Here is a 52908-nt window from a genome sequence, read left to right on the forward strand (position 1 = left end):
GCTCTGTGGGAGCCGATTGTCGAGTTCGCAGGCTCCGGGGGTGATGCGGCTGCCCGTTGCGAAGCGGTGTCCCTGGTGGCTGAGTACCGGATTCAGGACCCCGAGGTCAGGGCGCTGCTGTGCCGACTAGCTGTCGAGGACCCTCATAGCGATGCTCGGGAACGTGCAGTCGCCGGTCTTGGAAGCCTGCTCGACGAGGAGAGCATTCAGACGTTGGTCCGCAGCCGGGCGATCGAGGATCCGGACGACATGGTCCGAAACACGGCCATGCTGCTGATGGTTGAGCAGATGGGTGACTGGGAGCTTGCGCAGAGAGCTGCCGTCGAGGACAAGCACTGGCTTGTTCGAGTGGACGCCTTGTACGGGTTGCGCACCCTCGGCCGCGACGATGCCGACACGTGGGACTTCCTCCGTCGGCGGGCGCTCGGCGACCTGAACCAACGGGTCCGGGGTGCGGCTTGCACCGTGATGTGGCAGACAGCGGGTTCCCACACCGGTACCCGGGAATTCCTTCGAGAGCGTCTCGGTGACGACTCTGGTGGTCAGGTTCGGGAATCGGCGCTCCGTGGTTTGGTGAGGTTGGGGAGAGAGGATGAGGGCACCTGGCAGCTCGTCCGGAAGCATCTGCTCGACGACCCTGACCGTGATGTGCGCGAGTCCTCGGTGACCGACTTATGTGGGTACAGGAGCCACGATGCCGGCACGTGGGATCTGACACTCAACCGGCTTGTGAACGACGTGGACGAGGAGGTCAGGGCGGAGGCGCTGCGTGCGACGAGGTTCAACCCGGAGCCAGGCGACGTTCGGGCTGCGATCCGTGCGTGTGTCGCCGGAGACAGCGCCGCGGCAGTCAGGGAAGTGGCGCTGGCACTGCTGGCCACGAGCATGGGAGACGATGACGCCGCCCGCGCGATCTTCCGGGATCGGGGAGTCCGCGATGCCGATCCCAGGATCCGGGCCGACGCGCTGCGCTGGTGGGCCGTGTGCGAGGAGGGTGAGGAAGGGGCCGCGCTCCTGAGGGAGCGGACCGTTGCCGATACGGACGATTACCCGCGCATCGCCGCCCTGCAATCGCTCGCGTTCGGCTGGCCGGCCCACCCAGCGACGATCCCGTTGCTCCGGGAACGGGCCAAGGTGGACAAGGACCGGTACGTGCGGGCGATGGCCACCCATGCCCTGGCCGCAGCCGAAGCGCTAGCGACTGTCTCCGACCAACTCCCCTGACAAGAAAACCGACCAGGCAGCCGAGGCGAGGGCCACACGAGGGCCGGCGGGGTGCTTCGAGTCGCGGAGGTGGACCGTGGCGGGAGTGAGGGCGACCTCCAGGCACTCGCCGCCCTCGCCGTCGCTGTAGCTGGACTTGAACCAGGTGAGCTGCTCGTTGTTCATAGCTCCTCCAGCTTCTGCTCGATCAGCTTCCGGGTCTCCGAAGGGGAGAGGGTCATCGCTCGCATGATCCCATAGCGGTCCGCGATCCTCCGGACCTCTTCTGGATCGGTGATCAAGCGGGGGTACCCCTGCGATTCTGTATACGCCACCTGCCCATGGCCCTTGGGCACCAACAGGTTGAACCCGCTTCCCGGGTTGGGATGTTCCTCCACCGCCGTCGGCATCACCTGGATCTCGACGTTCTGCAGCTGTCCCACGCTCACCAGGCGTCGAAGCTGGTCCGCATGCACGCGACTTCCGCCGATGGGGCGGTCCAGCACAACCTCTTCGAGGACATAGCTCACGATCGGCGCGGGCCGCCGCTCGAAGACCTGCTGCCGGGAGAGCCGGTCCGCGACCCGCCTCTCGATCGTCACCTCGTCGAGGAACGGCCGCCGTTTCGCGAACACGACGTGCGCGTGATCCTCGGTCTGCAACAACCCCGGGACACCGTTGTTGGCGTAGAAGTGCAGCTCAACCGCCTCCGCCTCCAACCCGGCGTAACTCCGATACCACTCCGGATGTCGAGTCCGGACCTTGGTCATCGCCTCCCTCACTTCGGGAACTGCCTCCTTCAACAGACCCCCGGCGTCCAGGATTTCGTCGGCCTGTTCCAGGATCTCCGGACGGATCACCCGTACGCCGCGTTCCATGGCGGAGATCATGTCGGAGCCGTATCCCAACAGCTTCCCGAACTCCTTCTGGGTCAGCCCCTTCCGTTCCCGCAGCAGTTTGAGCATCTTGCCCAGCGCGGTGAACAACCCGGTCGTCCCGTCGACTTCGGTCGGTGTCTCCGGCCTCCGCTCATCCACGCGATCCGCCCTCCCGCTCGACTGCTCGTACCCTGGACCGACGGCACACGTACAGCTACCCAGAGTCGTCGCGCCGCATCTGGCCAGCGTAAATACAAGTCGCCACTCTCTGTGATGTGAACGCCGAAATCTCCACCCGCCTCAGCGCCACTCCCCGCGGCGCCCGCCTCGCCCGCCGCCTCACCGCGCAGCAACTCGACGCCTGGGGCCACCCCTACGACAGCGACGTGAACGCCACCGCCCAGCAGGTCGTCGCCGAACTCGCCGCCAACGCCGTCACCCACGCCAGACTCCCCGGCCGTGACTTCGAACTCCGCCTCGGGCTCCTCCACTCCGAGTCCGGGCCCACGCTCCGTATCGAAGTCAGCGACCCCCGAGCCGACCGCCCACTCCGCTACGTCACCGATCCGGACGCCGAGGGAGGCCGAGGCCTGCTCCTCGTGACGCTGCTCAGCCGGACCTGGGGCGTCATGGAACGCGTCGTGGGCAAGACGGTCTGGGCGGAACTCCCCCTCAAGGAACCCGAGTCACACAAGGGCACAACCATCAGCGGCCATCGTGAGTCTCCTACCCACTGACTTAGATCACCGCAGGAGACGCATGTTCACGCGTATCAACCTTCGGCCGGCGCTCGCCACGGCCGCCGCCGTGTCCCTGACCGGCGGGCTGCTCACCCTCTCCGTGGGCACCGCCACCGCCGCCACCCCGGCGAAGTACGCCGACGACTTCAACGGGGACGGCTACCGCGACTTCGCCTCGGCGAGCCTCGGTGGCGAGTTCACCGTCACGTACGGGACCGCCACCGGCCCCGGCACCACCAGCAAGACGTTCACGCAGGCCACCGCGGGCGTCCCCGGAACGCCCGGGGACGCCGGCGACTACGCCGACTCCTTCGGCGACGACCTCGCCGCCGCCGACTTCAACCGTGACGGGTACGCCGACCTGGCCGTCGCCGACTCCTCGGAGAAGATCGGTACCAAGACCGGCGCGGGCGCGGTCACCATTCTGTGGGGCGCGAAGACGGGCCTCTCCGGCACCGGCGCCGTCCGCCTCAAGGTCACCGCCCACGCCCACTACGGCTTCGGCGACCAGATCGAGACCGGCGACTTCAACGGCGACGGCAAGGCCGACCTGGCGGTCACCAATGGCGTCGACACCGTCTACATCTACCGTGGCGGGTTCACCAAGTCCGGCAGCACCGGCTCGGTCACCAAGCACGTCGCCGACGATCTCCTCGAACCCACCGGCCTGGTCGCCGGCAAGGTCACCAAGGACAAGGCCACGGACCTCTTCGTCCTCGGCCAGGGTTACCACGACGACAAGATGACCCAGGACGTGTGGTTCCTGCGCGGCGGCTCCACGGTCAAGCCGGGCAAGCAGACGGTCGTCAACAGCTCCAAGCCCGACTACAGCCCCACCGGCGTCGTCGCCGACTTCAACAAGGACGGCTACGGCGACCTCGCGGTCAGCGACACCCGGTACAACAACTACGCCGGTTCGGTGGTCGTCTGGCGCGGCGGCAGCACGGCCCCGACGACGAAGTACCGTATTTCGCAGGCGACTTCGGGTGTGGCGACGGCAGCGACCAAGGGCGACGGCTTCGGCGACAGCATCTCCGCCGGAGACACCGACGGCGACGGCTACCCGGATCTGGCGGTCGGCGTCTGGGAGGAGACCGTCAGCTCCAAGGCGACCGCGGGCGGCGTCCACGTCCTGCGCGGCGGCACGTCCGGTCTCACCGGCAAGAACTCGCAGTGGTTCACCCGGGCCACCGCCGGCGTGCCCGGCACTCCGACCGAGTTCGGTTGCTTCGGCCAGCTCGTCCGCCTGCGCGACATCGACCGCGACGGCGACAAGGACCTGCTGGTGTCCAGCGACTACTACAACGGTGGCGTGCTGCTTCCGGGGACGGCAGCCGGTATCACGGGTACCGGTGCCAAGGACCTGAACGTGGTGGCCGCGTTCCCGCAGGGGTGACCGGTAGCAACGGCTGATCATGGTGCTGCTCTCTCCCGGAGGGCAGCACCACCGCCATCGCGCCCCGCCCGCTTCACGACCCCCCGCTCACCCGTCGCCCCCGCCACTCCACCACCGTGTCCGCGAACGCCCGCGCCGGCGGACTCAGCGCATCCCACCGCCGTACGGCCCACCCCACCGGCAGCGGACGCAGATCCGGCAGCGGGATCAGCCTCAGCTCACCCGAACCGGTCGCCGCCAGCCCCGGCAGGACCGGCACCACCGCCCGCCCCACTCCCAGCTCGGCCAGCAGCAGGGCCGTGTCCCAGTCGGCGACGCTGGTGTCATAGGCGAACCGCACCCCCAACTCCGCGCAGGCCGCGTCCAGATGGGCGGCGGAGGCGGAGTTCGGTGGCAGTCCGATCAGGCGTACGTCCGTGAGATCGGCGGCCGCCTGCAACCGCTCGCGCGCCGCCAGCGGATCGTCGGAACGCACCGCCAGCACCCACGGCAGTTCCGCCACCACGCGCTGCTCAATGCCCCGCACCGGCGGTCCGAGCGTGATCCACGCCAGATCCAAGGTGCCGTCCGCCAGCGCGTCGAAGCTGCCGCGCCCCGAACTCACCGTACGGAACTCCAGGTTCACGCGCGGATACCGGCGGCGGTACTCCACGACCGCGTCCCCCATGAAGTGCCGTACGGTCGTCGCCCCCGTGGCCACCCGCACGAACCCGCTCTCGCCGTCGACCAGATCGCGCAACTGCCGTACGGCGAGGTCCAGTCCGGAGATGCCCTCCGCGGCCGCCGTCTCCAGCAGACGGCCCGCCCGCGTCGGCGAGACGCCCCGCGGCTGCCGCTCCAGCAGCGCGACCCCCGTCTCCCGCTCCAGCCGCTTCACATGCTGGCTCACCGCGGACTGCGTACACCCCAGCTCCCGGGCCACCGCGCTCAGGCTCCCGGCCCGGCACACCGCCACGAACACCCGCAGGTCGTCGAGGGTCATGACATCCAAGCTAGCACTTGGGTCCAGCGATAAATCCCAAGGATTGACTGGCCTCAGCACGTGTACGACGATCAACCCAGGGCCCAACGGGCGGCAACCCGCTCCACCCCGGGACGGAGCGGGTGCCGACCCACCCGGCCGAAGGGACATCCCATGGCGTACGACTCGATGACCCAAGCCGACTCGTTCCTAAGGGAGTTGGGCGCCGAGAAGATGCCCCACCCCGGCGGTACGCTCCTCGCCCACCTCCATCGCGTCCGTACCCGACTCGCCACCTGGAACGCCCGCCCCGCCCTCCGACTCGCGGGCCTGTGCCACGCCTTCTACGGCACCGACGGCTTCGCGCAGGTGCTGCTCCCGCTCGACCGGCGTTCCGATCTCGTGGCGACGATCGGTGAGGAGGCGGAGGCGATCGTGTACTTCTACGCGAGCTGCGACCGCAGGGCCACGTATCCGAGGCTCGCGGATCCCGGCTCACCGTTCCACGACCGTTTCACCGGGCGCGCATACGTCCCCGGCCCCGGCCTCCGCCAGGACTTCGCCGAGCTCACCGCCGCCAACGAAATCGACCTCGCCGCCGAGGACCCGGCCTTCCGGGACCGTCACGGCCCCGACCTGCTCGCCCTCTTCACCCGCTTCCGCATGCTCCTGAGCCGACCCGCGTACGAGGACTGTCGCTCCGTACTCCTCGGCCCAACCCCCGTGCACGGCCCTTGACTTCACATGGTCCCCGCGTCACATTCCCATTTCTGACACACCCTCAGAAAACCCGATATCGGGCGGGAGTGACCATGACGACCACCAGTGCGGACCCCACAGGACCGAGACCCACCCGCAGGCAGCTCCTCGGTACCACCGCGGCCGCCGGACTGGCCGTGGCGACCGGGGTGCAGCAGAGCGCCCGTGCCGCCGACCTGCCCCTGCTCGGGACGTACGACGTCGTCGTCATCGGCTCCGGTGCCGCCGGCATGACCGCCGCCCTCACCGCTGCCAAACGGGGTCTGAGCTGTGTCGTCCTGGAGAAGGCGCCCACCTTCGGCGGGTCCGCGGCCCGTTCCGGTGCCGGGATCTGGATCCCCAACAACTCCGTGATCCTCGCGGCCGGCGTACCGGACACCCCCGCGAAGGCCGCTGCCTATCTCGCCGCGGTCGTCGGGCCCGAGATCCCCGCGGCCCGGCAGCAGGCCTTCCTCGCCAACGGCCCCGCCATGATCTCCTTCGTCATGGCCAACAGCCCGCTGCGGTTCCGCTGGATGGAGGGGTACAGCGACTACTACCCGGAGCTGCCGGGCGGTCTGCCCAACGGGCGTTCCATCGAGCCCGACTACCTCGACGGCAACATCCTGGGCGCCGAACTCGCCCACCTGAACCCGCCGTACATGGCCGTCCCGGACGGCATGGTCGTCTTCAGCGCCGACTACAAGTGGCTCGCCCTCTCCGCCGTGAGCGTCAAGGGTCTCGCCGTCGCCACGGAGTGTCTGGCCCGCGGCACCAAGGCGCTCACCCTCGGGCAGACGCCCCTCACCATGGGGCAGTCGCTCGCCGCCGGACTGCGCAAGGGGCTGCTGGACGCGGGCGTGCCGGTCAGGCTGAACACCCCGCTCACCGACCTCTTCGTCGAGAACGGGACCGTGGCCGGGGCGGTGGTCCCCGGCGGTCTCTACCGCGCGCGCCGAGGCGTCATCGTCGGCTCCGGGGGGTTCGAGCACAACCTCGCCATGCGCACCCAGTACCAGCAGCAGCCCATCGGTATCGACTGGACCGTCGGCGCGAAGGAGAACACCGGGGACGGGATAAGGGCGGGGCAGCGCGTCGGCGCGGGCGTCGCGCTCATGGACGACGCCTGGTGGGGGCCCGCCATTCCGCTCCCGGGCCAGCCGTACTTCTGTCTCGCCGAACGCACCCTCCCGGGCACTCTCCTCGTCAACGCCGCAGGCCGGCGCTTCGTCAACGAGGCCGGTCCCTACAGCGACGTCGTCCACACGATGTACGAGCGCAACCCCACCGACCCCGACATCCCGGCCTGGCTGATCACCGACCAGAACTACCGCAACCGGTACCTCTTCAAGGACGTCGCGCCGACCTTCGTCCTCCCCGACGACTGGTACAGCTCGGGCGCCGCCAAGAAGGCCTGGAGTCTCGACGCCCTCGCCACCGCCATCGGTGTCCCGCCGACGGCGCTGCGCACGAGCGTCGACCGCTTCAACTCCCTCGCCCGGCAGGGCACGGACACCGACTTCCACCGCGGCGACAGCGCCTACGACCACTACTACACGGACCCCTCCGTCCTCCCCAACTCCTGCCTCGCCCCCCTCTGGCTGCCGCCCTACTACGCCTTCCGTATCGTCCCCGGCGACCTCGGCACCAAGGGCGGTCTGCGCACGGACGCCCGGGCGCGGGTGCTGAGGGAGGACGGCTCGGTCATCTCCGGTCTGTACGCCGCAGGGAACGCCAGCGCCGCGGTCATGGGCCGCAGTTACGCCGGCGCCGGCTCGACGATCGGCCCGGCGATGACGTTCGGCTACATCGCGGCCAGGGATCTCTAGACAGGCCTGCGGGCGATCAGGAACGCCTGCTTCGTGGACTCCCACTCGTGGCCGGGTTCGCGCACCGTCCGCGAGACCATCGCGAACCCGGCCGCCTCCAGCAGCTCCACGATCGCCTCCGGCCGCCGCCGCTGGAAGTCGAGGATCACGTCATGGCCGAAGGGCCGGTCGTGGCGCTTCGGTTCGTCGCCGACCTGGAAGGCGACGAGCAGATGGCCGCCCGGGGCCAGGACCCGCCTGAACTCGGCGAAGAGGGAGGGAAGTCTCTCCACAGGGGTGTGGATGGACGAGTACCAGGACACGACCCCCGCGAGCGATCCGTCGGCCACGTCCAGCTCCAGCATCGACCCCTGCTCGAACCGCAGCCCCGGGTTCTCCCGCCGGGCGATCGCCAGCATCGACGCCGACAGGTCGAGCCCGAAGACCGATAGCCCGAGGGAGTCCAGATACGCGGTCACCCGCCCCGGCCCGCACCCGAGGTCGGCCACCGCGGCGCCCTTCCCCACGAGTGCGGCGAAGGCGTCGATCAACCCCCGCTCGATCGGCGTCGCCGTCAACTCGTCACGGAAGCGCTCGGCGTAGTCCTCGGCGATGGTGTCGTAGAACGCCCGGGTACTGGTCAGGAAATCGGAGTCGGCCATGCTCCGGGACCCTAGCCACCACCACTGACAACGGCGTCTCGGCAGAGGCCTGTTGGCCGACAGGCGCCTATTCGCCCTGCCGCCGCGTCATCCCCACGCCGACTCCCGCCCCCACGGCCGTACCCAGCCCGATCCCCAGGGCCAGCCCGAGTCCGAGGTCGTCGAAGACGTCCATCCCCAGCAGCAGGCCGAGAGCCGTGCCGAGCGAGAGCCCGACGGATATACAGAGCGCCCAGCGGCTCTCGGCCGTGGATCCGCTGCCCTCTTCGTGTTCATGCTTCTGCACTGATCGTCCCCCTGAGATCCGCTACGCCATTCCGAACGCCCGCAACACCGCTGCGGTTCCCGCCGCCCCCAGCACCACCACCACGAACGGCGCCTTCTGCCAGGCCAGCACACCCCCGACCAGCACCCCGATCGGCCGCGCCCACCCGGCGAAGCCGCCGCCCTCGGTCAACGCCCCCGTCGCGAGCAGCGCGGTCAGCAGCACGACGGCACCGGCGGAGAGCAGTTCCTGCACACGTGCGGGGAGTTCGACGCGTCCGTGCAGGGCCGGGCCGACCAGCCGGAAGGCGTACGTCCCGACCGCCAGCGCCAGGATCATGGCGACCGTCGCGCTCATGCCGACCGCCTCCGGCCGAAGGCGAGGAGTCCTGCCAGGGCCAGCAGCACGGGGACCCCGGCCGGGGCGACGGGAGCCAGGGCCAGCGCCACGCAGGCGCCGAGCACCGCGGATCGTCGTACGGCCGCGTCCTCCCGCAGCGCGGGCAGCACCAGGGCGACGAGGACGGCGGGGAAGGCCGCGTCCAGGCCGTAGCGGGCCGTGTCGCCGAGGGCGTCACCGGCGAGGGCTCCGGCCAGGACACCGATGTTCCACACGGCGAACAGGCCGAGCCCCGAGACCCAGAACGCCGTGCGACGTCGTACCGGATCGCTCTGGGCGAGAGCGAAGGCGACCGTCTCGTCGGTGACGAGGTGCGCCCCGACGAGCCGTGCCGGACGGCCCTTGCCGAGGGCGTCCGCCACGGCGAGGCTGAAGGCCGCCGTGCGGGTGTTCAGGAGCAGGCCGGTGGCCGCCGCGGCGAGCGGACCGCCGCCGGCGAGCAGCACGCCGACCGCGCTGAACTGGGCGGATCCCGCGTAGACGACGAGGGACATCACCACCGGCACCCACACCGGCAGCCCGCCGGCGACGGCGATCGCGCCGAAGGAGACGCCGACGATGCCGCTGGCGAGCCAGACGAGGGAGGCGTCCCGGATCAGATCCGGGGCGAAGGGAAGGCGCGGTGTTCGCTCTGCCGTACGCATGTTCTCTACAGTGGACAGTAGATGCCGCGTTCGTCAAGGCGAACGTTCGTACCGATGGAGCGAACAGCATGTCCGACAGCCAGCCGCCCGCCCGACTGCCCCTGGAGTGGATCGCCGCCTCGCTGCGGCGGGAGCGCGCCCGCGTCGGGCTCTCGCTGTCCGAGCTCGCCAAGCGGGCCGGGATCGCGAAATCGACGTTGTCGCAGCTGGAGGGGGGCAGCGGGAACCCGAGCGTGGAGACGCTGTGGGCGCTGGCGGTGGCGCTGGGGGTGCCGTTCAGTGCCCTGGTGGAGCCGCCGGCACCGTCGGTGCAGGTCATCCGGGCGGGGCAGGGCCCGTCGGTGGCGTCCGAGCAGGCGAACTACGTCGGCGCGCTGCTGTCCTCCAGTCCGCCCGGGGCGCGGCGGGACATCTACCGGATCACCGCGGAGCCCGGCGCGGCCCGTGACTCGGAGCCGCACATCCCCGGCTCGGTCGAACACCTGATCGTGAGCACCGGGCGGGTCAAGGCGGGGCCGAAGGGCGAGGAGGTCGAGCTGGAGCCCGGGGACTACATGGCCTACCGCGGGGATGTGGCGCACTCCTACGAGGCGCTGCTGCCAGGGACGACGTTCGTGCTGGTCATGCAGCACCTGTAGCGCCGTACGGGCGCCGCACGGGAAAAGGCAGGAGCCCCGCTGCCTTGCGGCACGGGGCTCCTTGGGTACTGCACTCAGGTCCGGATCAGAGACTCAGGAGTCTCAGACGGGGGTGACGTTCTCCGCCTGCGGGCCCTTCGGGCCCTGGGTCACGTCGAAGGAGACCTGCTGGTTCTCCTCCAGCGAACGGAAACCGCTCGCGTTGATGGCGGAGTAGTGGACGAAGACGTCCGGGCCGCCGCCCTCCTGGGCGATAAAGCCAAAGCCCTTTTCGGCGTTGAACCACTTCACGGTTCCGGTAGCCATAAGCCCTCCTTGGGCCCAAAGGGTTGCCCTGCTCCAGAACCTGCAAGTGTGAAACGGTGCCGCACAACTGCATACGTCTGAAAACGACTAGAGCCCGCGGTCACATGCTCCGCAGGCTCTGTACTGCAAGGGAAACCAAACTGCAACTTGCGGCGAGCCTAGCATGCAGGCAGCCGAAAGCAATAGAGGCCAAGATCACGTCACCCGGACGTTTGATCTCGCTCGTGTCGGGTTGACGGTGGGGGTGCCCATCGTACGTCAGTCAACAGGGTCTAGCCTCACGATGTGGACAATTCACGCACCCGGCCGCGCGTCGGCCACATCCAGTTCCTGAACTGCCTGCCCCTGTACTGGGGGCTCGCGAGAACGGGCACACTCCTCGACTTCGAGCTGACGAAGGACACCCCGGAGAAGCTCAGCGAGAAGCTGGTGCGGGGAGATCTCGACATCGGTCCCATCACCCTGGTCGAGTTCCTGCGCAACGCCGACGACCTCGTCGCGTTCCCCGACATCGCCGTCGGCTGCGACGGCCCGGTGATGTCCTGTGTGATCGTCTCGCAGGTCCCGCTGGACGAGCTGGACGGCGCGAGGGTGGCCCTCGGGTCGACCTCCCGCACGTCGGTCCGCCTCGCCCAGCTCCTTCTGGCCGACCGCTACGGCGTACGCCCCGAGTACTACACCTGCCCGCCCGACCTCAGCCTGATGATGCAGGAGGCCGAGGCGGCGGTCCTGATCGGCGACGCGGCACTGCGGGCGAACCTGCTCGACGGGCCGAAGTACGGCCTCGAGGTCCATGACCTCGGCGCGCTCTGGAAGGAGTGGACGGGCCTGCCGTTCGTCTTCGCGGTCTGGGCGGCGCGCAGGGACTACCTGGAACGCGAACCGGTCATCACCCGCAAGGTCCACGAGGCCTTCCTCGCCTCCCGGAACCTGTCGCTGGACGAGGTCGGCAAGGTCGCCGAACAGGCGGCACGCTGGGAGGAGTTCGACGAGCAGGTTCTGGAGCGGTACTTCACCACCCTCGACTTCCGGTTCGGGGGGCCGCAGTTGGAGGCGGTCGCGGAGTTCGCGCGGCGGGTGGGGCCGACGACGGGTTTCCCGGCGGACGTGAAGGTGGAACTGCTCCAGCCCTAACCTGCATCTGAACCTTATGGGGGAGGCAGCATGCAGCCGCTCGCAGTCGACGAGCCGACCAGCGTCGGGCCCTACCGCCTGCTCGGTCGGCTCGGCTCCGGCGGTATGGGCCGGGTCTATCTGGGACGCAGTGCCGGCGGCCGTACGGTCGCCGTCAAGATCGTGCATCCGCACTTCGCCCTTGACGAGGAGTTCCGCGCCCGCTTCCGGCGCGAGATCGAGGCGGCCCGGCGGGTCGGCGGTGCCTGGACGGCACCGGTGCTGGACGCGGACCCGGACGCGTCGGTGCCGTGGGTGGCCACGGCGTACGTGGCGGGACCGTCGCTGTCGGCGGCGATCGCGGACGGGGGTCCGCTGCCCGAGCACTCGGTACGGGTGCTGGGGGCGGGGCTGGCCGAGGCGCTGGCCGCGGTGCACGATCTGGGGCTCGTGCACCGGGATGTGAAGCCGTCGAACGTGCTGCTGACCCTGGACGGCCCGCTGCTGATCGACTTCGGGATCGCACGGGCCGTGGACGGCACGGCGTCCCTGACGTCGACGGGTGTCTCCATCGGCTCGCCCGGCTACATGTCGCCCGAGCAGATCCTCGGGAAGAGGATCACGGGGGCGGCGGACGTCTTCTCGCTGGGTGCGGTGCTGGCCTACGCGGCGACGGGCGAACCGCCGTTCCCGGGGGATTCCTCGGCCTCCCTGCTCTACAAGGTCGTACACGAGGAGCCCGAACTCGGCGCGCTGAGCGGAGCGGTGCGGGAACTGGCGGCGGAGTGCCTCGCCAAGTCGCCGGGAACCCGGCCGACCCCGGCTGAGCTGGCCCGACGGCTGGCCCCGGAGGGTGCGGCACGGCTGGTGGCGGGCGGGTGGCTGCCGGGGGCGCTGGTGGAGCAGGTGAGCCGGGGTGCGGTGCGGTTGCTGAACCTGGAGGCGTCCGGGGAGGCCGGTTCGGGGCCGGTGGGATTCAGCAGTGCGTCGGTGGGGGAGGCGGCGGGAGCCGAGGCTTCGACGGCCGGGGCCGCCACCAATGCGCCGACGGTCGGGGAGTTCGGGCCGCCGCCGGTCATGCCGGGGGCCGTGTCAGGGCCCGCCGCCGCGGTCGCGCCGTCCCCGTCCGTGCCGGCGTCACCGGCCTTCGCCCCGGGGGGCCACCCGTCCGGCGCCGTGCCCGAGCCGCGCGGGCCCGAACCTCATGACGCCGTTCCGCCGTCCGACGCCCGCCCGGGCAGGCTCACCGTCTCCGTGGCGGCCACCTCGGCGCCCGGGGTGGAAGGCCGTGGCCGACGGATGAGCTGCACGGTCGCGCTCGCCGTGGCGGGGGCGCTGGCGGCGGTGACGGTGGGGTCGGTGCTGGTGTTCGACCTGATGCCCGGCGGGCGCAACGACGACGCGGGCAGCGCGGGTTCGGACTCCTCCTATGCCACGCCCGGCACCTCGACCTCGGCGCTGCCCTCGGCCGAAGAGTCCAGCCCGGCCGAGCCGCCGGAGCAGGCGGTCCCGGACCGCTACCTCGGCACTTGGGAGGGGCAGGGCAGTGGCTCCGGCATCCCCATGGGCACCTTCCGGCTGACCGTCGAAGAGGCCGCCGTCGGCGAGGAGTTGGGCAAGCTCAAACAGACGGACATCTTCGGCGGCGTCTGCAACGACGTACTCACCCTGAAGAAGGTGACGAAGACCGGGCTCGTGGCGACCTCCGTGGGCGCCAAGAGCAACCACGGCGGCTGCAACCCGGCGCCTCACACGGTGCGGTTGGAACCGGTGGGGGACGATCTGAGATACGTCTCGGAGAGCGCGGCGGAGGGGAATCCCGAGGCGCGGATGTCGAAGGCCGACTGAAGGCGGCTTCGTACGGGTCGGCGACGCCATCCTCCGCTTCGGCTTCGCCGATCGCCCGCTCATGCCCCGTCATCCTGCCGCCCTGGCGCACCGCTCCTCTTCCACGGCGGCAAGGTGTTCCTGGCCGACGGCGACTACGACGGCGTACTCGTCGCCTACGACGTGAAGACCGGCGACGAGGCCTGGCGCAGCCGGCTCGGCAAGAAGATCACCGTCGAGGACACCATCGCCATCGACGACAAGAACGTCTACGTCACGGCGACCGACTACAGCGACTCCCGGAGCGCCACCGAATACCGCACCGCCGTCGCCGCCATCAGCCACACCACCGGTACGAAGGTGTGGCTGCAGAAACGGGACTGGGGCACCAAGGACTACGACGTCCAGGGTTCCGTCCTGGGCAAGTACCTGGCCTACGCCGACTCCAACCACAACCTCACCGTGCGGTCCACCGCCACGGGCGCTCAGCTGTGGACCAAGAAGATCGGCGACGACTGGAGCCGGCGGCCCACCATCGCGAACGGTCTGGTCTTCCTGCCGGGCGCGACGCTGAGGGCCGTCGACGCGGACACCGGTGCTCTACGTCAGCGACTACGACAATGGCGTCTGGGCGGTCGACGTCAGGACGCGCGAGCGGATCTGGCTCTGCGACGAACTGGAGATCTCGGGCCCGGAGATGTTCGTGAAGGCCGGCAACTCCCTGTACGGGGCCGCCGGTTCCCTGGACGGCGGGCTCGTCGCCCTCCAGGCCAGGACCTGCAGGCTCCGCTGGACGTACACCGACAGCGACAACTGGGGCGAGCCGTGGCAGGTCGCCCTAGCCGGAAACCGGCTGCTGGTGTCGAACGGGCCGGAGTTCTACGCGCTGGCGGCTGTCTGAGAAACAGAAAGGGCCGCGGGATGGGGATGCGTCCCGCGGCCCTTTCGCGTTTCCGGTCCGCTACCGCTACATCGGCGTCGTGACGGTCATGTGCTCCCCGGTGCCCAGGTGCAGCATGCCCTTGCCCGGCGTGATCTGGCCGCCGACCATGCTCCGGTTCGTGCGGATGCCGATCAGCTCACCCGCGGAACTGTCCTGCGGGGACAGCAGAATGCCGCGGCGGGCCTTCTTCATGTCGACCTGCCAGCCGGAGAAGCCGTCACAGATCTCCTCCTCGTCACCGGCGATGACGACGGCGAGGCCCTCCTCGACGCCGCGCTCCACGATGCGCTTGAAGATGTCCTCGGCGTCGCAGTCGTCGTGCACCTCCGCGTCGTCGACCAGGGTGACGATCGGCTGCTCGGGACTGGCCGAGCCGATGAGCTCCTCCATCTCGTCCTCGTCGATGTCCCGGCCCGTGAAGACCTTCAGGACACCTTCCTGTCCCTCCAGTTCGCGCAGCGGGGACGGGCGGGGAGCGGCGAGGATCAGCCGTACGCCCTGGGCGAGGTAGGCCCGTGCGATGTTCAGCAGCACCGTGCTGCGGCCGGACTTCGCGGGACCGCCGATCACGAACGCCGGGACACCCTGGGAGAGATCGGGGCCGAAGGCGGTGAGCTCGTCGCCGCCGACACCCACCAGGGACCAGAGAGGCGAGGCGCTGGTCGCCGGGTCGCGCATCGCCCAGGCGTCGGCGAAGGAGATCCGGCTGGGCAGCACGTCCACGCGGAACGGGCGGCGGGAACGCGGCAGTTCGGCATCCCGCGCGGCAGCGGCCTCGCCGATCGCGACGAGCGCCGCGGCCTGCCCCTGACCGGTGGTGTCCTCGGCCAGCAGGGCGAACTGGGTCTCCGTGGCCGTCTCGCTGGCGTATCCGCGGCCGGGCGGGATCTCCTCGGGGATCTTGCGGGCGTTGATGTCCAGCATCGAGAAGTCGCCGCGGTCCGCCAGACGCAGACCGTACTTGTCCTCGGTCAGGGAGGAGATCCGCCCCGTCAGCAGCTGGCGGTCGCCGGTGATCACCAGATGCAGGCCGACGCTCGCACCCTCCCGCATCAGCGCCATCACCTGGTCGGTGAGGTCACCGTGGTTGTACTCGCCGAGGGTGGGCAGCCAGCCCTCCCAGCGGTCGAGCAGCACCACGATGTGCGGCAGCCGCTCGTCCTCGGCGGCGAAGGAACGCTGCTCGCCGATGTCGGCGTAGCCCTTCTCCGCCAACAGCTCCTGGCGTCGGTTGAGTTCGCCGGTCAGCCGGCTGAAGAGCCGGATGACGCGCTCCTGCTGGTTACGGCTGACGACCGCACCACAGTGCGGCAGGCTGGTCAGCGAGTTCAGGGCGCCGTTGCCGCAGTCGATGCCGTACAGGTGGACATCGGCGCTGGACAGCGTACGGGCCAGTGAACCGGCGATCGTGCGCAGCACCTGCGAGCGGCCGCTGCGCGGGGCGCCGGCGACGAGCAGGTGCCCGAAGGTGGAGAAGTCGACGACGACCGGGCGGCGGGCCTGGTCGGACGGCAGGTCCTCGATGCCGTACGGCGCCGCCGGCAGCGTCCCCCGGCCCTGCACCGCGGGAATCTCGTCCAGCAGCAGCATCTCGTCCAGGGCGGGCAGCCACGGGGAGTGCTGGGCCGGGATGCCCAGCGCCTGGTTGGCCTCCCGTACGGCGTCCACCAGCACCTTGAGGTCGGTGATCTCGTCGTCCTCGCGGGCCTCGGACTTGGGCTTGGTGAGCCCGGCCCGGCCCAGGTCCTGCCAGGCGAGCTGACCGGCCCACGGCGCGAGCGCCGTGGGATCGGCGGCACCCGGGCGGCGGCCACCGACGCGGCCGGACTGGAAGGGGACGAGAGAGGCGTGGCCGAGCCGGACGTACGCGCGACCGGGGGTGCTCTTGGCGATGTGACCGGCTTCGGGCGCGTCGATGACGTCGGTCGACTCACCGGCGTCCGTCACGCGCAGCGCGATCCGCAGGTTGGTGTTGGCGCGGATCTCGGGCGACACGACACCGCTGGGCCGCTGGGTGGCGAGCAGGAGGTGGATGCCGAGGGAACGGCCTCGCTGGGCGATGTTGACGAGGCCGGTGACGAAGTCGGGCAGGTCACGGACCATGGACGCGAACTCGTCGATGACGATGAGCAGTCGGGGCACATGCGCGTGGGACGGGTCCCGGCGCACCAGGTCCTGGTAGTCCTCGATGTCCTTGGCGTCGGCGGCGGCGAGGATGTGCTCGCGCCGCTTCAACTCCGCGCCCAGCGACTCCAGGGCGCGCTCGACGAGGTGGGCGTCGAGGTCGGTGACCATGCCCACGGTGTGCGGGAGCTTGACGCAGTCCTTGAAGGCGGATCCGCCCTTGTAGTCGACGAGGACGAACGTCATGTTCTCGGGGGTGTTGGCGACCGCGAGCGCGGCCACGATCGTCTGCAGCAGCTCCGACTTACCCGAACCGGTCGTACCCGCGATGAGTCCGTGCGGGCCGTCGCGCCGGAGGTCGATGCCGAAGGGACCGTCGTAGGACTCGCCGATGACCGCCATGGTGGACTGCCCGCCCATGCGCCAGCGCGCGGCGATGTCGTCGCGCGTCGGCGGTTCCAGCTGGAGCACGTCGAGGAGCCGGCTGGAGGACGGGAGTGCGGAGTCCTCGGTCTCGCCACTGATGTCCCGCAGCGGCGACAGCGACCGGGACAGCCGTGCGCACCAGCCGGCGGAGACGAAGTCGGGCCGGACGTCGGTCCTGCGGCGGGAGCCGGTCTGCTCGACCCGCAGCCGCAGCTCGAGGGCCTGCTCGGTGTCCTGCCGGTCCTGCTGGGCGCCGTTGTGCCAGGCCTGGAAGGAGGGGAAGCTGCCGGCCGAGGACTGCGGCACGCCCATCGGTGACGCGGCGGCGGTCTCCTCGATGCGCCGCGGTTCGGCGACGACGTAGGCCTGGCACTCGCCGGGCAGGAACCGCTCCTCCTCGTCCAGACAGATCGCGTAGATGGCCACGGACGGACCTTCGCGCAGCAGCCGTACGACACCCGGCATCGACCGCAGCCGCCGGGACCCGTCCCATACGACGACGATGTCGGGGTCGGAGAAGGCGGGACCGCCGCCGCTGTTGTTGTTCTCCTTGAGGGCCTTCTGCCGGGCGTCGAGCAGCTGGGTCAGCTCACCGACGCGCGCGCCGACGGTCTCGGCGTCCGTCCCGATCAGGACGTTGACGTCCTGGCCGCCGGACGGGCGGGAGTGCGGCAGCCAGCGCACCCAGTCCCAGCGCGGGTGCGCCTCGTTCTCGGTGAGGACGTAGAACTGGACGTCCATCGGGCTGTGCAGCACGGCGGTCTGAGCGACGACCCACCGCCCGAGCGCCTGGGCGGAGTCACCGGGACCGGCGATACCGACGACACCGAGGTCCCGCAACGGCAGGGCGACGGGCGAGTCCTGGATCTTCCAGGTGACCTGACGCTTGTGCTCGTCCTGCTCCGGGTCGTCGAGAACGACCTCGGAGCGGACGCGGCCGGTGCCGACGCGCAGGAGCAGGTGGTCTGCGTCGGTACGCCGCCGCTCCCACAGCCGGGTACGGGGACCGGTGCCGAAGGCGAGGACGGCGGCCGGGTCGGGGATGGCCCTGCGCCGGTCCAGCCGCTCCAGACGCAGCGCGTCCTCGGCGTCCTTCTCGATCCGCTCCTTGGTCTCCTTGTACTCCTTGACCTGCTTCGCATGGGACTTGCGCCCGTGCTTCTTGTCCATGAAGTAGTTGCCGAAGAGCATCAGGGGGCTCATCAGCGCCATGATCATGTAGTACCAGCGACCGAAGATCATGACCGAGACCACGGCGCCGACCAGCGGGAACAGGGCCATCAGCCAGGGCAGCGGCCGTGCCTCGTAGTCCCTGGGGGGAGAGGGCAGCCGGAACTGTGTCTTGCGCTCCGCCGGGCGCAGTCGCGGAGGCCGGTTGTAGTCGAGGCCGGCGCCGTCCTCCGACCACTTCAGTGCCGCGTTCGGCGGGCTGTACCCGTCGATCTCCAGGAGGGTGTTGCCGAGGGCGAGTTGGGAGCCGAGAGGCCAGGAGCCGCCGTCGAAGTCCTCGCCGTCGAGACGGGGCCGGTCGCCGTCGTCATCGTCCTTCTTCTTGGACGCGTCCTTCTTGTCGACGCCGTGCAGGGTGACAACGCACTTGCCGTCGATGGCGATGGACAAGGTGGCCGCACGCGCGGCGAGTTCGGGATCGTCGATACGGAGGGGCGCGGCCGGACCGCTGCCGATGTCGTACCGTCCCACGCCGAGCCGGTGCACGGCGCCCGCGGCGGGGCCGCCGGCCACCCGGAACTCGACGATCCCGGTCGGCTCACCGAGGAGACAGCCGGCCGGATCGTGCAGGCTGACGACGGCGCCCTCGCGCAGCGCGGAACCGACGATGTTCGCGTCGGGGTCGAGGGGGTAGCCGTCGACGTACGCCTGCGGTGCGCCCCCGGGGTTCGCGTGCCCGCCGATGTGCCCGCCGATGGGGATGATCTGCGCGCCGCCGTCGAGACCGACGTGCCGCGCCAGCTCCCGGGTGATGTCGCCGACCGACGACTCCGGATCGGCGTCGAGCACCACGTCGGCGCTGGCCCCGCCGATCGGGTCGACGACGGTCAGACTCAGGCGCACGTTCGTCCTCCTCGCTGGGCTGAGGCCGCCCCCGCAACGCTGAACACAAGGTGAGTGAACACAGTGGGAGTGACCTTAACCGGCGCACCTTTCCCCTGCGCAACGGGATGCACACGGGCTTCACAGGACTGGGACGCTCCCGGGATGTGCAGTGGTTCACGCTTCCGTTGCCGGACGTCCCTGTCATCCCAACAGCCCCACCCGTAAGATCTTTGCTCATGCGGACGGCCGGTGATGTCCGGCCCGATCGCATCAGTCAAGCCACGGGGATGGCCCTGCGGCGACCGCAACGGGAGGGAGAGCCGTCATGGCCAAGGACACAGACCTTACTTATTCCGAGATGGAGAAGAAGGCCAACGACCTCATCAAGGCGATGGGCGACATGGAAGACATGTTGAAGTCCATCGAAAAGGGTGTCGAGGAGCTCGTCGCCAACGGCTTCACCACCACGAAGGCCTCCGGCGCCTACGACGAGTCCATCAAGGACTTCACCAAGGGCGCGGCGAAGACCGTCAAGGGTCTGGAGGGTCTGTCCAAGTTCCTCACCAACGCGAAGAAGGCGTACGAGGACCTGGACGACCAGCTGGCGAAGAGCGCCAAGGGCTGAGCCTGCCACGGGCGACACACCCCGGTGCGACGGGACATGAATGTCCTGTCGCACCGGGCTGTCTGTCGCCGGGCTTTTTTCAACGGGGTGCCGGCTCGGGCCGGCGGATCGACATGATGGGGGCGCCGTGGCGGGCGAGAGCGATCAGCGGCTCGACCTTGAAGTGATCAAGGAAATGGGCAAAGGGCTCGGCAATATCAAGAAGGCGTTCGACGGCCTGGAGGATCTGGGCGGCAAGTACGAGGACGACTTCGGGAACGGCGATCTCGCCGACAAGTTCGGGGACTTCGCCGACAACTGGAAGCTCAGCCGGAAGAGGCTGACGGAGGAGATCGACGTGCTGGCCCAGATAGCCAAGGCCGCGGGGCAGGCGTACGAGGACATCGACCATCAGTTGGCCCAGGCACTTCGTGATGCCCAGGATCCGAAGAAGGGGAACTGACCGATGGCTGGACGCCCACGCGACTGGCACCCGGTCGCGGACAGTGACCCCATACCCGGAGACGCCGACCGCATGGCCTCCCTGGGCAAGACGCTGCGCAAGACGGCGGACGAGGTCGAACGGCAGATCCGCAATCTGAAGGCCGTCGCCGAGGTCGACGCCTGGGACAGCAAGGCCGGCAAGGAGTTCCGCGAAAAGGCCTCGGGCAACGTCAAGAAGCTCGAGGCGGTTTTCAAGAGGTACGACACCGCCGCCACGGCGATCGGTAGCCGGGTCGACGAAGTGGGCGGTGGATACCAGGACAAGCTGACCGCCAGCGCCAAGAACTACGCCTCCGACCTCAACCGCGCCCAGGAGATCGCCGACGCGGCCCTCAAGGACGCGAAGGACGCCGACGAACGCAAGAGCACGTCGCAGAAGAGCATCGACGGTCTGTCCGGCAAGGACCGCAAGAAAGAGGACGTCGACAAGGACCGCAAGGACCTGGAGGCGAAGCGGGACGCGGCCGGTGACGAGATCGAGGCCGCACGGGAGAAGATCAACGAGGCCAAGAGGATCCGTGACGCCGCCGCCAAGCGCGCACGTGAGTCCCTGGACGCGGTCATCAACCACGACTCCCTGAAGGACGGGTTCTGGGAGACCCTGACCGACAGCATCGCGGAGATCACCTCCTGGGTGGCCACGGTATGTGGAATCCTCTCGCTGATCGTCGGCTGGATTCCGGTGATCGGGCAGGCCCTGGCCGGTGTGCTGGGTGCCATCGCCCTGATCGCGACACTCATCAACTTCATCGCCACACTGGTCCAGGTCGCCCAGGGCAACGCCGACTGGATGGATGTCGGAATGGCGGCCCTCGGATTCCTGATGATGGGTGTCGGAAAGGGCTTCTCCAAGATCGCGGGCAAGTTCGCGAAGAACACCCTGGGGCGGGTCGGAAAGGCCGGAGCGGCGCGGACAGCCAAGCAGGTGAGCCGGGCCAACAAGAATCTGCGGCGGGCCGCCTACAAGGACGTGAAGTTCCAGAAGGGCGACATCCTGAAGTCGCTCAAGGAGCCCTTCACGGAGCCCTTCTCGAAGGCCGCGTGGGCGAAGAACCTGAAGACGCTGAAGCCCGGCGGCGGAAATTGGGCCGCGGCGAAGAACGAATTGGGCCTGCGCGGTGGGGGAAGCGCCCTCAAGGGAATGCCCAAGTCATTCTCCATGGCCGACCCCGGCGTCGCGTCCGACCTGAAGTCGGTCAAAATGGGGACCGCGGCCCTGGGCGGTCAATTCGATGCCAACGCCGTCAACCAGATCTCCAAGTCGGCCAGCCGTCTGTCCATCGTCGGGGCCGGTATTACCCTGGGCGGGCTGAGCCTGGACGGAAACCTCCAGAAGATGGTCGGTCTTGGTGGCTGAGCCTGTGCTCGATGGAGCGTCCGTACCCGCACGAAAGGACCGAGCATGACCGCACCGGACGATCCGGCCCCGCTGGACGAGACTTTCGAGTGCACCTTTGAGTTCCAGCCCGGCTGGATCGATCTGACGCTGCGCGAAGGCACCAAGGCCGAGGCCAAGGCGCTGGCCACGGAGGTCGTGAACCGGCTCAATCCGCTCGGCCTGGAGATCGAGAAGAGCGCTGTCTTCGACGACATGGTCGAGCGGGCCGTCGACCTCAACGATGACGTGCCCACCCTCGCTGCGGCGTACTACTCCGAGGCGGGGGAGGCCCTGGCCAACCTCATGGTCGACTCCTACGGCGACGAGGGCGTGCCGCGTCCCGGCGCGGACGAGGTCATCCCGCTGCTTCTGGAGTGGGGAAACGCACAGGTCACAGGCACCCCCGAGATCACCCACCTGGAACTGGCCGCCGGACCCGCCGTACGCATCCAGGCCATGCTCCAGGCCAAGCGCATGCTCGGCTTCGGCCGGAAGCTGACCGAGTTCATCAAGTACGCCGTCTTCCCGCCCGACATGCAGAGCCTCATCGTCGTCACGGTGACCTGGGAGAAGATCGCCGTCACCGAGCAGATCGCCGAGCTGGCCGACGAGGCGGTCCGGACGATGCGGATCACCCCGCTGCCGACGCGTCCCGCCGAGGGGGGTACGGCATGAGGACGGCCGACCAGTTCTCCTCGGCACCCACGGACTACAACGTCGTCGTCCCGGACGGCTGGTTCCAGCTCTCCCTCGACCCGGAGGAGCGCGACCGGGGCATCATCGCCCTCGCCGAGCTGACCTTCCGCGGCCAGGACAACGCCCCGCTGCTGAAGAAGCAGTTCATGCAGGACCTCCAGCGCAAGGCGAAGGACGCCTACCAGGTCGGCGGCACGGAGCTCTACCTCTCCACGATGGCCGTCGGCCCCGTTCCCCTGGCGTCCTCACTGCTCATCAGCGTTCCTGGTCCCGACGAGTGGCCGGAGACCTCGGACGCCGAGGCACTGGCCGAGCACCTGGCCGACCGGAGCCGCGCCGACAACGGCGAGATCGGCGTGGTGGAACTGGCCGTCGCCGGCAAGGCGGTACGCCAACGCCGCCGCGAAGTAGCCGACCCCGCACGGCAGTTGGGCAACACCCTGCCGACCACCACCCTCACGTACTACGTGCCGATCCCGACCACCACACGCTGGCTGCTGCTGAACTTCTCCACGCCCATCGATCAGCTCGCCGACCAGATGGTGGAGCTGTTCGACACGGTCGCGGGGACGTTGCACTGGAAGTGACCGGAGTTGAGTGAGCCGGAGGCGGAGTTCCGGGTCCGGGACGGGTTCATGTTCGCCGGAGTGGCGCTGGTCCTGATCGCCCTCGGATTCGTGTTCGCCGTGACCATGGGCGCTTGGAAATGGTTCGTACGGACCTCGGCTCCGACGGTGCTCAACTGGCCCGGCGGATCATGGGGGTTCGGCGTGGCTTGCGGCCTGCTCGTGGTCTTCGGCTCACTCGGTGCCTGGCGGTTCTTGGAGCGACCCCGAGGCGAGTCGCTGCCGGCGCGTGCGGGACGCATGGCCGGCCTCACGGTGTGCGTCGGGGCGGCATTCGGCGCGGTGTTGTACATCATCGCTTCCCTGCCCGGCAGGAACTGCCCTTCGTACCGTGACGGTTGCGAGTACATCCCGGGGACGGGCAGCGCGCTCGTCACCTGCCTGGGCACTGCGGCGCTTGTGGGCTACGCGGTGTATCGGGTCGGCAGCATGCGCGCCGAGCGGCGCCAGGCTCGTGAGCGGGAGCGGCTGCGGAAGCTGCGTAAGAAGGGGAAGGGGAAGAGCCGGGTGGCGCGTCGGGGATAGCGGGGCCGCGCAAGGCGACGACGACCTAGGACGTTCGTTGTCGGCGGTTGTACATGACCAGGGCGCAGGCGAGCGCTGCCAGCGCGGCGACAGTGCCGAGCAGACCGACGGACCCGAGTGGGCGAGGCAGGCCGCGAAGCCGTACGCGTCGCCAGGCCAGGACTCGGTCGCCCACTGCCATGTGTCGTCGCCCCAGAGCCGGTCAAGGGCGGCCACCACGACGATCCGGAACTGATCGCCGCACAAGCCGAGGAACAGCAGGCAGCCGAAAGCCCATGCGCCCTTCTTGCCGTTGGAGCCCGATCTGCCGACTTCGTGGGCGGTCAATCGCTACGGCGGTGCTCCCGCCGGAGCGGCGACGCTGAGACCTTAGTGGGCCGTCCCGGCAAGCCGGAGAGTCCGCGCGAAGTCGTCCAGTGCCTCCATGGCGGCGGCGATCAGTTCCGGATCGTCGTGGTGGCCGCGGAGCAGGACGTCGGGGAGGCCGGGCGGGGTGTGCCAGTGGTACGTCACCGAGGTCATCATGATGGTGTTGTCCGCAGGGTAGGAGCGGGTGACCCGGACCCCGTCCGAGCCCAGGTGCGGAGAGGCGAACGGCACGCTGCCGGTTCGCTGCTGCCACTCGGGGATCTCAGGGTGCGGCACCGTGAGCGCGGTGGCTCCCTCGCAGGAGGCCGCGTCATGGGCCTCGCAGTGGAGGCGGGTGGCGTGCATCACCAGCGGCATGTAGGTCAGTGGAACGGGGTGGTAGACGAACGCCTCGTCGGCCTGGAGCTTGTCCCGGAGCGTGGCGATCGTCTGCTCGTAGAAGCTCTTGTGGAAACGCCGCAGTTTGCGGGTGAGTTCGATGTCGTGGACGGCGGCCAGGCCGGTCAGGTGCAGGTCCAGCCATTCCTTGAAGGTCTTCTTGTCGATCTGGAGGTGAAGATAGCCCCAGAGGTCTGGGTTGGCATCCGTGTCGATGGGGAGCGGGGTGCCGAGGTCGGTGCTCCACAGGGTGCCTTCGGACATGGGTGGTCTCTTTCTTCGGGGGCATGGCGGAAGCCTTCAGGCGTAGTTCCAGCGGAAGGTGCCCATCACGGCATCGAACAACTCCGCGGAGGCGAGCGCGGCCAGGACCGCTTCCGGGCCGTTGTCGGGCCTGACGCGGGGGATCTCGATCGGCTCCGAGGCCACGAACGACACGGGCAGCGCGATGCCGTGAAGCCGTTCGGTGGGGAGGTAGAGGGTCATACGGGCGTGCCGAGTGGCGAGGTAGGGCGGGTTGATCGGACAGGCGATGACGATTAGCCATGTGAGCCGCCGGTCTGACCGACCTCTCGCCAGTCGCACCGCCTGCACACGCTGTCCCTAGCCCGTTGCCACAGATACGCCAGCGCCTGCCAGGGCGTCCGCAATGACTCTGGCTTCCGGTGACCGGAACTCGATGGCCTCTCCGGAACGAAGCAGTACGTCGACGGAGGCGGGCACCCATGCCACACCGCTGGAGAAGAAAACAGCGCCCTGCACTTCGGAGACGGGCAGATCGAGGGCGGCCCCGTCCGTTCCACGAAGGCGCAACGTCCCCGTGTCCACGGCCAATGCCCCGGTCCGTGAGGGGCCGTTGTCCCACGCGGAGGCGGTCGACGTGACCACAGCCCGGCCGTCCGACTCGCCGAGCCCGTAACGCACTGGATGCGTCACTGTGCCGCCGGCGAACGCTGAGGCGAGGGAGCTCGCGGCGGAATCGAGCTCGGCTCGCTCGCGATGGCGCATGAGGAGAACCTTGGGTAGACCGAGCACCAGGATCGCGAGGGCCACCAGGCCGACCAGGAGCAGACCGAGGGCGTTCTTCGGGCGTGCCAGGACGAAGACAAGGGAGACGATGCCGGCTGGGCTGAAGAGAGCCGCGTAGAGCAGAGCCGGGTGGATACGAACCCCGGCCACGTACGTCGCCGGCGACCCGGCAGAGGTGGACTGCGCGAGTTGCGTGCGATGCAGTTCCCGCCTGCGGGCTCGTGCCCTGATCACCCGCTCCCTTTCGGACCAGCCGTAGCGCCCCGCGTACTTCCTGACCGGGCCCCAGGCGAACAGCCCTGCGACAACCAGGCACGGCAGCAAGCCGAGGGCAGCATGATCGGATAGGTCGGTGAGGAGGGCCACCCCGAGGATGACAGCGAGTACCAGAACGACAGCCGCGTAGAAGAAGCGGCCATGCGGGTATCCCCGGGTGCCGTAGCGCGTGGGGAACTCGGAGTCGTGGCTGCGGTCGACAGCTGCCCACTGCTGCATCAGGTGGAAACGCTTGGCCGTCCGCTTCCGAAAGGCCCGCAGGACGAGCAACGCCGGCACGGCGACGACGGCGAGCATCACCACACCCAGTACGACCGACACGGCAACGTCGGTGGAGTCGCCCGTCTCGGAGTCGGCGGCGTCGATCACCATGGCGGGGACCAGACCGGCGATGAGTGTCACCAGAGCAGCACACAGGACAAAGACGAGCGCACGGCCTCGCGAGAGATCCTCGCGGATCAGCATGTTGAGTGCGTTCGCCTGGTCCTGTAGCCGCGAGGCACGATCGGGCCAGCTCTCCGGTGCGCTGGGGGGCTCCGGTAGAGGCTCAGCACGGAAGGGGGATGTGCGGGCGGGGGCCGAGGAGTGATCGTTGGTGGTGTTCGTCATGTCCGTTCCTGTGTCGTCCGCTCCGTCACTCGGTGTTCGGGGGGATGAAAACCGAGCGGCTGGCGATGACCGCGACGAGGCCAGCCAGCTCTCGAACCTGATCCGGGTCCAGACAGGTTCCGATGACCAGGAGTCCTTTACCACCCTCGGGCGGGCAGGAAAGCACTCCGGCGAGACCGGTTCGCATGTCCGTGCCAGCATCACCGTCCCAGTCGCGAGGGACCAGAACAGGGGGCTGTGAGATGAAGCCGATACCCAGACCCATGTCTGTGTTGAAGTTCTCGATGTACGCAGCCTTCTCGGCGAACTGCTCGTCGAATACCTGAGTCAGCAGCACCCCAAGGTCCATTTCCTCGGGGCGTTCGGGTACGGCGACGACGCCGCCGTAGACCTGCCAGACAGCCTGTGCCCCAGTACTGGGCAAGGGAGCCGTGATCACTCCGTACATCAGCACGCCGTCGGCGAGGAATCGGTCGTAGCAGTAGAGGAGCCCGTCGGTGAACTCTTCCCTGCGCTCCGGCGGAGTGTCCGGGTAGGTAAGGCGTACGAGGTCGGCGCAGCGTGCCCGGGTGGCCGCCCTGTCCCTTCCGTCGGCCAGAAGGTCGAACCAGTCCGATGGTACGAAGAGCTTGACTTCGCCGGGCTCGATGTCCGAGCTGCTGGTGACGGTACTCAATTGGTGACCTTTGGCTTCTGAGTCAGAGGATCGAAGTCCCAGGAGAAGATCTTGCCGAGAGTCTCTACGGAGTCACCGCCGCCCTCGGCTGTCATGACATTGCCTGTCCATGTACCGAAGTACTGCCCGGTCCGCCAGACGGATTCGCTGTGGCTCATGGAGTACGTGGTAGCCGCCAACTGGAAGTACCCCATGGGAAGTTCCTTTGCAGGGCCGATCAGCTGGGGCACCATGCGAGTGGGGGCTCCAGAAGCCTTGGCTGCGGCGAGAATGCCGTCGCCGAGCATGGCGCCTGCCTTGCCCAGGCCGAATCCAGCAGCGTCCATGATGACGTCTTTGGTCAACAACGCTTTGCCGAAGCTACCAGTCGTACCGACTGCAGACAGATAGTGCGCACCCAGGGCGACCCCGGCGAGAATGAGGGATGCGGCGCCGAGGAACTGCAGACCCGGGACGAGCGCGAGGAGGCCGGTGACTGCGCTGAGCAGCCCGGCGATGTCGCCGATCAGATCCAATAGCGGGGCGAGCTTCCCGAGGAGTTCGATCGCCTGATCATGCAGCCAGGCCGCAGCGTCGGTGATGGAATCGAGAGCGTTGCTGATGGACTCGCCGAGCTTCTCCCAGAAACCGGGCTCGTTCGGGGCGATGTCAATAGCCTTCTGTAACCGCTTGGCGGCGTTCTTGCCCTCCTCCTCGTAATCGGCATGGAGGGTGCGGGCGCGCTTTCGCACATCTTCTACGGCATCTGGTGCATCGCCGCTTCCGCTCGATGGCTTCTTCTTGCTCTCCGACTCGGCCTTCTCGTTGGCCTTGTCCGCCACGCCCTTGGCCTCAGCAGCCTCTTTCTCCAGGCTACGAGCCTTCTTCTGCTTGTCCTCCATGTAGTCGGACCAGCTTTGAATGACACCCTTGGCCTCGTCGAAGGAATCGTGTGCGTCCTCGATCTTCGGGCGAAATTCGTCGTCCAGGAGTTCCCGGAACGCGATGGCGGCCTTGCCTCGCCAGTCGCCGTCCGCCGCCCCTTTCAGGACGCGCTTGATTTCACCGAGGGCCTCTGCCGTGTGGCGGATTGATCCGGCAACCTTGTCCACAGCGACGTGGTCTCCAGGACACGGAACGAACCCAAGGACCGGGAAATCGTCGACAGTAGGTGCGCTCACTTCTTCTTGGCCGCCTTCGAAAGCTCTTCCGCGAGGTTCAAGTCGAGCTGGTCGAACGTCTTCTCAATGGTGTCGAGAGTCTTTGCGGCACCTTTGGAGAACTTCCGCAACTGCTTGATGCCGTACGACCATTCTTCTCCGAAATCTTCCATTCTCTGTTCCAGTTGTGATGCGCCCATGGCCTTGGCGTCGATGTCCGCCATTGCACGGATGGGCTTGGAGAAGAGTTCGTCGATATGCCTCAAATCGTGTCGCACACGATTCAGCATTTCGCCATCGATGTACAAGTCGCTCATGAAGTCCCCGCTTGGGTGAGATCTTTGGTGCAGCCGACGATTCGGGTGTAAAGCCGGAGTGAGGGACCGGATGGGCCCGCCCATCGTTGCTGTCGCACCGCGGTTACAGGACGGCGTTCCCAGGGGTAGCTGGGTGAGACCTGGTTTTGTCACGGCCCCGAACGCGAAGTTCAGGATCGGGGCCGTGAGTTGTAGGGCTCCGACGGATTACTCGCTGATCAGCGGTTCACCGCCTGGATCTCCTGGACGGTGACGGCCTGTTCGTTGCCGAACGTGCCGTTGGGGAGGTCGCCGCCGGCGCCGCCCGTGCCGGTCCAGGCGATTTCCCAGGTGATGGTCGCGCGGAGTTTGTATGTGCCGTCGCCGGAGGAGCGGAGGTACTTGAGGCCGCAGGGCGGGGTCTCGTCGGCCTTGCCCTTGGCGTAGGGCTCGCCGATGGAGCCGTCGGCGTTGATGGTGCACTCACCGGAGGCCGGGTAGGTCTGGGCGTCCTTGGTACCCGGCTCCAGCTTCAGGGACACCGGCTTCGCGGTGGTCGTGGCCTGGACGTTGAAGCCGGGGACGTTGAGGGCCGCCGTCGCCTGGACCTCGTCGAAGACGGCCTTGTCGAGCCAGGCCCAGGTCGGCAGGTTCACCTTGGTGATGGCTTCCGGTGCGAGCGTGACCTCGGTGTCGGGGAGCTCCATGTGCTGGTACGCGAGGGCGGCGAGTATCTCCGGGGTGATCGCCTCCTCGTACTGGGGCGGCGGGGCCTCGCCGTTGTCGACCCAGAACGGGATGTCGTTGCACGACCCTCGCTTGAGGATGTCCGGCTCGTCGGGGTTCTCGACCGCGGCCCAGAACATCCCCTCGCCGTCCTTGTCGACGTTGTAGTCCTTGTAGCCGGGGGTGTCGGTCCAGCCGTAGTCGTCCTCGTAGTGCTGCTGCAACTGACCGATCGCCGATCCCGCGGTGCCGCCCATGCCAGGGGTGTTCTTGGCCTTCTCGATCTCCTCGGACATCTTCTTCTTGAAGTCCTTGGCGCCGAGGTAGGGGGCGTACCAGCAGGGCGGGGGCGTCCAGTTGACGTCGGAGGACGTTACGTTGCCTGCGCCGCCGCCCTTGACTACGGAGCCTGAGTACTCGACGCGGGCGGCTGCGTAGATGCCCTTTCCGTCGCCGCCACCCGACTCCTCCGTAGCAGCGCCCTCGTCCTTGCCCGTCGGTCCTGCCGCGTAGACCGGTTCCGTGAGGACGAGGACGCCGAGAGCTACGAACATGGCCGTGGCGCCGAGCCGCCTGCGTCGCGATCCGCTCACTGGCACTTCGCCGCCTTGGTCTGGACGTACACCTTCGATGCTTGCCACAGACTGTCGGCCGTGGGGGCCTTGGCCATGATGATCTTGAAGTAGTCGAAGTCCGCGAGGCTGGGCTTGGTCTTCAGGACCTTTCCGGTCTTGATCTCTTTGCCATAGAACTTGCTTGAGTCCACGCAGAACGCCACCTCCACGGCCTGGCTGTTCGTGGTGGACCGGGTGCTGACGTCGTAGTGGCGCTCCGTGCCGGTCGCCGTCCAGCCGCCCTTGATCCAGGCGTTGATCTGGGTCTCCGCGTAGTGAAGCCCGTCACCGGTGGCATAGGTGACGACGGCTGCGTCCTTGGTCGTGCGTTTGTCGATGCCTCGGTAGATGGCGCGGAGGAAGTTCGCGGAATCCTCCATCGCCTCCGCCTCGTTCTTGTCTTTCGGCTTGTCCCAGTCGAAGAGCATGGTCAGATCCATGTCCTTCGGCAGCGACACGTCCACCCCGTCCGGCTTGTCCTCCGCCGGTGCCCCCGAGGCCGACGCCGAGGCCTTCGGTGACTCCGTTCCCTGGCCGGCGCCGGCGATCTTGTCGTTGTCGCTGGCTTCGTCGTCCCCGCTACCGCAGGCCGTCAACAGCAGTGCCGCCGTCGCCGCCAGCGCGGCAGCAACGGGCAAAGAGCGGCGCTTCACAGTGAACTCCCCGTGAGAAATAAGTTCAGTCAAGAGGTCTGACGGTATCGGTGGGGTTCCGGGTTTCGCCAGAGCGAACTTGCCTGTGAACGGGGGCAATTCGGGTCGTATGGGGGCGCTTGTGGATGTGACCTGTGTCCTGATCGTGCCCGAACGGGCGACGCCCTCGGACGCGTTGAGGGAAGGGCGTCCGAGGCCGTCGGGGTATCGATTCGTTTCGCTTTGCTATCGCCGGGTTCTGCATCTCGGGCACGCGCACGGGGGATACGCCGACGTGCGCGGCAGAGGTTCTGCCCGTCCGCCGGCCAGGATCTCGAGCTTGCCCCGGTCCTCGGTCACCGTGCCTTCGGCGTCGAGTCTGTAGACGCGCAGGGTGAGGCGGGAGCGGTGGCGGGTCCTGCTGTCGATGATGTCGAGCACGTCCGTCGGCGGCGGGTAGTGCACCGCGCAGTCCGGGCACGCGTACACGTTGAAGCCGGGGCCCGTCGGGGCGTGGACCTCGTGGACCAGGACCGGTTCCTCCGTGGTGCGTTCGCAGCGGGCGCACATGCGGAGTGCCGGGCGGGTCATCGGGTGGCCGCCGGGAGTCGTACGCCGTGGATGCGGGTCGGGCCTACGTCGATGCCGAGGGTGGCCAGGTAGGCGGCGCGGCGGCGTGCGCGTTGGAGGCGGGGAGCTGGTGGGGTGGGGATGTAGCGGAGGGGCGGCAGGGTGCCGAGGCGGTGGCGGCCCCTCGGACGTGGGGTGCAGAGGGTCAGGATCCAGGCGAGGGCCCGGACGGTAAGGTCCAGCATGTCGGCGCTCCTAGTCAGCGTTGGCCATGCCCCGGGACGGCTCCACCCGTCGCCGGGGTCTCTTTCTGTGACAAGCACGGTACAGGGTGCAGCTGGGTGGCGTATAGCGGTTAGACGCGCTCCATGGAGACGTGCAGCTGAGCTCTGTCGTACGTTGTTCGATATGACGCCAGAGCCCGGTCAATCGCCGATCGATCCGAACAAGATCGCGTACGTCTACATGCAGATGGCGGACCACATCGCCGAGCGGATCGCCAAGGGAGAGCTCCGGCCTGGTGCGCGACTGCCTGGAGAGCGTGATCTGGCTGTGGAGTACGGCGTGGCGCACCTGACTGCGCGCCGGGCCACCCGCGAACTCCGCGAACGCGGCCTCGTCCTCACCCTCCCCGCCAAGGGCACCTTCGTGGCGTACCCCGCTGAGCCGGAAGGGCCCGCAGACAGCGAAGGCGGGCAGTGATGGTGGTGTGCCCGGGGTGCGGCAGCACCGAGGTGGCGACGGTTTCGCAGGCACGCAGCGGTAGGGGTGCGATGCGCGACGATCGGCGCGAGAAGGCCGCTGCCGAGGCCGGGCTCCCGCGCGCGGAGCGGCTGTGGCGGCCCGCTCACTACTGCTACGGCTGCACCTCGGTGTTCTGCCCGGGCGGCACCCCGTGGCAGGGGCTGCTCACTCCGGAGCAGTTCAAGAAGCTGGTGTGGACCGAGGCCGGTTATGGCGACCAACTCGTAGTGGGGGACAAGGCGAAAGATGCGGAAGTGCCGTCCGGTGTCCTCACAGGACGGTTCCAGGACCCCTCAGGCGGCAGCAACAGTGACTGAAGAGCGGCCCTTTGTCGGAGTTCTGGACGATACTCACAACCGGGCAGATGTCAGCGTGCTTCCTGGTGAGATTTTCCCTGCTGATTCCCCGCTCAGGGTGACCTTGGCTGAATGAACCGTGTCCAACTGCTCCACTTCTCTGCCGTACCACTCGATCTTTTCCAGGACGAGATGCGCAAGAGCTTCACCTTCTCTCTCTTGCTGCGGCACGGCAAGGAATTCCATACCCAGGACAGCCGTCCCTTCGATGCATCGCACAACGCACACCGTGGTTTGTTGCGTTGGAACGGAAAGCACTTCCAGAACGCTCAATACTGCTTTGTCAGGCACGCTTGTGCGCCTCCTCGACGAATTTCGCAATCTGTTCGGGGGAAAGTTTCTGGATATCATATTCAAGCAAGGGGTCGATGTCCTCGTTTCTGACTCTCCTCGGTACGTTGACTCCCATTTCTGAGAGGATTTCTCGCGCAACATTCGAAGGGACCTGTACGGAGGCGCGAGACGAGAGTTCAGCCGGGCTCAGTTCAACGGGCCATTCAGCTTCGCGCACAATATACCCCTCGTGTACGGGGACCCCCTGCAGAGCACGGCGCGGATAGATCTCCACGACGGCTTCTCCGAATCTCTCGGCCTGTGTCGCAAACACGGTTGCGACCCCCGGGTCGGAGGACGTGGGTGTAATGCCGTACCGCTGCACGCCAGGGCTTCCCTCGAACCCGCGTGTAGTTCCTCGGAAAAGGTGTTCCGGGCACCCAGAAAGACCGAGAGGGTCGCTCCACGTATGCGGATTGAGGACATACGCGGCTGGATTGGGGCCGGGAGTGAGACCGAGAGGGTCCGCAGTGAGATAACGGGCGGTTTCGGGGTCGTAGTGGCGGAAGAAGTTGTAGTGAAGGCCGGTTTCGGGGTCGTAGTACTGACCCGGGAAGCGAAGAGGCGTGTATGCCGTGCTGTTCGCGGGCCAGGCGGTGCTGCCCCACAGTGTGCTGCGGGCACGCCATGCGATCTCGCCCCGCTCGTCCACCAGCTCACCGGGGGTACCGACTAGGTCGGACACGATGGCGAAGAAGCGGGAGTCGATCTCGTCTTGGGACGTGCCTGCCGTGATGCGCTCGGTCTGGGCTATCGGATGCAGGCCCTGGTGGTCCCAGGTGAGCGTGACCGGGTGCGGCAGCTCCGTCGACGTGGTGGTCTGCTCGCACAGGACCGAGCCGTCCCAGGTGAAAACGACGCGCTCGACGATCCTCTCGCCGTCCACGGCAAGGCGCAGCTTGGCCGTGCGACGGCCCAGCGGGTCATAGGTGTAGCGCCAGCGGGTGTTGTCCGGCGTGGTCACCTGGACCAGGCGATCTTCGGCATCCCACTCGTAGTGCCAGGTGTCCGGCTTGCGGGACAGACGGCTCTTCTGGCGCAGGACGATGCGGCCGAGAGCGTCGTGTTCGTAGCGGACGTCACCTGCGCGCCGGATACGGGTGCCTTCGTATGCGCGTGTGCCGATCGCCTCTCGACCATGAGACGTGGGCCACGACGCGGACACCTGGTTCCCTGCCGTGTCGTACGCGTACGTCTCCGACCAGTTCTCCGCGCGCACCGCCGTGACTCTGCCCGCTGAGTCCAGGTCGAAGGTGCGTATCCCGGCCAGGTGGTCATCGATTCGGATGAGGTTGCCGTCGGCGCGGTAGCTGTACGCGCGACGCTGGATCTGGCGGCCATCCGGTGCCGTGACCGACTGGACCGTCCTGCGGCCGAGGTCGTCGAAGGTGTGCTCCAACGTGAGCATCTCGCCGACTCGCCGCACGAGTTCACGGCCTGCCGAGTCGTAGGTGAAATCGATGGCACGCCCAGAAGCGACCATCCTCGTGCGGCGTCCAGCAGTGTCGTACGACCAACTCGTCGTCGCCCGGGCCGGTGTCGTACGGCTGGTCGGGCGCCCCAACTCGTCGTACTCATAGGCCAGTGCGCGCCCGTCGACCGTCTCCGACAACAGTCGGCCGTGGCGATCCCGCAGCATCGTCAGGGTGGTGCCCTCTGGACCTGCCGCTTGGGCAAGCCGGCCCATCGTGTCGTATGCGTACGTCGTCACCTGACCCGCCGCGTCCTTGCGTACGACTTGCCCCAGGGCGTTGCGCTCGAACGCCACCGCCTGGCCGATCGCGTTGGTGCGAGATGTCAGGCGGCCCACCTCGTCGTGCGTGTATGCGAGCGTTCGGCCGTCGAAATCGGTCTCCGAGCTCAGACGTCCCGCCGAGTCGTAGGAGTAGTCCCATGTCAGGTGCTGTGGATTGCGGACCTGCAGGAGGTGGAGTTCGGTGTCGTAGGAGAACTCGTAACGCACGCCGTCTGGACCGGTACGTGCCGACATGAGGTCGAAGTACGTGTACTCGAAGCGTGAGACGCCGCCGTTCGCATCCGTGTGGTGGATGCAGTTGCCCTCGGCGTCGTAGAGCCAGGTCTCCTCCGACCCGTCGGGGGCGATCCGGCGGACCGGCTTGCCCTCCACCGTCCACTCCAGTCGGGTCTGTGCTCCCAGAGGGTCTGCCAAGGCGATGGGGCGCCCGAACGCGTCGCGCTCGCAGGTCCTCGTCGCACCCAGTGCATCCGTCACCTCGACGGGGAGGCCCGCCGTGTCGCTGTGGATCAGAGTGGCGTTGCCCTGGGCGTCGCTGACGCGCTTGAGGCTGCCGCCTCTGGCGTAGGCGAAGCGCGTAGTGCTGCCTGCGGGGTCGGTGACAGACACTGTATTGCCGGACGCGTCGTATTCCTGGGCCCATCGCGAGCCGGCTGCGTCCACCATCAGTGTGGGCAAGCCCAACTCGTTGTATTCGATGTGGAGTTCGCGGCCATCCGGACGGACGACGTGCGTCACGTGGCCCTGCGCGTCGTACCTGTGACACGTCACCTTCCCCAAGGGGTCCGTCACGGAGACGAGTTGCAGGTCCTCGTCCCATTCCTGCTGTGTGACGTTGCCGAGCGGGTCGGTCTCGCGGATGAGGCGCAGGGCCTCATTGTGTTCGTAGACCCGGGTGTGGCCCAGGGAGTCGGTGACGCGGGTCGTACGGGCCGCATCGTCGTAGGCGAAGGTGGCGGCCAGGGCGTCACCGGTGCCGTCGGTGGCCACCACTCGGCCCTGATCGTCGTAGGTGTACCGGTATGTCGTGTTGTTGCGGTCGGTCCAGGAGGTGACGCGCCCGTCGGTGTCATACGTGTAGCGCAGCGGCAGGCCGGAGGAGTTGGTTTCCTCCGTAAGGTGGCCTGCCTCGTCGTAACCGAAGGTGAGCAGAGTGCTGCCGGGTCCTTGCGGTGCGTCCGGGTCGAGGAGTCGCAGACCTGTGATGCGCGAGAGGGAGGGGTGGCGGTCCACAACGATCTTGTAGCCGCCGGAGTGCTCCACGGCGGCAGGGATGTCGCCCTCGGTGTAGACGACGGTGATGCGGTTGCCGTTACGGTCCTGGATGCGCTGCAGGGGTAGGTCCACTGCTGTGTCGTCGGCTGCGGCGACCGGGCTGTGGAAGACGAGGATCAGACCCGTTTCGGGGTCGGTGATGCGTATCGCGCCGTCGGTGTCGCGGTCCCAGGACAGGGTGAGGCGGGAGCCGGCTGTCTCCGGGCGAACCGGTTCGTTGGTCTCCGGATCAGGAACGGGAAAGCACAGGCGCGCACCATCAGCAGCCGCGTAGACGAAGCCGTCATCGTCGGCCTGGACACGCTGGTCGAGAGTGGAGGCCCAGGAGGGGCCGAACCAGCCGCCCCAGCGATACGAGGAAATATGGGTGCGCTCCAGCACCAGCGGCAGGACGCCGGGGAGTTGGACGTCGGTGCGGAGCAGGGCCATGTCCCCGGTGGCCACGTCGATCGGATCCGCCACGAACTTCTTGACCATGTTGCGGACCGAGGCAGGCAGCTTGTTGAAGCCCGGGTTCAGCTTCAGCCGTTCAAAGGCGGCGCAGTCCAGCTTCAGGCCCTTGCTGAGCTTGGCCAGGTCCGCGGGCTTGAGTGCCTTCAGGCCCTTGCCCAGGGCCTTGCCGAGCGCACCGAAGCCGATGCCCATCAGAGCACCCTCGGTAAGGATGCCCGCCAGCTTCTCCGGGTCCTTGAACGCGGCTGGGTCCTTGAGCAGCGTGTCGAACGCGGAGAACTTCATGCCCTCCTTGGCCATCCGCCCCGCCGCCGCAACCCCGCGAATCTCCCTGAGCGCCTTCAACGCCCGCTCCACCGCCCGGATGACCTCCATCAGCCCGCGGATCACGGAGGCGAGCGCGGTGCCCTCCTTCTCGATCCGGGTGATCAGCGCGACCACCTTGACCGCCCGGGAGCCGGCCATGAGGGAGGAGGCGACCGCGGAGGCGCCGCCGGTGAGGACGGACAGGGCCAGGCCCGCGATCTCGAACTCGGCTATCTCCGCGACCAGCACGCCCATCTCGGTGAGCAACTCGTGTGCCGTGTCGGCGAAGTCGTCCAGCGCCTTGGCGCCGTCGCGCAGCGCGTCCGCCATGTCGGTGGCCTGCTTGCGGGCTGCCTTGGAGCGTTTCTGGAACGCCTTGGCGGCCTCGCCCTCCCACTCCACGTCCGCGAGTGCCTTGCGGGCCGCTTCTGCCGCGTCGTCCAGGCCGGTCGCCAGATGCCGCCACTTCTTGGCGATCTCGCGTATGCCGTCCGGGTCGACGGCAGGGTCGGTGATGCCGAGGAACTCCAGGCCGCTGGCGAGGTTGTCGCCGAACATGTGGTTGAACTTGTTGACGTAGTGCAGGGGGTTGAGGTCGACCACGCCCGGCTCAGTCCTTCTCGGCGCGGGCCGCGGCCGCCAGCAGGATGTCCAGCAGCGTGAAGGCGTCGGAGACGTCGCCCACGAACTTGGCCTCGGTCTCCCACTCCTCCTCCAGGCCCCGGGTGAGCTTGGCCAGGGTGGTCATGCCCTCGCGTATCTCCTCCGTCGCGCTCAGCAGGGAGCCGAGCGCGCCCAGCGCCGACAGGTCGTGCGACTCGGCCTTGAACTCCTGCAACGGCTTCGCCGTGTGATGCCCCAGTGCCCGCAGCCCCGTGGCCGCCTTGTGCAGTGACGTTGCTTCCTTCTTCAGGTCCGACACGCGAACCGACCCCCGTACTTCACTGTGTGCACATGCCAACCCAACGACCGTAGTGAGGACGGTTCATCGGGAGGTATGGCCTGCCTCAAGGGCGAGCAAAGATGCGGCCCACGCCAACCGCCCCGCCCCCGAACGGACATCAGCCCATCCAGGAACGGGGCGGTGGCCCGGACCCTCAGTCGGTCACATCAGGCCGGTCAGTGGCCCCGGCACCGGCTCACATCGATGCGCACGATCTGCGGATCATGATCGCTCGCCTGGTCCGCGAACTCCGCGTTGATGTGGACCACGTCGTAGTCGAAGTGGGTGATCGCGGGGGTCGTCAGCGTGTGGTCCAGGGTCTGGGAGTTGCCGTCGTAGACGTAGGTGTAGCGCTCCGCGGGCGGGAGGGTCGTGATCAGGGGACGAAGGACGCCCCCGGACGTCAGCGTCGTCACCGTCCGGGAGAACTCGAAGTCGTTCAGGTCGCCCAGGACCACCGCCTTGGCGTCCTTGTCGGCCGCCAGCAGGGACTTGACGAAGGTGTTCACCTCCGCCGCCTGTGCCGCGCGCTGCGTTTCGGAGCTGCGGGCGGGCTGCTGGTAGCGGCCGTGGAGGGGCTGGTCGCCGCCCTTGGAGGTGAAGTGGTTGGCGATGACGAAGACCGGTTCGCCGTGGAAGACGAACTCGCCCACCAGCGGCTTGCGGCTGCTGTCCCACGCGTCGCTCGTCGGGTTGATACGGCCCGGGGAGTACGTCAGGTGCGCGCCCTTCCTCGTCTTCACCACGCTCGTCGCCGTCGTGGCGTCGCCGCCCGCGCGGTCCGTGAAGGAGACCCGCTTGGGGTTGAAGAGGAACACCTGGCGGATGTTGCCGCCGGGCTCGCCGCCGTCCTGGTTGTTCTCGGGGGCGATGTAACGCCACGAGTAGCGGGGGCCGCCGGCCGCGCGGATCGCGGTGGTGAACTTCGTCAGCGTCGCCTCGGACGTCAACGTGCCGTCGTTCGTCGCACCGTTGTCGTCCTGGATCTCCTCCAGGGCCACGATGTCAGGGGAGTTGAGGTTGACTGCGACGCCCGTCGCCAGGCGGTCGAACTTCTCCTGGTCGTCCAGGGCGTCCAGGTTCTCCACGTTGTACGTCGCCACCGCCAGCTCGTCGCCCTTCTGGCGGCGGGTCACCTCCTGCTTGAGGCCGTTGTCGGCCAGCGTGCCGAGCTGTGTGGCCTGGAGGATGTAGCCGCCGTACGTCGAGTAGTCGAGCGGGCCGGTCGTCGTGCCGGAGAGCTTGGCACCCACGTTCGCCACGGGACCCGTCGTGTCCAGCGACGCCACCTTCACCCGGCCCGTGTTGGGCTCGTCGTAGGAGGAGTAGAGCGTGCCGCCGCGCTTCGTCGGGTGCTCGTCGGGCTTCACCGTCACCCACAGCTCGTCGTACGCGTCCGTCGCGCCGACCACGCGCGCGTCCGTGAACGTCGTACGCATGCCTTCAAGGGACTCGTAGAAGTCCAGGGCGTAGGTGGTGGGTTCGAGGGGGAGCGACTCGATGCTGCCGCCTGCGGCGTCGGGGGTGTACGCGTCGGGGACCGTGGTCTCGTCCAGCTTCACCGGCTCCGGGAGGGCGTTGCCGGCCGAGACGACCGTCGCCGTCGGGCCCGTGATCTCCGTGACCGACTGGCTGGTGCTGCTCGGGTGGTACTCGGTGACCCGGCCGGTGACCAGGACCGAGTCGCCGATCGCCACCGTGGGGGTGGTCGAACCCGTGTAGACGAAGACGCCCTCGCTGGTACGGGCGTCGGTGTCCGCCTCCGGGTCCTGGATCCAGTAGCCCTTCGAGCCGCTCGTGCGGACGCCGGTCACGATGCCGGGGACGCGGGTGACCGCCTTGCCGGCGTACGGCGAGAGGCGGGTGGTGCCCTGGATGTCGTGGACGCGGACGGTGCCCGGGTCCGTCGTACCGCCGCCGCCTTCGCCGCCGCCCGAATCCGGGGTCTGGCCCGCCGAGTTGACCGGCGTCGGCGTCCCCGCGGTCAGGTCGGTCGCGTTGTCGTCCGTGTCGGCCAGGGAGTCGGCGCGGGCGACCGAGGCGGTGTTGGAGGCGCCGGTCGCGGGGCCGCTGCCCTCGCGGACGACCGCGGTGCCGTAGCCCACGATGTCGAGGACCCGGCTGTCGGCCGTGCAGTCCGCGGGGGTCTTGCAGGTCAGCGCGGTGGTGCCGGAGACGAGGGCGATGGTGCCGGTGGTGGCGCTCATCGCGATGGAGCCGGAGGCGTCGGGGGCCGGCAGGGCCGTCGTACCGCCGCTGCCGGTGCCCTCGCCGACCAGGTAGTGGCCACCGGCGGCGAGCGAACCGCTCAGGGAGGTCACCTGCCACAGCGAGCTCGCGGAGGCGGTGCCCGGCAGGTACTGCACGCTGTAGGCCGACAGGTCGAAGACCTCGGAGCCCGCGTTGGCGAGCTCGACGAAGTCCCGGGTCAGGGTGGCTCCCGAGTTGCCTCCGCCGCCGTACACCTCGGAGATCACCGCGGTGGCCGACGGGGCGGCGACGGCGGTCCAGGCGGGGAGGGCGGTCAGGGCGAGCGCGCCCACCGCGCCCACGGCTATCAGCGGGTAGGCGGCGCGGCGGGCCCGGGGGCCTCTCTCCGCGTGCGGGCTGCTTCCCCCACGAGAGCTGCTTTCCTGGGGTCTTCCATCGGGGCTGGACACGCTGGCGGTCTCCTCGGATCGGACGTCGGACGGCGGGTGCGGCAACGCGCCTTCGGTCGGCGGTACTTGTGGCGGGGGCGTGGGGGATCGTGGGGAGTCGGCTCAAGTTACGCGCGTAGAAGTGGGGGCGCCAAGAGGGCGGAGGTTAAATCCTGGGAACAGGTGGGTGCGGCGGAGTCGTTGCGATCGGGAGTGCGGGGCTGAGATGGCCGGTAGTCGGTTTCGGGTGAAGGACGGGTTCGGGATCGCCGGGGGTGTCCTCTTCCTGGCTGCCCTCCTGGCCGTACTCCTGCTTGTCTTCGGAGTCGGGCGGCGGCTCGCACGTGAGGCGATTCCGGTGCTGGTGGACCTTCCCGGTGGGGCGTGGGTGGCCGGGGGCGCGTTGGGGATCGTGAGCGTGCTCGGCTGGATCGGCGGGGCCCTGGTCTTCGGGGTCGGGGCCGCGAACAAGGCCAGCGAGGGGCGGTCGTTGCGGGTCGCCCGGGCCGTCGGGAGTGCCGTCTGCTGGGCCGCGGCGCTCGGGCCGGTCCTGTTGCTGTTCAGCGGGCTGCCCGGCAGGAACTGCCGCTCCTACACATGCGAGTACCTCCCGGGGACCGGCACCGCCTTCCTCGCCTACGCCGTCACCGCGGGCCTCCTCGGCCTGCTCTGCCACCGTCGGCGTCGGGCCGTGGTCGAGGCCGGGGAGGCGGAGCGGCGGGAGCGTCGGCGCAAGCTGCGTAAGCAGGGCAAGGGGAAGAGCCGTGCGGCGCGGCAGCGCTAGCAGGTCGTGGGCGGATGTGCGCTAACGTCCCCCGCCATGCGTATGCACAGGGTGGGGAAAACGCTGGCCGTGCTGGTGGCCGCGGGCGGGCTGCTGGGTGCGGCCGGGTACGTCGTGGTGAGGTCTGAGGCGGGGGACCTGCTGTTCGCGTACGGGTGCGGGGAAGCGGAGGAGCGGCTCGGGGAGGTGCTGGCGGGGGAGTCCGTGCTGGAGGTGCCGCCGGACGGGAGCAGGGGCGGGGAGTCGTATCAGGAGTGCGACGACGACGACCGGTTCGTGGTCGCCGGGAGGTCCTACGCGTACGAGGGGTCCCCGCAGAGAGCGCTCCAGCACTACCGGGACAGGGCGTCCGCGCAGGGCTGGCGGGCCGTGGCCGGGGACTGCTTCGCGAAATCGGTCGGCGATACGACCGGGTATCTGATGGTCTGGGGGCCTGACGAGGGGACCCTTCAGGTCGAGATCACCGCGGATCGGGAGGGCAGCCGCTGGTGCGAGTGAAGTCGCGAGTGAAGTGCCCGCTCGTCACCCTTGCCGCCGGCAGCGCGGTACGTCTCGCAGCGCGCCGGGAGGGCGGTACGTCTCACGTCAGTGGACCTGTGCCGTCTCCCGCACCTTGCGGCCGAGCTTGGTGAAGCCTTCGGGGACGGCGGAGAGCAGGTCGTCCTCGTAGTACAGGGTGCGTTCCGACTCGTCGTCCGGGCCCGGCAGTGTCAGCAGCAGGGAGGGATAGTCGTTCGGAGCCGTGTCGTTGAGGCAGCGGTCGCAGAGCGGGAGCATCTTGCGGCGGTTGTTCTCGGTCGACACCCGTACGTGGCGGCTGGACTTCGCCGGGCCGTGCAGGGGGTTCACGCCGCAGCAGCGGGTGGTGTCGTCGCCGGCGAGGGCGGCGCGGGTGGCTCGGGCGAGGACGATGAGCGCGACGAGGGCGGCGGGGCCGAGGGCGTCGATGCCTTCGTCGTCTTCGGCTGTGAGCAGCATCGTCGCGTCGTAGCGGTTGCGTGCGCGGGCGTCCGCGGTCTCGCCGGTGCCGAAGGCGGTGGTCATGGCGCGGATCTCGGTCGTCGCCGTGTCGCGCAGATACGACAACGACGGTGCCGCCGGGGAGACTTGCGGCAGCGTCGAGGTCGGGAGCGGTTCCGGATTGCGGCGCCGCAGCAGCCTGCGGACGATGCCCAGGACTGCCGCCGCGAGGCCGAAGAACAGGAGCGCGGCGAGGACACCCAGGAACAGGCCCGACCAGAAATCGCCGTAGTAGAGCGGGCGCAGCTCGTCCTCGGTGACCGGGTCCGTGACCGGGTACGGGTCGCCGGGGGTGGTCGGCTCGTCCGTGCGGGCGGTCTTGTCGAGGATGACCATCAGGTCGTCGAGACGTTCGCCCAGGAGGTGGTCGTCGGCCTCGTCCGACTTCGAGTCCCCGTACGAGATGGACTCCGGGAGATCGAAGAACGTGCTGTAAGTGTCCAGGCCCAGGCCGTAGTTGAAGACGTCGATGTAGCCGTCCAGCGGGTCGGCGACGATGTAGACGCCGTCCTTGCCGTCGAGCTTGTCGCGGACCGCCGCCGCGAACGCCTCCTCGTCGCCCTGGGACTCGTCCTCGTAGATCTGCGGGACGAGTGCGACGAAGACCGGGCCGCCGCCCTTGGAGGAACTGAACCTCTCGATACGGCTGTGCAGTTGGGCCAGCTGGGCCGTGTCCAGTACCCGGGGGCTCTCCGGGTCCGCGTACACCGGGTCCTCGGCCAGGCCCTTCGCGACGCGGTCGAGGCGGGCGTTGAGGTCGATCGCCCTGGGCGGGGGTGAGGCGCTCGACGTGGTCTGGTCGAAGACGAGGGGGGCGGTGAGGGTGATCGCCACGGCGGTGGCCAGGGCGAGTGCGGCGAGGATCCAGCCTCCGGAGGCCTTCGACCGGCCCTTCGCCTGCTTGCGGGGGGCCGCTCCGGGGCGGCGGCGCCACCATCGCCGTACGTAGGGAACCAGCAGCAGCATCAGCAGGGGTACGCCCGTGATCGCCGCCCCCGTGAGGGTCGACTGGTTCTCGCGGTCGGACGGGCCGATGTAAAGGTCGGCCGGTTCGTCGCCCGCGTTGTACTTCTCGCGTGCCGCCTCCGCGCGGGCCGCGGCCTTCTCGGTGCCCTGTGCGATGGCGTCGGCGAACCGTTCGAAACTGCGCAACGGGCCCGCGTCGTAGGGGAGTTCGTAGAAGGTGACGGTCGCCGCGTCCTCCGCCGGGGCCTGTACCCCGTACGCCTTGGCCTCCGTGACCGTCGACTCGTCGATCAGTACGTACAGGCCGTCCTTGCCGAGGTGGTCGTGGACCGCGTCGAGCAGGTCCACGCCGGTGGTGGCCTGGGCGGGGAGGACGAGGACGTAGGTCGGTACGCCGGTGCGCTGGGCGAGTCTCGCGAAGTCGGGGGCGGTGGACTGCGGTATCTCGCGGGGGAGTTGGTCGGTGACGTAGACCGGGTCGGTGCGGAGTCGGGCTGCGAGGTAGGCGGCCTGGGTGTCCGTGGAGGTGGCGGACTGGGCGGCGGGAGCGGCGGACTGAGCGGTGGGGGTGGCGGTTGCGAACGCCGTGATGAGCAGGGCGAGGAGGGTGAGGAGCCGAGCTCTGATCGCGCCGTTCGCCTTCGCTGCCGCCCTCATTGCCGTGCGTCCCCGTTCCCCGCCTGCTGTCACGCGCGGCACTCTACTGGGGGACTTCGCTAGTGCGAAACGGTGTCCCGCAGCGGTGCGAGGTGGCTGAGCAGTCGTTCGCCGTCGAGGGAGGTGAGCCGGCACCAGGAGCCGTCGGTGAAGACGATCCTGAAGTCGCGCTGCGCTGTACTGAACCTCCTTCGCTCCACGGTGGCGATGTCGCTCAACTCGGTTTCCCAGAGCACCTCTTCCCAAGGATCCCTCGGGTCGTCGAGGGCGCCCAGGACGAGGAGGCGGCGGTCGGTCAGTACGGCGTGGGTGACGTCGGTGTCCGGGCGGCGGGCGGGGTCGAGCTGCCAGGGGAGGGATCGGGCGACGGTATCGGGGGCGGCCCACAGGACGGGGAAGTCCTGCGTCTCGTTCTCGGGTTCGTCCGGTTTGCCGAGGGGTTCGGAGGCGCTGGGGCCGACTCCGGTGCCGCCGAGCACCGCGGCGAGGGCGATGAGCGCGAGTGCGGACACGACCTTGAGCGTGGTGCCGAGCGCGATGCCCACCCTTGAGCGGAGCCGGTACGTCGGTCCTGCCGGCCAGCCGGGCAACTCCGCCTGTATGTCCCGGCGTTCGGCGTCGCGGAACCAGCGTCGCCCCACCACCCGGCCGACGGCGCCGGTGGCGAAGGAGACGGGGACGCGGGCGAGTTCGTGTTCGCCGGGGGCGGGCTGCCAGCGGTGGGTGGCGTGGGACGTTGCTGTCATCGGGACTCCTCGCAAGACCCCGGTGCAGGGCTCGGGTTCGGCGGGCGTGCTCGGGTTCGTGTCCGTGATCTTAAGCAGCGGAATCGCGCTGAAATGCCGGTGGATCACCCGGTGGGGTGAAGTGGGGTCAGTGGAGCTTGGCGTTCTGGGCCTTGACCAGGTCGGTGGGCACCTTGGCCGAGCTGGACCGGCCCTGCATGAAGCCGCTGCTGTCGATCGAGAAGTAGTTGACGATCGTGTCGCCGAAGCGGAAGGTCTGGGTGCGCATGGTCTGCGTGCCCTTGTAGCTGACGGTGGAGGCGGTGGCGATCGACTCGTCGGCGGCCGCGTCCGAGAAGGGGGTCTCCTTCTTCACCGAGGTGTAGGGGGTGCTGGCCTTGTCGGACTTGGCGGTGTAGCCCGCCGTACAGGAGGAGACCGCCTCGGCGAGACCCTTCATCGCGGTCTCGGCCTTGCCCTCGGCGTAGGTGGCGAGGGTGATGTAGTTGTACGCCAAGGTTCCGTCGTTGGCGATGTGGACGATCGAGGCCTCCGGGTCGCCCAGGGGAAGGTAGTTGGTCGCGTACGCCAGCGGTGCGCAGGCCGCCTTGTCGACGCTCATGTCCTCCTGGGTCTCGGCCATGGCATCGCCCTTGGCGGGTTCGTCGACGGTGTACTCGGGAGCCTCCGCCTTCGTGACGAACAGCTTCGTCAGCTCCTTCACCGGGTCCACGGCGGGCTTCGCCTGCGAGGCCGTCGCCGTCGGCTGGGCGGTCGTCTTCGCGTCCGAGCCGCCGTCGCCGTCACCTCCGCCGCACGCCGTGAGCGTGGTGAGGGACAGCACGGACAGCAGGGGCAGGGCGAGTGCGGCTCGCTTCATGGTGGGGGCTCCTCGGTGGTGGGTGCTTGGTCTTCGGTGAGGTGGAGGGACGAGCTGTCGTGCTAGTCGTGCTGGCCGTGCAGCAACTTCTGGAGGACCGGTGACAGTTCGGGCACCTGCGCCCCGGCCGCCTGCGCCGCGGTGACCGTCCGGACGTACTCCACCGCCTCCCCGCGCAGCCGTGTCTCCTCGCTGCCGTGGTTGCTGCCCGCCAGCCAGACGCCGATCGCCACGGGAATCAGCACGAGGGCGGCGTAACCGATCGGCTCGGTCTGCGACCAGGCCCAGGCCGCGCCACCCCCGCCCGCGAAGAGCAGCAGCCAGCCCGCCTCGTCGTGCCAGCCGCCGGAGGACGCGAGGCGTTCGTACTCGGTGACCGCGGCCGGCTTCGGAGGCACCGCGCCTCCGGTGGCACCCCGCGTAACAGTGACAGCGGCCTCCGGGTACGACGGAATCGGCGTCGCCCCCTTCCCGCTCCCGCCCTCCGCCTTCCCCTCCAGCCACGCCGGCACATGCGCCGCCGGCATCCCGTGCGCCCGGGCCACGCCCAGGACCTCGCGGTAACCGGCGAGCGCGGGGTGCAGCAGTTCACGCTTCCAGTTCGAGCGGACGCGGGTGAGCGCGGCCACGGCCAGGATCAGGAGAGGGCCTGCCGCCAGTGCGGTCTTCGGACCGAGCGAGGGCACCGACACCGCCACGAACGGCCACACCACGCACGCCAGCAGGGCGATACCGCCCGCCCACGCCAGCGGCCTGTGCTGCTCCGCCGTCGCCGCCCGGCGCCGCTCCGCGAGCAACGCCGTCACCGCCCGGTCGTCCGTGTAGTCCACGCCGGTCCGCGCCCCGATCGCGCGCACCGCCTCCGCCACCCGGGCGTCCGACGCCAGCGCCGCCCCTCCGATCGGAAGAAGGACCGCTTCCGTGCTCGCCATCGCCGTCATCCCGCCCCGTGTCCGTGAATCGAGCAAGGATCATGGCACGGCGGTTTCCGGCCCTCGTGAGCGAATCGTGCAGGCCTCATGGGCGGACCGTGACGAAAGCCCTCCCGCGTGCAGGATGAGATGCCTGTCATTGATTCGCTCCCGCACAGCTCACGGGCCCTGCTCCGGCTCCCGCACAACTGGGCAACACGCGCCAGAAGTTGCAGATGAATAACGAGGAGCAGGGTGAGGCGCATGACTCCGGACGCGCCTTGAGGGGCTTATGTGCGGCTGATACGGTGCCATGGCTTGACACTCACCCCAGCATGGCTATCCGCGCAGATCGAGCAGCGGCGGGTGAAGTGTCCTAATTTGCAGAGAATTTGGCAGACAATTTTCTTGGGTGTACGGGGAGCGGTTGCGTGAAGATCCAAGAGCGTACGGGGGCGGGTCAGGGTCGTTCCGCCGCTCCTGCTCAGCCGTCGGTCGGTGACCGGCTTCCCACGCCGCCTCGCGAGCGCAAACCGGCGCTGGCGGCGCTGGCGGTGCTGCTGATTCTGGTCGGAGCGCTGGGGGCGACGATGCTCGTGCTCCAGGCCGGGGACCGGATCGAGGTCGTCAAGGTCACGGAGGAGATCCCGGCGGGCGGATCGGTCACCAACAGCAACGTGACCTCCGTCATGGTCGCCGAGGACAGCAGCATCCACTACATCAAGTGGTCACTGCTGGACGACCTGAAGAAGCTGAAGGCCGTCAGCACCATCCCGGCGGGCGCCGTCGCCGTCGGGGAGATGTTCGGTGACAAGGTCGCCGCCTCCGACGGCAAGACCCTCGTCGGTCTCTCCCTCAAGGCGGGTCAGTTCCCGACCGGCATCAAGGTCGGGGACACCGTCGCCGCCTACCGCGTCACCGAAGGCGGCTCCGCCACCGGCAACAGCTCCGCCGCGACGTCCGGCAGCGACAACTCCCTGCTCGTCGGCAAGGCGGTCGTGACCGCCACACCGGGTGCCAAGAGTGACGATGACCTCGTCGGCAGCACCAACTCGGCCTACACCCTGGCCGTCGGCTCCGACGAAGCCGCCGCCCTCGCCCAGGCCGCCGCCAACAACGAAGTCGTCCTCGTCCTCGTCCCCAGCAGCAACTAGAAGGCGGCTCCCGACCCATGGCGCTCATCGCTCTCGCCGCCGACAAGGGTTCCCCCGGCGTCACCACCGCGGCCGTCGCCCTCGCGGCGGTCTGGCCGCGACGGGTGCTGCTCGCCGAGACCGACCCGGCGGGCGGCGACCTCGTCTACCGCAGTGCCGCCGCGCACGGCGGGCCGCTCAACCCGAACACCGGCATGCTGTCCATCGCCGCCACCGCGCGCCGCGGACTGGTCCCCGACCAACTCTGGGACCACGTGCAGCCGTTGAGCGGCGGGCTCGAGGTGCTCGTCGGACTCGGGAACGCCGAGCAGGCCGCCGGTCTCGCCGGACTGTGGCCGACCCTCGGGCACTCCTTCGCCTCGCTCGCCGAGTCCCCGCACGCAGCCGCCGACGTCATCGCCGACTGCGGCCGGATCGCCGGGGACACCCCCGCCGTGGACCTGTTCCCGCACGCCGCCCTCGTGCTGCTGATCAGCCGTACCGAGCCGGAGGCCATCGCCCGCGTGCGCGACCGTGCCGCCGCCCTCGGCAACAAGCTGCACGGCGGCGCGCGCGGTGCCGCGAGCCTGGGCACGCCGATGATCGGGGTCGTGCTGATCGCCGACACCAACAGCGCGGCGAAGATCGCGGGTCAGGTCAACGACATGCTCGTGCACGCCCAGACCGGCGCCCGTGTCGTCGGCACCATCGCCGACGACCCCGCCGGCGCCGACCAGTTGGCCGGCCGCAAGCGCGGGCGGCTCGACAAGTCGCTGCTCATCCGCTCGGCCCGCAAGGTCACCGCGGACCTCTACCAGCAGTACGGCGCCGCCTGGACCGTACCCACCCAGGCCCAGCACGGTCAGATGCACGGCGACATGAACGGCCATGCCGGAGCCGGCCGATGACCGCTGTCGACCATCAACTGGTCAAGCGGTTCCGGCAGGACGCCGGCGACCGGATCTCGGAGCAGCGCCGCCAGGACCAGGTGTCCGGCGTCACCCCGATGTCCCCCGAGGACGAGCGGCACTACGCCCGCGCGGTCATAGCCCAGATCCTGGAGGACCACGCCCGCACCGAGATCAACGCCGGGCGGACCCCTCTCGACGCGGAGACCGAGGAGCAGTACGCCGCCGCGGTGCACGCCGCGCTCTTCGGCGTCGGACGGCTCCAGCCGCTGCTCGACAACCCGGACGTCGAGAACATCGACATCAACGGCTACGACCAGGTCTTCGTCGGCTACTCCGACGGCAGTGAGGTCACGGGCGACCCCGTCGCCGAGTCCGACGAGGAGCTCATCGAGCTCATCCAGGTGCTCGGCGCGTACTCGGGTCTGTCGTCCCGACCCTTCGACTCCGCCAACCCCCAGCTCGACCTCCGGCTCCCGGACGGCTCGCGTCTGTCGGCCGTCATGGACGTCACCCGGCGCCCGGCGCTCTCCATCCGTCGCGCCCGTATGGGCAAGGTCTTCATCTCCGACCTCGTCGGCAACGGCACGCTGAGCCCGGAGGTCGCGCACTTCCTCGCCTGCGCGGTCCGGGCCCGCAAGAACATCATGATCGCGGGCGCGACCAACGCCGGAAAGACCACCCTGCTGAGGGCCCTCGCCAATGAGATCCCGCCGCACGAGCGTCTGATCACCGTCGAACGCGCCCTGGAGCTCGGGCTCGACACCTTCGCCGACCTCCACCCCAACGTCGTCGCCTTCGAGGAACGCCTGCCCAACTCCGAGGGCCAGGGCATGATCCCGATGGCGGAACTCGTCCGCCGTTCGCTGCGTATGAACCCCTCCCGCGTCATCGTCGGTGAGGTCCTCGGCGACGAGATCGTGACCATGCTCAACGCGATGTCGCAGGGCAACGACGGCTCGCTGTCCACGATCCACGCCAACAGCTCCAGCGAGGTCTTCAACCGTATTTCCACGTACGCGTTGCAGGCCTCCGAGCGGCTGCCCATCGAGGCCAGCCAGATGCTGATCGCGGGCGCCGTGAACTTCGTCGTCTTCATCCAGCGGCGCAACAACTTCCAGACGGGCGGCCGGCTCCAGCGTTCGGTCACCTCCATCCGCGAGGTCAACGGCGTGGACGGCCGGGTGCTGTCCAGCGAGGTGTTCGCCGAGGCGCACGACGGCCGGATCGTGCCGCACGCGCCCATCGCGTGCGTGGAAGACCTGATCGCACAGGGCTACCGGCCCACCGGAGCGTGGGGGTGACCATGACGACTCAGACCCAGACTTTTGCCGCACTCGACTCGCTCGGTTCCATGGGCGGGCTGTTCTCCACCGAGGTCCTGTTCTCGATCGCGTCCGGTGTCGCCGTCGGCGGTGGCATCGCGCTGTTCGCCATCGCCGTACGAGGGCTTCCGGCCAAGCCGGACCACGAGAAGCAGAAGGCGGCCGAGCGGGCGAGCGAGCTGATCCGGTTCGCCGGGCAGCGCGGTTCGCTCGCCGCCATCGTCGGCATCGTCGTCCTGCTGCTCACGCAGTGGGCGGTGGCCGGTATCGCGGCCGGTGTGCTCGTCTTCTTCTGGGACCGGCTGTTCGGCGGTGCCGGTGAGGAGCGCGCCGCGATGAAGCGCGTGGAGGCGCTGGCCGGCTGGACGGAGTCGCTGCGCGACACCATCGCCGGTGCGGTCGGCCTGGAGCAGGCCATCCCGGCGTCCGCGCGGGCCTCGGCGCCCGTGCTGCGCCCGCACCTGGACTCGCTCGTCGACCGGCTGCGTGCCCGCACGCCGCTGCCCGACGCGCTCCAGCACCTCGCCGACGAGATCGACGACGCCTCCGCCGACATCATCGTCGCGGCGCTCATCCTCAACGCCCGCCTCCGCGGCCCCGGTCTGCGCCAGGTGCTCGGCGCACTCGCCAAGTCGGCCCGCGAAGAGGTCGACATGCGCAATCGCGTGATGGCGCAACGGGCCTCCACCCGGCGCTCGGTGCAGATCGTCGTCGCGGTGTCGGTCGCCTTCGTCCTCGGACTGTCCGTGTTCAACCGGGAGTTCGTGGAGCCGTACGGCACGGCGATCGGCCAGGTCGTCCTCGCCATCGTCTGTGGCCTGTTCGCCCTCGGCTTCTGGTGGCTGCGCAAGCTTTCGACGATCGAGACACCCGAACGCTTCCTGATCAAGGACGACGCGTCGGTCCAGTTCGTCCGTCCCCGCACGCCGTCCCAGCAGCAGCCGGTCCAGCCGTCGCAGGAAGAGGGGGTACGCCGATGAGTGACGTCACCATGCCGGTCGCCGTCGGCGCGATCATCGGCCTCGGCATCTACGTCCTGGTCCGCGCCCTCATGCCGTCGAAGCGGAGCGCGGTCTCGCAGGTCGCGCGGATCGACGCGATGCGGGCCCGGGGCTCGGCGTACGAGTCCGCGCGCACCGCCTCCGACTCGGGGCGTCTCGGCTCGGTGCGGGCCGACGTCGGCCAGCGCGTCGCCGAGTTCTATCTGCAACAGGGCTGGGAGCAGCGCTCGCTGCGGGCGGACCTCGCGGTCCTGGACCGCAGCTGGGAGAAGTTCCTGGCGACGAAGGTGCTGCTGGCCACGGCGGGGCTGTTCTTCGGCCCGCTCATGTTCGCGATCGTGTGGACACTGGCCATCGCCGACAGCCCGATCATCCCGGTCTGGCTGGCGCTGCTGTTCGCGGCCGTCTTCTTCTTCCTCCCCGACCTGGAGGTACGCCGGGACGCCGCCGACAAGCGGCGCGACCTGCGACGGGTGATCGGCGCCTATCTGGACCTGGTGTCGATGAGCCTCGCCGGCGGCCGTGGTCTGCCGGAGGCCCTGATGGCGGCGGCCGAGGTGTCGGACGGCTGGGCCACCCAGCGCATCCGCAACGCCCTCGCCGACGCCCGTATCACCGGCATCAGCCAGTGGCAGGCGCTGGGCCAGCTCGGTGAGGAACTGGGCGTGGAGGAGCTGAAGGACCTCTCGGCCTCCCTCGCCCTGGTGGCGGACGACGGCGCGAAGGTGCGTGAGTCGCTCGCCTCCCGCGCCGAGACCATGCGACACCGCGAGATGGCCGAGATCGAGGGCAGCGCGGGCGAGAAGTCACAGTCGATGCTCGTCGCCCAGCTGCTGCTGTGTGCCGGCTTCCTGGTGTTCCTGATCTACCCGGCCGCCATGCGGGTCTTCCAAGTCTGACGCCGCCTCAACCCTCGAAAGCCTCTGAAAGGACAACTGACCATGAACGAGCGGAACTTCAGCACGGGGATCCCGGCGGTGGACTTCCTCGTCACCTTCCTCCAGGGCCGCGTGCAGCGTGCCCGCTCCGGCGAACTCGACCGCGGTGCCTCCGCCGTCGAGTGGGTCATCATCTCCGCGGTCGTCGTGGCGATCGTCGGCGTGGTCGCCGCGATCATCAACCGTGCCCTGGAAGGTGGCGCCGAGAAGGTCGAGAACTGCATCAACGGCGCCAACCAGAGCGGCACCTGCTGAAGCAGCGGAATCGAAGAAGGTACGGGGGTCTGGTGCAGCGCATGCGGGCATGGGTACGCCGGCGACGGGAAGCCGCCGCGACGGGCGGCGAATCCGGCATGACCGCGATCGAGTTCGTGCTGCTCACCCCCGTCCTGTTCTTCATGATCTTCGCCACCGTGCAGTTCGCGCTGTACTTCTTCGCCGACCACGTGGCCCAGGCGGCCGCCCAGGCCGGCGCCCGTAAGGCGCGTGCCACGGCGCACGACGAGCCGGGTGCGTGGCGGGGCAAGGCGCGGGACGTGGTGGACGACTACATCAGCCAACTGGGCCCGAGCCTGGTGCTGTCACCGGACGTGGCGATGCTCCAGCCGGAACAGAACACGGTGGGTGTGGAGATCACGGCACGGGTCCCGTCGGTCTTCCCCGGCCTGGATCTCACCGTGCACGCGCAGTCGGTCGGCCCGGTGGAGCGGTTCGTGACGGAGGACGGCAACTAGATGTCCTCTTTCAAGCGCCGCCTGGATGACGACCGGGGCCTGTCCGCCATCGAGGTCGTGATCCTGGCCCCGGTGATGATCCTCTTCATCCTCGTCCTGGTCGCCTTCGGGCAGATGGTGGAGGGGCGCGGCGCCATCGACGGCGCGGCCCGCGACGCCGCCCGCGCGGGCTCGCTCCAGTGGGACGTCGGCAACGCCATGGCGGAGGCACGGAAGGCGGCCGAGGCCGACCTGACGGACGTCTGCGTCGGCCCGGTGACGGTGGACAAGACCAGCGCCGGCTTCGAGGACGCCGAGCTCTTCACGGTCGAGGTCAGCTGCCGGGTGAAGGGTCTGGCCATCGTCGGCCTGGACATCAAGACCACGATGTCGGGTTCCTTCACGGCCCCGCTCGACCCGTTCAAGAGGAAGGCGGGATGAGGAAGTTGAGTGTTCCTTCCGGTGTCCGCGCATGGCTGGGGTCCCGCCGCGCCCACCTCGACGACCGCGGTTCCGGCGCCGGCGCGGTCATCATCTTCGCCCTCGTCTTCATCTCCCTCTCGGCCTTCGTGATCGACGGCGGCCTCTCCATCTCCAAACGGGAGCGCGCGGCGGACATCGCCGAACAGGCGGCCCGTTACGCCGCCCAGGACATCGACACCGACGCCCTCTACGAGAACGAGGGCGGCGAAGCACCGATCAACTACGAGAACTGCGACGCCCGCGTCAAGGCCTTCGCCCGCGAGATGGACATGTCCGGCGCGGACATCGCCGCCACCCACTGTGTGGCGGCGGACGTCGACCAGGTCGAGGTCGAGGTGCAGCTGACGTACTCGCCGGTGTTCGTCGGCATGTTCTACAACGGCGACGTGGTCGTCCACGGGCAGGCGGTCGCGGAGAACCAGGTCGGCTGACGCCGTCGTCGCACCGCACGGGGTGACGCGGGATGCGTCCGCGCAGTCTTGGCGAAGTCCGGTGAGGCACCGCGCCCTGTGATGGGCGCGGGGAAGTCCGCGAGCAGCCCTCACCGGCCCGCAGGTCCATCACCGCACCTCCCGCAGAGCGCTCAGCCGCCCGGCGTGGGGCCCGCGCAGTCGTCCCCGGGGGATACGGGGGCGGGGGCCGGGTCGGTCGGGGTCGGCGGGTCGGTGGGGCTGGGGGTGGTCGGGTCCGGGTCCTGGACGGGCGGAGCGGCCGGGGTCGGGTCCGGGTCGGCCGGTGTGGGGCTCGGGTCCTGGACGGGTGGGTCGGCCGGTGTGGGGCTCGGGTTCTCGACGGGTGGGGTGGCCGGTGTGGGGTCCGGGTCGGCCGGTGTGGGGCTCGGGTCCTGGACGGGTGGGGTGGCCGGTGTGGGGTCCGGGTCGGCCGG

55 protein-coding genes and 2 pseudogenes are annotated in these 52908 nt (G+C 68.9%); 29 read left to right on the forward strand and 28 right to left on the reverse strand.

Going from position 1 to position 52908, the window contains the following annotated elements; genetic code table 11:
* The coding region (locus tag ACWD3I_RS37205) for a HEAT repeat domain-containing protein (RefSeq protein WP_451084284.1) at positions 1-1224 on the forward strand (1224 nt) is incomplete at its 5' end.
* On the opposite strand, the gene ACWD3I_RS37210 is transcribed toward ACWD3I_RS37205, so the two are convergent.
* Entirely contained in the window at positions 1195-1389 is a 195-nt protein-coding gene (locus tag ACWD3I_RS37210) for a DUF397 domain-containing protein (protein WP_365393977.1), read from the reverse strand. The genes ACWD3I_RS37205 and ACWD3I_RS37210 overlap by 30 nt on opposite strands.
* Entirely contained in the window at positions 1386-2240 is an 855-nt protein-coding gene (locus ACWD3I_RS37215; protein ID WP_365393978.1) for a helix-turn-helix domain-containing protein, read from the reverse strand. The genes ACWD3I_RS37210 and ACWD3I_RS37215 overlap by 4 nt, the downstream gene beginning before the upstream one ends.
* 116 nt (positions 2241-2356) lie before the next feature.
* On the opposite strand from ACWD3I_RS37215, the gene ACWD3I_RS37220 reads away from it, so the two are divergent.
* Both ACWD3I_RS37220 and ACWD3I_RS37225 read left to right on the forward strand, forming a co-directional pair.
* Positions 2357-2818: an ATP-binding protein gene (locus ACWD3I_RS37220; protein WP_365393979.1), complete on the forward strand. Its 462-nt coding sequence runs from the start codon at positions 2357-2359 to the stop codon at positions 2816-2818.
* Positions 2819-2840: 22 nt separating this feature from the next.
* Positions 2841-4217 (forward strand): FG-GAP and VCBS repeat-containing protein, encoded by a 1377-nt coding sequence (locus ACWD3I_RS37225; protein ID WP_365393980.1) that lies wholly within the window; start codon positions 2841-2843, stop codon positions 4215-4217.
* Positions 4218-4290: 73 nt separating this feature from the next.
* On the opposite strand, the gene ACWD3I_RS37230 is transcribed toward ACWD3I_RS37225, so the two are convergent.
* Positions 4291-5199, reverse strand: a complete 909-nt coding sequence (locus tag ACWD3I_RS37230) for a LysR family transcriptional regulator (RefSeq protein ID WP_365393981.1) — start codon at positions 5197-5199, stop codon at positions 4291-4293.
* Positions 5200-5352: 153 nt separating this feature from the next.
* Here ACWD3I_RS37230 and ACWD3I_RS37235 point away from each other — a divergent pair, with 153 nt between their 5' ends.
* Both ACWD3I_RS37235 and kstD read left to right on the forward strand, forming a co-directional pair.
* Positions 5353-5916: a DUF6817 domain-containing protein gene (locus ACWD3I_RS37235; RefSeq protein ID WP_365393982.1), complete on the forward strand. Its 564-nt coding sequence runs from the start codon at positions 5353-5355 to the stop codon at positions 5914-5916.
* A 74-nt stretch (positions 5917-5990) separates the two neighbouring features.
* Positions 5991-7745: a 3-oxosteroid 1-dehydrogenase gene (gene kstD / locus ACWD3I_RS37240; protein WP_365393983.1), complete on the forward strand. Its 1755-nt coding sequence runs from the start codon at positions 5991-5993 to the stop codon at positions 7743-7745.
* Here kstD and ACWD3I_RS37245 read toward each other — a convergent pair.
* The 4 genes from ACWD3I_RS37245 to ACWD3I_RS37260 form a co-directional block, all read right to left on the reverse strand.
* Positions 7742-8386 carry a class I SAM-dependent DNA methyltransferase gene (locus ACWD3I_RS37245; protein ID WP_365393984.1) on the reverse strand — a complete coding sequence of 215 codons (645 nt, stop codon included), beginning with the start codon at positions 8384-8386 and terminating at the stop codon, positions 7742-7744. The two genes, kstD and ACWD3I_RS37245, sit on opposite strands and share 4 nt — an antisense overlap.
* Before the next feature lie 67 nt (positions 8387-8453).
* Positions 8454-8672, reverse strand: coding sequence for a hypothetical protein (locus tag ACWD3I_RS37250; protein WP_365393985.1), 219 nt, complete (start codon positions 8670-8672; stop codon positions 8454-8456).
* Positions 8673-8693: 21 nt separating this feature from the next.
* On the reverse strand, positions 8694-9008 hold the full coding sequence (locus ACWD3I_RS37255; RefSeq protein ID WP_365393986.1) for an AzlD domain-containing protein: 315 nt from the start codon (positions 9006-9008) through the stop codon (positions 8694-8696).
* Positions 9005-9694, reverse strand: a complete 690-nt coding sequence (locus ACWD3I_RS37260) for an AzlC family ABC transporter permease (protein WP_365393987.1) — start codon at positions 9692-9694, stop codon at positions 9005-9007. The genes ACWD3I_RS37255 and ACWD3I_RS37260 overlap by 4 nt, the downstream gene beginning before the upstream one ends.
* Before the next feature lie 68 nt (positions 9695-9762).
* Here ACWD3I_RS37260 and ACWD3I_RS37265 point away from each other — a divergent pair, with 68 nt between their 5' ends.
* Positions 9763-10332 carry a helix-turn-helix domain-containing protein gene (locus tag ACWD3I_RS37265; RefSeq protein ID WP_365393988.1) on the forward strand — a complete coding sequence of 190 codons (570 nt, stop codon included), beginning with the start codon at positions 9763-9765 and terminating at the stop codon, positions 10330-10332.
* A gap of 102 nt (positions 10333-10434) precedes the next feature.
* Here the strand turns inward: ACWD3I_RS37265 and ACWD3I_RS37270 are convergent, their stop codons facing one another.
* The gene (locus tag ACWD3I_RS37270) at positions 10435-10638 is read right to left on the reverse strand and encodes a cold-shock protein (protein WP_003992177.1); all 204 of its coding nucleotides are present in this window, start codon (positions 10636-10638) and stop codon (positions 10435-10437) included.
* A gap of 285 nt (positions 10639-10923) precedes the next feature.
* On the opposite strand from ACWD3I_RS37270, the gene ACWD3I_RS37275 reads away from it, so the two are divergent.
* From ACWD3I_RS37275 to ACWD3I_RS37290, 4 genes and pseudogenes are all read left to right on the forward strand, one after another.
* Positions 10924-11772 (forward strand): menaquinone biosynthetic enzyme MqnA/MqnD family protein, encoded by an 849-nt coding sequence (locus tag ACWD3I_RS37275; protein ID WP_365393989.1) that lies wholly within the window; start codon positions 10924-10926, stop codon positions 11770-11772.
* Between the two features lie 30 nt (positions 11773-11802).
* Positions 11803-13599, forward strand: coding sequence for a serine/threonine-protein kinase (locus tag ACWD3I_RS37280; protein WP_365393990.1), 1797 nt, complete (start codon positions 11803-11805; stop codon positions 13597-13599).
* 114 nt (positions 13600-13713) lie between these two features.
* Positions 13714-14169 (forward strand): annotated as a pseudogene (locus tag ACWD3I_RS37285) (outer membrane protein assembly factor BamB family protein); the annotation flags it as partial.
* Between the two features lie 4 nt (positions 14170-14173).
* Positions 14174-14479 carry a PQQ-binding-like beta-propeller repeat protein gene (locus tag ACWD3I_RS37290; RefSeq protein ID WP_365394084.1) on the forward strand — a complete coding sequence of 102 codons (306 nt, stop codon included), beginning with the start codon at positions 14174-14176 and terminating at the stop codon, positions 14477-14479.
* 66 nt (positions 14480-14545) lie between these two features.
* On the opposite strand, the gene ACWD3I_RS37295 is transcribed toward ACWD3I_RS37290, so the two are convergent.
* On the reverse strand, positions 14546-19144 hold the full coding sequence (locus ACWD3I_RS37295; RefSeq protein ID WP_365393991.1) for an FtsK/SpoIIIE domain-containing protein: 4599 nt from the start codon (positions 19142-19144) through the stop codon (positions 14546-14548).
* Positions 19145-19451: 307 nt separating this feature from the next.
* On the opposite strand from ACWD3I_RS37295, the gene ACWD3I_RS37300 reads away from it, so the two are divergent.
* From ACWD3I_RS37300 to ACWD3I_RS37325, 6 genes are all read left to right on the forward strand, one after another.
* Positions 19452-19751 carry a WXG100 family type VII secretion target gene (locus ACWD3I_RS37300; RefSeq protein ID WP_095046767.1) on the forward strand — a complete coding sequence of 100 codons (300 nt, stop codon included), beginning with the start codon at positions 19452-19454 and terminating at the stop codon, positions 19749-19751.
* A gap of 127 nt (positions 19752-19878) precedes the next feature.
* Complete coding sequence (locus ACWD3I_RS37305; RefSeq protein WP_046261397.1) at positions 19879-20193, forward strand: hypothetical protein; 315 nt, start codon at positions 19879-19881, stop codon at positions 20191-20193.
* Between the two features lie 3 nt (positions 20194-20196).
* The gene (locus ACWD3I_RS37310; RefSeq protein WP_365393992.1) at positions 20197-21591 is read left to right on the forward strand and encodes a hypothetical protein; all 1395 of its coding nucleotides are present in this window, start codon (positions 20197-20199) and stop codon (positions 21589-21591) included.
* Positions 21592-21636: 45 nt separating this feature from the next.
* Entirely contained in the window at positions 21637-22287 is a 651-nt protein-coding gene (locus tag ACWD3I_RS37315; RefSeq protein WP_365393993.1) for a hypothetical protein, read from the forward strand.
* Positions 22284-22895: a hypothetical protein gene (locus ACWD3I_RS37320; RefSeq protein ID WP_365393994.1), complete on the forward strand. Its 612-nt coding sequence runs from the start codon at positions 22284-22286 to the stop codon at positions 22893-22895. Before ACWD3I_RS37315 ends, ACWD3I_RS37320 begins: the two co-directional genes overlap by 4 nt.
* Positions 22896-22901: 6 nt before the next feature.
* Positions 22902-23459, forward strand: coding sequence for a hypothetical protein (locus ACWD3I_RS37325; RefSeq protein WP_365393995.1), 558 nt, complete (start codon positions 22902-22904; stop codon positions 23457-23459).
* A gap of 369 nt (positions 23460-23828) precedes the next feature.
* Here the strand turns inward: ACWD3I_RS37325 and ACWD3I_RS37330 are convergent, their stop codons facing one another.
* From ACWD3I_RS37330 to ACWD3I_RS37375, 10 genes are all read right to left on the reverse strand, one after another.
* The gene (locus tag ACWD3I_RS37330; RefSeq protein WP_365393996.1) at positions 23829-24470 is read right to left on the reverse strand and encodes a hypothetical protein; all 642 of its coding nucleotides are present in this window, start codon (positions 24468-24470) and stop codon (positions 23829-23831) included.
* Positions 24471-24506: 36 nt separating this feature from the next.
* Entirely contained in the window at positions 24507-24692 is a 186-nt protein-coding gene (locus ACWD3I_RS37335) for a hypothetical protein (protein ID WP_365393997.1), read from the reverse strand.
* Positions 24693-24809: 117 nt separating this feature from the next.
* Positions 24810-25913, reverse strand: coding sequence for a hypothetical protein (locus ACWD3I_RS37340; RefSeq protein WP_365393998.1), 1104 nt, complete (start codon positions 25911-25913; stop codon positions 24810-24812).
* 232 nt (positions 25914-26145) lie between these two features.
* On the reverse strand, positions 26146-26796 hold the full coding sequence (locus tag ACWD3I_RS37345; RefSeq protein WP_365393999.1) for a hypothetical protein: 651 nt from the start codon (positions 26794-26796) through the stop codon (positions 26146-26148).
* Positions 26793-27956 (reverse strand): putative T7SS-secreted protein, encoded by a 1164-nt coding sequence (locus tag ACWD3I_RS37350; protein ID WP_365394000.1) that lies wholly within the window; start codon positions 27954-27956, stop codon positions 26793-26795. The genes ACWD3I_RS37345 and ACWD3I_RS37350 overlap by 4 nt, the downstream gene beginning before the upstream one ends.
* Entirely contained in the window at positions 27953-28252 is a 300-nt protein-coding gene (locus ACWD3I_RS37355) for a hypothetical protein (RefSeq protein ID WP_365394001.1), read from the reverse strand. The genes ACWD3I_RS37350 and ACWD3I_RS37355 overlap by 4 nt, the downstream gene beginning before the upstream one ends.
* A gap of 218 nt (positions 28253-28470) precedes the next feature.
* Positions 28471-29511, reverse strand: a complete 1041-nt coding sequence (locus tag ACWD3I_RS37360; RefSeq protein ID WP_365394079.1) for a hypothetical protein — start codon at positions 29509-29511, stop codon at positions 28471-28473.
* A gap of 35 nt (positions 29512-29546) precedes the next feature.
* Positions 29547-30224: a hypothetical protein gene (locus ACWD3I_RS37365; protein ID WP_365394002.1), complete on the reverse strand. Its 678-nt coding sequence runs from the start codon at positions 30222-30224 to the stop codon at positions 29547-29549.
* A 225-nt stretch (positions 30225-30449) separates the two neighbouring features.
* Positions 30450-30794: a hypothetical protein gene (locus tag ACWD3I_RS37370; RefSeq protein WP_365394003.1), complete on the reverse strand. Its 345-nt coding sequence runs from the start codon at positions 30792-30794 to the stop codon at positions 30450-30452.
* A complete protein-coding gene (locus ACWD3I_RS37375) occupies positions 30791-31018 on the reverse strand; it encodes a hypothetical protein (RefSeq protein ID WP_362403340.1) in 228 nt (75 codons plus the stop codon). The genes ACWD3I_RS37370 and ACWD3I_RS37375 overlap by 4 nt, the downstream gene beginning before the upstream one ends.
* 163 nt (positions 31019-31181) lie before the next feature.
* On the opposite strand from ACWD3I_RS37375, the gene ACWD3I_RS37380 reads away from it, so the two are divergent.
* Positions 31182-31475, forward strand: a complete 294-nt coding sequence (locus tag ACWD3I_RS37380) for a GntR family transcriptional regulator (protein ID WP_365394004.1) — start codon at positions 31182-31184, stop codon at positions 31473-31475.
* A 71-nt stretch (positions 31476-31546) separates the two neighbouring features.
* The gene (locus ACWD3I_RS37385) at positions 31547-31834 is read left to right on the forward strand and encodes a hypothetical protein (RefSeq protein WP_365394005.1); all 288 of its coding nucleotides are present in this window, start codon (positions 31547-31549) and stop codon (positions 31832-31834) included.
* 33 nt (positions 31835-31867) lie between these two features.
* On the opposite strand, the gene ACWD3I_RS37390 is transcribed toward ACWD3I_RS37385, so the two are convergent.
* The 4 genes from ACWD3I_RS37390 to ACWD3I_RS37405 all read right to left on the reverse strand — a co-directional run bounded on the left by ACWD3I_RS37390 (position 31868) and on the right by ACWD3I_RS37405 (position 39500).
* A complete protein-coding gene (locus ACWD3I_RS37390; protein ID WP_365394006.1) occupies positions 31868-32164 on the reverse strand; it encodes a hypothetical protein in 297 nt (98 codons plus the stop codon).
* On the reverse strand, positions 32157-36599 hold the full coding sequence (locus ACWD3I_RS37395) for a DUF6531 domain-containing protein (protein WP_365394007.1): 4443 nt from the start codon (positions 36597-36599) through the stop codon (positions 32157-32159). The genes ACWD3I_RS37390 and ACWD3I_RS37395 overlap by 8 nt, the downstream gene beginning before the upstream one ends.
* Before the next feature lie 7 nt (positions 36600-36606).
* A complete protein-coding gene (locus ACWD3I_RS37400; RefSeq protein ID WP_365394008.1) occupies positions 36607-36918 on the reverse strand; it encodes a hypothetical protein in 312 nt (103 codons plus the stop codon).
* Between the two features lie 197 nt (positions 36919-37115).
* Positions 37116-39500: a lamin tail domain-containing protein gene (locus ACWD3I_RS37405; RefSeq protein ID WP_451084287.1), complete on the reverse strand. Its 2385-nt coding sequence runs from the start codon at positions 39498-39500 to the stop codon at positions 37116-37118.
* Between the two features lie 304 nt (positions 39501-39804).
* Here ACWD3I_RS37405 and ACWD3I_RS37410 point away from each other — a divergent pair, with 304 nt between their 5' ends.
* A complete protein-coding gene (locus tag ACWD3I_RS37410) occupies positions 39805-40362 on the forward strand; it encodes a hypothetical protein (protein ID WP_365394009.1) in 558 nt (185 codons plus the stop codon).
* Between the two features lie 36 nt (positions 40363-40398).
* Positions 40399-40860, forward strand: coding sequence for a hypothetical protein (locus tag ACWD3I_RS37415; RefSeq protein WP_365394010.1), 462 nt, complete (start codon positions 40399-40401; stop codon positions 40858-40860).
* Positions 40861-40947: 87 nt separating this feature from the next.
* Here the strand turns inward: ACWD3I_RS37415 and ACWD3I_RS37420 are convergent, their stop codons facing one another.
* From ACWD3I_RS37420 to ACWD3I_RS37435, 4 genes are all read right to left on the reverse strand, one after another.
* A complete protein-coding gene (locus tag ACWD3I_RS37420; protein WP_365394011.1) occupies positions 40948-43005 on the reverse strand; it encodes a hypothetical protein in 2058 nt (685 codons plus the stop codon).
* A 59-nt stretch (positions 43006-43064) separates the two neighbouring features.
* Positions 43065-43751, reverse strand: a complete 687-nt coding sequence (locus ACWD3I_RS37425) for a hypothetical protein (RefSeq protein ID WP_365394012.1) — start codon at positions 43749-43751, stop codon at positions 43065-43067.
* Positions 43752-43878: 127 nt separating this feature from the next.
* Positions 43879-44610, reverse strand: a complete 732-nt coding sequence (locus tag ACWD3I_RS37430) for a hypothetical protein (RefSeq protein WP_365394013.1) — start codon at positions 44608-44610, stop codon at positions 43879-43881.
* A gap of 62 nt (positions 44611-44672) precedes the next feature.
* Positions 44673-45542, reverse strand: a complete 870-nt coding sequence (locus tag ACWD3I_RS37435) for a hypothetical protein (protein ID WP_365394014.1) — start codon at positions 45540-45542, stop codon at positions 44673-44675.
* Positions 45543-45952: 410 nt separating this feature from the next.
* Here ACWD3I_RS37435 and ACWD3I_RS37440 point away from each other — a divergent pair, with 410 nt between their 5' ends.
* Genes ACWD3I_RS37440 through ACWD3I_RS37480 form a run of 9 tightly spaced genes read left to right on the forward strand, consistent with a single transcriptional unit; the run spans position 45953 to position 52453 of the window.
* Positions 45953-46675 carry a hypothetical protein gene (locus ACWD3I_RS37440; RefSeq protein WP_365394015.1) on the forward strand — a complete coding sequence of 241 codons (723 nt, stop codon included), beginning with the start codon at positions 45953-45955 and terminating at the stop codon, positions 46673-46675.
* A gap of 17 nt (positions 46676-46692) precedes the next feature.
* Entirely contained in the window at positions 46693-47562 is an 870-nt protein-coding gene (locus ACWD3I_RS37445; RefSeq protein ID WP_365394016.1) for a hypothetical protein, read from the forward strand.
* Positions 47559-48866, forward strand: coding sequence for a CpaF family protein (locus ACWD3I_RS37450; RefSeq protein WP_267015160.1), 1308 nt, complete (start codon positions 47559-47561; stop codon positions 48864-48866). Before ACWD3I_RS37445 ends, ACWD3I_RS37450 begins: the two co-directional genes overlap by 4 nt.
* Positions 48867-48916: 50 nt before the next feature.
* A complete protein-coding gene (locus tag ACWD3I_RS37455; protein ID WP_451084288.1) occupies positions 48917-49867 on the forward strand; it encodes a type II secretion system F family protein in 951 nt (316 codons plus the stop codon).
* Positions 49864-50787 carry a type II secretion system F family protein gene (locus ACWD3I_RS37460; protein WP_365394018.1) on the forward strand — a complete coding sequence of 308 codons (924 nt, stop codon included), beginning with the start codon at positions 49864-49866 and terminating at the stop codon, positions 50785-50787. The genes ACWD3I_RS37455 and ACWD3I_RS37460 overlap by 4 nt, the downstream gene beginning before the upstream one ends.
* A gap of 42 nt (positions 50788-50829) precedes the next feature.
* Entirely contained in the window at positions 50830-51081 is a 252-nt protein-coding gene (locus tag ACWD3I_RS37465; protein WP_046263660.1) for a hypothetical protein, read from the forward strand.
* A 41-nt stretch (positions 51082-51122) separates the two neighbouring features.
* Positions 51123-51560 (forward strand): TadE family protein, encoded by a 438-nt coding sequence (locus ACWD3I_RS37470; RefSeq protein ID WP_365394019.1) that lies wholly within the window; start codon positions 51123-51125, stop codon positions 51558-51560.
* Complete coding sequence (locus tag ACWD3I_RS37475; RefSeq protein ID WP_266889096.1) at positions 51561-51980, forward strand: TadE/TadG family type IV pilus assembly protein; 420 nt, start codon at positions 51561-51563, stop codon at positions 51978-51980.
* Positions 51977-52453 (forward strand): TadE/TadG family type IV pilus assembly protein, encoded by a 477-nt coding sequence (locus ACWD3I_RS37480; RefSeq protein WP_365394020.1) that lies wholly within the window; start codon positions 51977-51979, stop codon positions 52451-52453. The genes ACWD3I_RS37475 and ACWD3I_RS37480 overlap by 4 nt, the downstream gene beginning before the upstream one ends.
* Positions 52454-52605: 152 nt before the next feature.
* On the opposite strand, the pseudogene ACWD3I_RS37485 reads toward ACWD3I_RS37480, so the two are convergent.
* A pseudogene (locus ACWD3I_RS37485) lies at positions 52606-52908 on the reverse strand (choice-of-anchor A family protein); the annotation flags it as partial.

It is taken from the genome of Streptomyces sp. NPDC002817, assembly GCF_053592055.1.

Bases quoted from the DNA above. Each gene is read 5' to 3' on its own strand.
- ACWD3I_RS37320 (WP_365393994.1), top strand. From the start codon at position 22,284: ATGAGGACGGCCGACCAGTTCTCCTCGGCACCCACGGACTACAACGTC.
- ACWD3I_RS37450 (WP_267015160.1), top strand. From the start codon at position 47,559: ATGACCGCTGTCGACCATCAACTGGTCAAGCGGTTCCGGCAGGACGCC.
- ACWD3I_RS37475 (WP_266889096.1), top strand. From the start codon at position 51,561: ATGTCCTCTTTCAAGCGCCGCCTGGATGACGACCGGGGCCTGTCCGCC.
- ACWD3I_RS37385 (WP_365394005.1), top strand. From the start codon at position 31,547: ATGCGCGACGATCGGCGCGAGAAGGCCGCTGCCGAGGCCGGGCTCCCG.
- ACWD3I_RS37415 (WP_365394010.1), top strand. From the start codon at position 40,399: ATGCGTATGCACAGGGTGGGGAAAACGCTGGCCGTGCTGGTGGCCGCG.
- ACWD3I_RS37235 (WP_365393982.1), top strand. From the start codon at position 5,353: ATGGCGTACGACTCGATGACCCAAGCCGACTCGTTCCTAAGGGAGTTG.
- ACWD3I_RS37270 (WP_003992177.1), bottom strand. From the start codon at position 10,638: ATGGCTACCGGAACCGTGAAGTGGTTCAACGCCGAAAAGGGCTTTGGC.
- ACWD3I_RS37480 (WP_365394020.1), top strand. From the start codon at position 51,977: ATGAGGAAGTTGAGTGTTCCTTCCGGTGTCCGCGCATGGCTGGGGTCC.
- ACWD3I_RS37255 (WP_365393986.1), bottom strand. From the start codon at position 9,008: ATGAGCGCGACGGTCGCCATGATCCTGGCGCTGGCGGTCGGGACGTAC.
- ACWD3I_RS37455 (WP_451084288.1), top strand. From the start codon at position 48,917: ATGGGCGGGCTGTTCTCCACCGAGGTCCTGTTCTCGATCGCGTCCGGT.
- ACWD3I_RS37265 (WP_365393988.1), top strand. From the start codon at position 9,763: ATGTCCGACAGCCAGCCGCCCGCCCGACTGCCCCTGGAGTGGATCGCC.
- ACWD3I_RS37410 (WP_365394009.1), top strand. From the start codon at position 39,805: ATGGCCGGTAGTCGGTTTCGGGTGAAGGACGGGTTCGGGATCGCCGGG.
- ACWD3I_RS37315 (WP_365393993.1), top strand. From the start codon at position 21,637: ATGACCGCACCGGACGATCCGGCCCCGCTGGACGAGACTTTCGAGTGC.
- ACWD3I_RS37310 (WP_365393992.1), top strand. From the start codon at position 20,197: ATGGCTGGACGCCCACGCGACTGGCACCCGGTCGCGGACAGTGACCCC.
- ACWD3I_RS37225 (WP_365393980.1), top strand. From the start codon at position 2,841: ATGTTCACGCGTATCAACCTTCGGCCGGCGCTCGCCACGGCCGCCGCC.
- ACWD3I_RS37230 (WP_365393981.1), bottom strand. From the start codon at position 5,199: ATGACCCTCGACGACCTGCGGGTGTTCGTGGCGGTGTGCCGGGCCGGG.
- ACWD3I_RS37420 (WP_365394011.1), bottom strand. From the start codon at position 43,005: ATGAGGGCGGCAGCGAAGGCGAACGGCGCGATCAGAGCTCGGCTCCTC.
- kstD (WP_365393983.1), top strand. From the start codon at position 5,991: ATGACGACCACCAGTGCGGACCCCACAGGACCGAGACCCACCCGCAGG.
- ACWD3I_RS37375 (WP_362403340.1), bottom strand. From the start codon at position 31,018: ATGCTGGACCTTACCGTCCGGGCCCTCGCCTGGATCCTGACCCTCTGC.
- ACWD3I_RS37470 (WP_365394019.1), top strand. From the start codon at position 51,123: ATGCGGGCATGGGTACGCCGGCGACGGGAAGCCGCCGCGACGGGCGGC.
- ACWD3I_RS37355 (WP_365394001.1), bottom strand. From the start codon at position 28,252: ATGAGCGACTTGTACATCGATGGCGAAATGCTGAATCGTGTGCGACAC.
- ACWD3I_RS37360 (WP_365394079.1), bottom strand. From the start codon at position 29,511: ATGTTCGTAGCTCTCGGCGTCCTCGTCCTCACGGAACCGGTCTACGCG.
- ACWD3I_RS37245 (WP_365393984.1), bottom strand. From the start codon at position 8,386: ATGGCCGACTCCGATTTCCTGACCAGTACCCGGGCGTTCTACGACACC.
- ACWD3I_RS37300 (WP_095046767.1), top strand. From the start codon at position 19,452: ATGGCCAAGGACACAGACCTTACTTATTCCGAGATGGAGAAGAAGGCC.
- ACWD3I_RS37330 (WP_365393996.1), bottom strand. From the start codon at position 24,470: ATGTCCGAAGGCACCCTGTGGAGCACCGACCTCGGCACCCCGCTCCCC.
- ACWD3I_RS37430 (WP_365394013.1), bottom strand. From the start codon at position 44,610: ATGAAGCGAGCCGCACTCGCCCTGCCCCTGCTGTCCGTGCTGTCCCTC.
- ACWD3I_RS37435 (WP_365394014.1), bottom strand. From the start codon at position 45,542: ATGGCGAGCACGGAAGCGGTCCTTCTTCCGATCGGAGGGGCGGCGCTG.
- ACWD3I_RS37445 (WP_365394016.1), top strand. From the start codon at position 46,693: ATGGCGCTCATCGCTCTCGCCGCCGACAAGGGTTCCCCCGGCGTCACC.
- ACWD3I_RS37370 (WP_365394003.1), bottom strand. From the start codon at position 30,794: ATGACCCGCCCGGCACTCCGCATGTGCGCCCGCTGCGAACGCACCACG.
- ACWD3I_RS37280 (WP_365393990.1), top strand. From the start codon at position 11,803: ATGCAGCCGCTCGCAGTCGACGAGCCGACCAGCGTCGGGCCCTACCGC.
- ACWD3I_RS37210 (WP_365393977.1), bottom strand. From the start codon at position 1,389: ATGAACAACGAGCAGCTCACCTGGTTCAAGTCCAGCTACAGCGACGGC.
- ACWD3I_RS37380 (WP_365394004.1), top strand. From the start codon at position 31,182: ATGACGCCAGAGCCCGGTCAATCGCCGATCGATCCGAACAAGATCGCG.
- ACWD3I_RS37335 (WP_365393997.1), bottom strand. From the start codon at position 24,692: ATGACCCTCTACCTCCCCACCGAACGGCTTCACGGCATCGCGCTGCCC.
- ACWD3I_RS37465 (WP_046263660.1), top strand. From the start codon at position 50,830: ATGAACGAGCGGAACTTCAGCACGGGGATCCCGGCGGTGGACTTCCTC.
- ACWD3I_RS37425 (WP_365394012.1), bottom strand. From the start codon at position 43,751: ATGACAGCAACGTCCCACGCCACCCACCGCTGGCAGCCCGCCCCCGGC.
- ACWD3I_RS37260 (WP_365393987.1), bottom strand. From the start codon at position 9,694: ATGCGTACGGCAGAGCGAACACCGCGCCTTCCCTTCGCCCCGGATCTG.
- ACWD3I_RS37460 (WP_365394018.1), top strand. From the start codon at position 49,864: ATGAGTGACGTCACCATGCCGGTCGCCGTCGGCGCGATCATCGGCCTC.